Annotated in this window: 53 protein-coding genes, 1 pseudogene and 1 riboswitch (1 of these 55 running past the window's edge); of the genes and pseudogenes, 26 read left to right on the forward strand and 28 right to left on the reverse strand. The window is 69.3% G+C overall.

Annotated elements, in window-relative coordinates:
- From JHD63_RS00005 to JHD63_RS00020, 4 genes are all read left to right on the forward strand, one after another.
- The coding region (locus tag JHD63_RS00005) for a molybdopterin molybdotransferase MoeA (RefSeq protein ID WP_198968603.1) at positions 1-998 on the forward strand (998 nt) is incomplete at its 5' end.
- Complete coding sequence (gene moaD, locus JHD63_RS00010) at positions 995-1,249, forward strand: molybdopterin converting factor subunit 1 (RefSeq protein ID WP_198968604.1); 255 nt, start codon at positions 995-997, stop codon at positions 1,247-1,249. The genes JHD63_RS00005 and moaD, both read left to right, overlap by 4 nt.
- Positions 1,250-1,503: 254 nt before the next feature.
- Positions 1,504-2,658: a hypothetical protein gene (locus JHD63_RS00015; protein WP_198968605.1), complete on the forward strand. Its 1,155-nt coding sequence runs from the start codon at positions 1,504-1,506 to the stop codon at positions 2,656-2,658.
- Between the two features lie 528 nt (positions 2,659-3,186).
- Positions 3,187-3,633, forward strand: coding sequence for a hypothetical protein (locus JHD63_RS00020; RefSeq protein ID WP_198968606.1), 447 nt, complete (start codon positions 3,187-3,189; stop codon positions 3,631-3,633).
- 185 nt (positions 3,634-3,818) lie between these two features.
- Here JHD63_RS00020 and JHD63_RS00025 read toward each other — a convergent pair whose 3' ends face one another.
- The gene (locus JHD63_RS00025; protein WP_198968607.1) at positions 3,819-4,802 is read right to left on the reverse strand and encodes a 4-hydroxy-tetrahydrodipicolinate synthase family protein; all 984 of its coding nucleotides are present in this window, start codon (positions 4,800-4,802) and stop codon (positions 3,819-3,821) included.
- A gap of 156 nt (positions 4,803-4,958) precedes the next feature.
- Between JHD63_RS00025 and JHD63_RS00030 the strand changes: the two genes are divergently transcribed.
- Positions 4,959-5,486, forward strand: a complete 528-nt coding sequence (locus JHD63_RS00030; RefSeq protein WP_198968608.1) for a molybdenum cofactor biosynthesis protein MoaE — start codon at positions 4,959-4,961, stop codon at positions 5,484-5,486.
- 50 nt (positions 5,487-5,536) lie between these two features.
- On the opposite strand, the gene JHD63_RS00035 is transcribed toward JHD63_RS00030, so the two are convergent.
- Positions 5,537-6,511, reverse strand: a complete 975-nt coding sequence (locus JHD63_RS00035) for a Bug family tripartite tricarboxylate transporter substrate binding protein (protein WP_198968609.1) — start codon at positions 6,509-6,511, stop codon at positions 5,537-5,539.
- Positions 6,512-6,669: 158 nt separating this feature from the next.
- Here JHD63_RS00035 and clpB point away from each other — a divergent pair, with 158 nt between their 5' ends.
- From clpB to JHD63_RS00055, 4 genes are all read left to right on the forward strand, one after another.
- The gene (gene clpB, locus JHD63_RS00040; protein WP_198968610.1) at positions 6,670-9,273 is read left to right on the forward strand and encodes an ATP-dependent chaperone ClpB; all 2,604 of its coding nucleotides are present in this window, start codon (positions 6,670-6,672) and stop codon (positions 9,271-9,273) included.
- Positions 9,274-9,310: 37 nt separating this feature from the next.
- On the forward strand, positions 9,311-9,631 hold the full coding sequence (locus tag JHD63_RS00045) for a hypothetical protein (protein ID WP_198968611.1): 321 nt from the start codon (positions 9,311-9,313) through the stop codon (positions 9,629-9,631).
- A gap of 12 nt (positions 9,632-9,643) precedes the next feature.
- Positions 9,644-11,017, forward strand: coding sequence for an amidase (locus tag JHD63_RS00050; RefSeq protein WP_198968612.1), 1,374 nt, complete (start codon positions 9,644-9,646; stop codon positions 11,015-11,017).
- Positions 11,018-11,140: 123 nt separating this feature from the next.
- A complete protein-coding gene (locus tag JHD63_RS00055) occupies positions 11,141-12,325 on the forward strand; it encodes an acetyl-CoA C-acyltransferase family protein (protein WP_198968613.1) in 1,185 nt (394 codons plus the stop codon).
- A gap of 2 nt (positions 12,326-12,327) precedes the next feature.
- On the opposite strand, the gene JHD63_RS00060 is transcribed toward JHD63_RS00055, so the two are convergent.
- On the reverse strand, positions 12,328-13,215 hold the full coding sequence (locus JHD63_RS00060) for an AraC family transcriptional regulator (protein ID WP_198968614.1): 888 nt from the start codon (positions 13,213-13,215) through the stop codon (positions 12,328-12,330).
- A 372-nt stretch (positions 13,216-13,587) separates the two neighbouring features.
- Between JHD63_RS00060 and JHD63_RS00065 the strand changes: the two genes are divergently transcribed.
- Positions 13,588-14,829 carry an MFS transporter gene (locus tag JHD63_RS00065; protein WP_198968615.1) on the forward strand — a complete coding sequence of 414 codons (1,242 nt, stop codon included), beginning with the start codon at positions 13,588-13,590 and terminating at the stop codon, positions 14,827-14,829.
- A 73-nt stretch (positions 14,830-14,902) separates the two neighbouring features.
- Here the strand turns inward: JHD63_RS00065 and JHD63_RS00070 are convergent, their stop codons facing one another.
- The gene (locus JHD63_RS00070; RefSeq protein WP_198968616.1) at positions 14,903-16,030 is read right to left on the reverse strand and encodes a sigma-54-dependent Fis family transcriptional regulator; all 1,128 of its coding nucleotides are present in this window, start codon (positions 16,028-16,030) and stop codon (positions 14,903-14,905) included.
- A 176-nt stretch (positions 16,031-16,206) separates the two neighbouring features.
- Here JHD63_RS00070 and JHD63_RS00075 point away from each other — a divergent pair, with 176 nt between their 5' ends.
- From JHD63_RS00075 to JHD63_RS00105, 7 genes and pseudogenes are all read left to right on the forward strand, one after another.
- The gene (locus tag JHD63_RS00075) at positions 16,207-16,680 is read left to right on the forward strand and encodes a (2Fe-2S)-binding protein (protein ID WP_198968617.1); all 474 of its coding nucleotides are present in this window, start codon (positions 16,207-16,209) and stop codon (positions 16,678-16,680) included.
- A 10-nt stretch (positions 16,681-16,690) separates the two neighbouring features.
- A complete protein-coding gene (locus JHD63_RS00080; RefSeq protein ID WP_198968618.1) occupies positions 16,691-19,084 on the forward strand; it encodes a xanthine dehydrogenase family protein molybdopterin-binding subunit in 2,394 nt (797 codons plus the stop codon).
- Between the two features lie 23 nt (positions 19,085-19,107).
- Positions 19,108-19,905 carry an FAD binding domain-containing protein gene (locus JHD63_RS00085; RefSeq protein WP_198968619.1) on the forward strand — a complete coding sequence of 266 codons (798 nt, stop codon included), beginning with the start codon at positions 19,108-19,110 and terminating at the stop codon, positions 19,903-19,905.
- Positions 19,895-20,824 carry an AAA family ATPase gene (locus JHD63_RS00090; RefSeq protein WP_370590350.1) on the forward strand — a complete coding sequence of 310 codons (930 nt, stop codon included), beginning with the start codon at positions 19,895-19,897 and terminating at the stop codon, positions 20,822-20,824. The genes JHD63_RS00085 and JHD63_RS00090 overlap by 11 nt, the downstream gene beginning before the upstream one ends.
- A 7-nt stretch (positions 20,825-20,831) precedes the next feature.
- On the forward strand, positions 20,832-22,019 hold the full coding sequence (locus JHD63_RS00095) for a vWA domain-containing protein (RefSeq protein ID WP_198968621.1): 1,188 nt from the start codon (positions 20,832-20,834) through the stop codon (positions 22,017-22,019).
- 21 nt (positions 22,020-22,040) lie between these two features.
- A pseudogene (locus JHD63_RS00100) lies at positions 22,041-22,481 on the forward strand (CoxG family protein); the annotation flags it as partial.
- Positions 22,482-22,524: 43 nt separating this feature from the next.
- Positions 22,525-23,520, forward strand: a complete 996-nt coding sequence (locus JHD63_RS00105) for an XdhC family protein (protein WP_198968712.1) — start codon at positions 22,525-22,527, stop codon at positions 23,518-23,520.
- A 111-nt stretch (positions 23,521-23,631) separates the two neighbouring features.
- Here JHD63_RS00105 and JHD63_RS00110 read toward each other — a convergent pair whose 3' ends face one another.
- Positions 23,632-24,486 (reverse strand): hypothetical protein, encoded by an 855-nt coding sequence (locus JHD63_RS00110; RefSeq protein WP_198968623.1) that lies wholly within the window; start codon positions 24,484-24,486, stop codon positions 23,632-23,634.
- Positions 24,487-24,969: 483 nt separating this feature from the next.
- On the reverse strand, positions 24,970-25,497 hold the full coding sequence (locus JHD63_RS00115; protein ID WP_198968624.1) for a 6,7-dimethyl-8-ribityllumazine synthase: 528 nt from the start codon (positions 25,495-25,497) through the stop codon (positions 24,970-24,972).
- A 124-nt stretch (positions 25,498-25,621) separates the two neighbouring features.
- Positions 25,622-25,780, reverse strand: a riboswitch (FMN riboswitch).
- A 62-nt stretch (positions 25,781-25,842) separates the two neighbouring features.
- Between JHD63_RS00115 and JHD63_RS00120 the strand changes: the two genes are divergently transcribed.
- Both JHD63_RS00120 and JHD63_RS00125 read left to right on the forward strand, forming a co-directional pair.
- Entirely contained in the window at positions 25,843-26,307 is a 465-nt protein-coding gene (locus tag JHD63_RS00120; protein ID WP_198968625.1) for an EVE domain-containing protein, read from the forward strand.
- 25 nt (positions 26,308-26,332) lie between these two features.
- Complete coding sequence (locus JHD63_RS00125; protein ID WP_198968626.1) at positions 26,333-28,042, forward strand: thiamine pyrophosphate-binding protein; 1,710 nt, start codon at positions 26,333-26,335, stop codon at positions 28,040-28,042.
- 79 nt (positions 28,043-28,121) lie between these two features.
- On the opposite strand, the gene JHD63_RS00130 is transcribed toward JHD63_RS00125, so the two are convergent.
- The 6 genes from JHD63_RS00130 to JHD63_RS00150 are packed head-to-tail and all read right to left on the reverse strand — an operon-like array spanning position 28,122 to position 31,149.
- The gene (locus JHD63_RS00130) at positions 28,122-28,442 is read right to left on the reverse strand and encodes a non-heme iron oxygenase ferredoxin subunit (protein WP_198968627.1); all 321 of its coding nucleotides are present in this window, start codon (positions 28,440-28,442) and stop codon (positions 28,122-28,124) included.
- 18 nt (positions 28,443-28,460) lie between these two features.
- Entirely contained in the window at positions 28,461-28,745 is a 285-nt protein-coding gene (locus JHD63_RS23830) for a Bug family tripartite tricarboxylate transporter substrate binding protein (RefSeq protein ID WP_370590356.1), read from the reverse strand.
- Positions 28,648-29,031, reverse strand: coding sequence for a Bug family tripartite tricarboxylate transporter substrate binding protein (locus JHD63_RS00135; protein WP_233167440.1), 384 nt, complete (start codon positions 29,029-29,031; stop codon positions 28,648-28,650). Before JHD63_RS00135 ends, JHD63_RS23830 begins: the two co-directional genes overlap by 98 nt.
- On the reverse strand, positions 29,031-29,396 hold the full coding sequence (locus tag JHD63_RS00140; RefSeq protein ID WP_198968628.1) for a chorismate mutase: 366 nt from the start codon (positions 29,394-29,396) through the stop codon (positions 29,031-29,033). Before JHD63_RS00140 ends, JHD63_RS00135 begins: the two co-directional genes overlap by 1 nt.
- Positions 29,397-29,410: 14 nt before the next feature.
- Complete coding sequence (locus tag JHD63_RS00145) at positions 29,411-29,893, reverse strand: aromatic-ring-hydroxylating dioxygenase subunit beta (RefSeq protein ID WP_198968629.1); 483 nt, start codon at positions 29,891-29,893, stop codon at positions 29,411-29,413.
- Positions 29,890-31,149, reverse strand: a complete 1,260-nt coding sequence (locus JHD63_RS00150; RefSeq protein ID WP_198968630.1) for an aromatic ring-hydroxylating dioxygenase subunit alpha — start codon at positions 31,147-31,149, stop codon at positions 29,890-29,892. Before JHD63_RS00150 ends, JHD63_RS00145 begins: the two co-directional genes overlap by 4 nt.
- A 110-nt stretch (positions 31,150-31,259) precedes the next feature.
- On the opposite strand from JHD63_RS00150, the gene JHD63_RS00155 reads away from it, so the two are divergent.
- A complete protein-coding gene (locus JHD63_RS00155) occupies positions 31,260-32,168 on the forward strand; it encodes a LysR family transcriptional regulator (protein WP_198968631.1) in 909 nt (302 codons plus the stop codon).
- Between the two features lie 203 nt (positions 32,169-32,371).
- On the opposite strand, the gene JHD63_RS00160 is transcribed toward JHD63_RS00155, so the two are convergent.
- The 4 genes from JHD63_RS00160 to JHD63_RS00175 form a co-directional block, all read right to left on the reverse strand.
- Entirely contained in the window at positions 32,372-32,668 is a 297-nt protein-coding gene (locus tag JHD63_RS00160) for a chaperone modulator CbpM (RefSeq protein WP_198968632.1), read from the reverse strand.
- Positions 32,665-33,642 carry a DnaJ C-terminal domain-containing protein gene (locus JHD63_RS00165; protein WP_198968633.1) on the reverse strand — a complete coding sequence of 326 codons (978 nt, stop codon included), beginning with the start codon at positions 33,640-33,642 and terminating at the stop codon, positions 32,665-32,667. The genes JHD63_RS00160 and JHD63_RS00165 overlap by 4 nt, the downstream gene beginning before the upstream one ends.
- Before the next feature lie 192 nt (positions 33,643-33,834).
- Positions 33,835-35,046, reverse strand: a complete 1,212-nt coding sequence (locus JHD63_RS00170; protein WP_198968634.1) for a threonine ammonia-lyase — start codon at positions 35,044-35,046, stop codon at positions 33,835-33,837.
- Positions 35,047-35,122: 76 nt separating this feature from the next.
- Positions 35,123-36,046 (reverse strand): LysR family transcriptional regulator, encoded by a 924-nt coding sequence (locus JHD63_RS00175; protein ID WP_198968635.1) that lies wholly within the window; start codon positions 36,044-36,046, stop codon positions 35,123-35,125.
- 104 nt (positions 36,047-36,150) lie between these two features.
- On the opposite strand from JHD63_RS00175, the gene JHD63_RS00180 reads away from it, so the two are divergent.
- Positions 36,151-37,140, forward strand: a complete 990-nt coding sequence (locus tag JHD63_RS00180; protein ID WP_198968636.1) for an aldo/keto reductase — start codon at positions 36,151-36,153, stop codon at positions 37,138-37,140.
- 82 nt (positions 37,141-37,222) lie between these two features.
- A complete protein-coding gene (locus JHD63_RS00185; RefSeq protein ID WP_304952631.1) occupies positions 37,223-38,074 on the forward strand; it encodes an aldo/keto reductase in 852 nt (283 codons plus the stop codon).
- A gap of 90 nt (positions 38,075-38,164) precedes the next feature.
- Here the strand turns inward: JHD63_RS00185 and bfr are convergent, their stop codons facing one another.
- The 12 genes from bfr to JHD63_RS00245 form a co-directional block, all read right to left on the reverse strand.
- Entirely contained in the window at positions 38,165-38,641 is a 477-nt protein-coding gene (bfr, locus tag JHD63_RS00190; RefSeq protein ID WP_198968638.1) for a bacterioferritin, read from the reverse strand.
- A gap of 308 nt (positions 38,642-38,949) precedes the next feature.
- Entirely contained in the window at positions 38,950-39,960 is a 1,011-nt protein-coding gene (locus JHD63_RS00195) for a TRAP transporter substrate-binding protein (RefSeq protein WP_198968639.1), read from the reverse strand.
- Positions 39,939-40,928 (reverse strand): amidohydrolase family protein, encoded by a 990-nt coding sequence (locus tag JHD63_RS00200; RefSeq protein WP_198968640.1) that lies wholly within the window; start codon positions 40,926-40,928, stop codon positions 39,939-39,941. Before JHD63_RS00200 ends, JHD63_RS00195 begins: the two co-directional genes overlap by 22 nt.
- Positions 40,925-41,938: a TRAP transporter substrate-binding protein gene (locus JHD63_RS00205; RefSeq protein WP_198968641.1), complete on the reverse strand. Its 1,014-nt coding sequence runs from the start codon at positions 41,936-41,938 to the stop codon at positions 40,925-40,927. Before JHD63_RS00205 ends, JHD63_RS00200 begins: the two co-directional genes overlap by 4 nt.
- A gap of 42 nt (positions 41,939-41,980) precedes the next feature.
- Entirely contained in the window at positions 41,981-42,895 is a 915-nt protein-coding gene (locus JHD63_RS00210; protein WP_233167442.1) for an amidohydrolase family protein, read from the reverse strand.
- Positions 42,896-43,072: 177 nt separating this feature from the next.
- Positions 43,073-44,350 (reverse strand): TRAP transporter large permease subunit, encoded by a 1,278-nt coding sequence (locus JHD63_RS00215; RefSeq protein WP_198968643.1) that lies wholly within the window; start codon positions 44,348-44,350, stop codon positions 43,073-43,075.
- Positions 44,347-44,895, reverse strand: coding sequence for a TRAP transporter small permease (locus JHD63_RS00220; protein WP_198968644.1), 549 nt, complete (start codon positions 44,893-44,895; stop codon positions 44,347-44,349). The genes JHD63_RS00215 and JHD63_RS00220 overlap by 4 nt, the downstream gene beginning before the upstream one ends.
- 222 nt (positions 44,896-45,117) lie before the next feature.
- A complete protein-coding gene (locus JHD63_RS00225) occupies positions 45,118-46,596 on the reverse strand; it encodes a glycine betaine ABC transporter substrate-binding protein (protein WP_233167444.1) in 1,479 nt (492 codons plus the stop codon).
- Positions 46,597-46,630: 34 nt separating this feature from the next.
- Positions 46,631-47,185, reverse strand: a complete 555-nt coding sequence (locus JHD63_RS00230; protein WP_198968645.1) for a DedA family protein — start codon at positions 47,183-47,185, stop codon at positions 46,631-46,633.
- On the reverse strand, positions 47,182-48,552 hold the full coding sequence (locus JHD63_RS00235; RefSeq protein ID WP_198968646.1) for a phospholipase D-like domain-containing protein: 1,371 nt from the start codon (positions 48,550-48,552) through the stop codon (positions 47,182-47,184). The genes JHD63_RS00230 and JHD63_RS00235 overlap by 4 nt, the downstream gene beginning before the upstream one ends.
- 182 nt (positions 48,553-48,734) lie before the next feature.
- Positions 48,735-50,258 (reverse strand): GGDEF domain-containing protein, encoded by a 1,524-nt coding sequence (locus JHD63_RS00240; protein WP_198968647.1) that lies wholly within the window; start codon positions 50,256-50,258, stop codon positions 48,735-48,737.
- Between the two features lie 304 nt (positions 50,259-50,562).
- Positions 50,563-51,681, reverse strand: coding sequence for a 5-methyltetrahydropteroyltriglutamate--homocysteine S-methyltransferase (locus JHD63_RS00245; protein ID WP_198968648.1), 1,119 nt, complete (start codon positions 51,679-51,681; stop codon positions 50,563-50,565).
- Positions 51,682-51,986: 305 nt separating this feature from the next.
- On the opposite strand from JHD63_RS00245, the gene JHD63_RS00250 reads away from it, so the two are divergent.
- The 4 genes from JHD63_RS00250 to JHD63_RS00265 form a co-directional block, all read left to right on the forward strand.
- A complete protein-coding gene (locus JHD63_RS00250; RefSeq protein ID WP_198968649.1) occupies positions 51,987-53,081 on the forward strand; it encodes an aromatic ring-hydroxylating dioxygenase subunit alpha in 1,095 nt (364 codons plus the stop codon).
- Positions 53,071-53,829, forward strand: a complete 759-nt coding sequence (locus tag JHD63_RS00255; protein ID WP_370590352.1) for a GntR family transcriptional regulator — start codon at positions 53,071-53,073, stop codon at positions 53,827-53,829. The genes JHD63_RS00250 and JHD63_RS00255 overlap by 11 nt, the downstream gene beginning before the upstream one ends.
- Positions 53,830-53,860: 31 nt before the next feature.
- A complete protein-coding gene (locus JHD63_RS00260) occupies positions 53,861-54,340 on the forward strand; it encodes an iron-sulfur cluster-binding domain-containing protein (protein ID WP_198968651.1) in 480 nt (159 codons plus the stop codon).
- Positions 54,341-54,434: 94 nt separating this feature from the next.
- On the forward strand, positions 54,435-55,382 hold the 5' portion of the coding sequence (locus JHD63_RS00265; protein WP_198968652.1) for an ABC transporter substrate-binding protein. It continues 231 nt past the right edge of the window; only the first 948 of its 1,179 coding nucleotides appear in the window; it begins with the start codon at positions 54,435-54,437; its stop codon lies beyond the right edge, outside the window.

A 55,382-nucleotide genomic window follows, 5' to 3' on the forward strand; every position in this document is an offset into this window, starting at 1 on the left:
CCCCCCCCCCCCCCCCCCCCCCCCCCCCCCCCCCCCCCCCCCCCCCCCCCCCCTTTTTAGATGTGTATAAGAGACAGATCCCGCCCGGCGCCGACGCCGTCGTGATGCAGGAGCAGTGCACCGCGCTGCCCGAAACCGAATCCGTGCGCATCACCATCGCGCCGCAGCCCGGCCTGGCGATCCGCCGCGCGGGCGAAGACGTCGCGCGCGGCGCCGTCGTGCTCGCGCGCGGCACCCGCCTGGGGCCGGCCGCCCTCGGCCTGGCCGCAAGCATCGGCCGCGCGCAACTGCGCGTGGCGCGGCGCCCGCGCGTGGCGCTGTTTTCCACCGGCGACGAACTGCTCATGCCCGGCGACCTGCCGCCCGCGCAGATGCCGCCCGGCGCCATCTACAACTCCAACCGCTTCCTGCTGCGCGCGCTGCTGCTGCGCGCCGGCTGCGAGGTCAGCGACCTGGGCATCGTGCCCGATCGCCTCGACGCCACGGTGCAGACCCTGCGCGGCGCGGCCGCAGAGCACGACCTGATCCTGACCAGCGGCGGCGTCTCGGTCGGCGAAGAAGACCATGTCAAGCCGGCCGTGCAGTCGCTCGGCACGCTCACGCTGTGGCAGATGGCGATCAAGCCGGGCAAGCCCTTTGCCTACGGCCGGATCGGGCCGGCCCACTTCATCGGTCTGCCGGGCAACCCGGTATCGAGCTTCGTCACCTTCCTGATGCTGGTGCGGCCCTTCCTGCTCCAACTGCAGGGCGCCGCGCGGCTCACGCCCGAGCCGCTGCGGCTACCAGCGCACTTCAACTGGGGCAAGGCCGAGCGACGGCGCGAATTCCTGCGCGTCGCGCGCAACGCCCAGGGCGGCCTCGACCTGTTCGGCCACCAGGGCTCGGGCGTGCTCACCTCCATGGTCTGGGGCGACGGCCTGGTCGACAACCCCGCCGGCACCGCCATTGCGCACGGCGACCTGGTGCGCTTCCTGCCGTTCGCGGAGCTGATGGCATGAAGACGCTCACCGTGCGCTACTTCGCCTCGGTGCGCGAAGCCGTCGGCACCGCCCAGGAAACGCTGCGCACCGACGCCGCCACCGCCGGCGCCCTGCGCGACCAACTCATCGCCCGCGGCGGCGCCTGGGCCGAAAGCCTGTCGCGCAGCCGCGCCGTGCGCGTGGCCGTGGCGCAGGAACTGTGCGACGAGGCCGCCGTGCTGCAAGACGGCGCGGAAGTGGCGTTCTTTCCGCCGGTGACGGGCGGCTGAAGTGCGCGGACGGTACCCTGGGAACAACTCTTTGCAGGGGCCGAAAAAAACGTGGCTGTGCTTGATTTTTGTCAAAGAAGGCTTCCTGAGTGGGAGGTTTTCTGCATCCGCGGTCCTGTATGGGAAAGTAATTTCTTCAAAAGATAAAGCAACATACAGTGCAGTTCCGAACCAGCGAAAGGTCGCGCCATATGAATATCGATAGGTTCGCAGGGTTTTTCTCTTTGCTTCGTCCTCGAAAAAACGCGGGGCTCATGAAAATTGCAGCCATTGCAATGGCGCCCTTCTTTTCTTCAGGCGCGGCGGCGATCGAGCCGGTCTATCTTGACGTGGTGAAATCAATCGTCGATTCCGCACCACCGAACAGCAAGTATTTTCACATCTCGGTCGGCTTGAATGTGAAGAACTCCATAGCGGATCTGGTTGCAGGGAATTACAAGGACAGGATGCCAGACTTTTCCGATACGGAAAATGCGGTGCTGGCTTCCATCAAGGGGGAGTATGTCGAGTCAGCCGTCTGGCGAAAAAATCTGGGTGGCATGAGCCTCTATGTCACCAGGGCCGGGCTCGATGCGATCCTGGCGAACCAGAACGTTCGCTCCATCATGCCGGCGAATGAAAGAGGAACTATCTTTGATCCTTATGGCGATCTGAAAAAAATCGAGCAGGAGATCTCAGTCAAAGGCGTGGCCAGGGTCAATATCATCCCGGCGAGCACGGCCTGGACATGGGAGTTGGGGCGCGACGGGATGTCGGTGTTCAAGATTCGAGAGGGCGCAGTGCCGCAGGCGATTGCCGCCAAGGAGAACATTGTCAAAGTGCTGGCGCCTTGGGGTATCAAAGATTATTCCATCACTGGAAACGAGTCGGTAGGCAGCGGTGGAAAGATCGTCTCTCTTGATGCCACGATCAATATGGAAGGTTTTTATGCCCTGAATAACAGGGCAGACATAGTTTCCCTTCGGCCTATTGATGTAGTGGGCAATAGAGTTATTTTGTCTAACGCTGTGCAGAAGTTTGACGAAGAGGCACTGAACGAGGCCAAGGTGGGAGGCCATGCTACAGTTCTGATTGATCTGAAGCGGCAGCCTGGCTACCTCCCTGGGGGTGGTATTCTGGGGCCTGATGTTCAACGGTCGCAAGAAGAGTCCTTGAGGAAGGCTTTTGACGAAATATTGGCGGGGCTAAGCGAGGATGGAAAAAAGTCAATATCGTATTTCACGCGATGGGCTTCGGTTGCGGCGCGGCTCTCTTATGCGGATCTGCTGTTGTTGTATAAAAATGCTGACCCACGCATAGATAGAGTTGATTTGAGCCGGCCCCTGGCAACTGTGTCGCTGAATGTCAGCACTGGCAATGAATTCGGCTCGTCCCCACCGCCCAGGTGGATCAGGTCGTTGACTTCTTAACGCTCACCTATTCCACAACTGCGTTCGTTCCGATGGGTGGTGGGGTATATGCGGTTATTCCAAGAATCAAGTTTTTCTGAATGCTGCGAATTTAGTCGTTGATTTCGTGGCGCAGCCCCGCGATTGACGGCGCGGAGTGGCGTTCTTTCCGCCGGTGGCGGGCGGCTGAATGCAAAGCCTGCCCGGAGGGCCTCAATGAAGAATGGAAGATATCGACGTGCGCTCATCCTGGTCGCTTGAGCATCGGTGAGCGTCGCCCTCTATTTCCTTTACTCCGCGAGCCAATGGGGCGCAATCAGAGCCTTCGCTCCGGTGTAGGATTCTGCGGATGGAAAGACCCTAAAAAGAATCCTGCGGGAGTATGTGGCCAGGCGGGAGTCCTCAGTCCTCGACCGGCTGGGGGAAGTGAGGGATCATTTTCATGCCTATTCCAGGTCCGGAAACGGCAGGAGCCCCAGGGAGGTTCTGCTGGAGGCGCGGCACGGGAGGATAATAAGTGGCAACGAGTATTTTGGAGAAATCGCTCACATGCTGGGCGTCGATGTGGAAAATCCTGTGGAACTGGTCCAGGAAATCGTCGGCTCAGGCAACAGGTATGGCCTTGATGTGATGTGCTGGACGCTGCGCAGCGCGCCATGGATAAAGGATTCGTCCTTGGATGAGAAGCGGCGGATTTTTGATTTGATCGCCGCGGCCGCGCCGAAGTTTGCAGGCGACATGTTGCGCCTTAGTATTTCGGATGTTGGATTTTATTCGGCCTGGATAATCGCGCAGGAACAGTTCTACACGGGCGATGATTTTCTTGGCTATCTTGACGACTTCATCGTGATCAAGACAACGGAGCCACGGGAGCTGTTTGTCATTCTCGATGCGGGATACGACGGAAAATTGTCGAACGCCGGTAAATACCGCTTGGTGCAATTCATCGGCAAGGTCACGAAGGACTACGTTACCAGCTACCTGAACAATGGGTAGGCGCAAGCCATCCTGTCCAGGAGTCCGAGGCCACAGGTCCGTCAGTAGACTTTCCCCGTGGCCTTTGGCGTATTTTGTTTCCCCTATCAGCCACGGGGGCGACGTCATGATCCAGCAGGACTCCTGGCGACCTATTTCATTGCTTCACCGCAGAAGTGGCAGGGGGCTCAAGGGAGTTGCCGGGCTTATCCCAGGCCGGCCAGCCGCGTGCAGAGCGCGGCCGAGGCCGGCACCATCGGCGCGCGCAACTCGTTGCGCAGCCAGCCCGCCTGCGCCAGCAGTGCCTTGATCGGCGCGGGATTGGGCTCCGCCGCCAGCGCCTCGATCCTGGGCAGCAGCGCGTGCCACAGCTGTCGCGCGTCGTCCAGCCGTTGCTGCGCCAGCCGTTGCAGCACTTGCACGAAGCGTTCGGTCTGCCAGTGCGCGCTGGCCGCGATCGCGCCTGCGGCGCCCAGCGCCACGCTGCCGAAGATCTGCGCATCCTCGCCGGCGAGCACCTGCAGCCGGCCGTCGGCGATCAGGGCTGCGGTCTTCGACGGGTCGCCGCCGCAGTCCTTCACGGCCCGGATGTTGGGGTGCGCGGCCAGCGCCAGCAGGGTTTCGCGCGCCAGCGTGACGCCGGTGCGGTAGGGGATGTCGTAGACGATCAGCGGCGCCGGGCTGGCGTCGGCCAGGCTGCGGAACCAGTGCCGCAGGCCGTCCTGGGCCGGCCGCACATAGCTGGGCGCGGACAGCAGCAGGCCGGCCAGCGGGCGCGTGGCCAGGGTGGCGATCCAGTCCCGCATCTGGCCCAGGTGGCAGCCGCTGGCGCCCATCACCACGGGCATTCCGGCGGCGGCGTCGAGCACCGTGTCCAGCACGGCGAGCTGCTCCTGGCGGTCGAGCGCGGCGGCCTCGGCGGTCGAGCCGCAGGCGACGAAGCCGGCGATGCCGCTGGGCTTCAAGCGCCGCACCAGCGCGCGCAGCGCGGCATGGTCCACCGCGCCATCGGCGAAGGGGGTGACAAGGGGAATCCACAGGCCGGCAAAGCCAGGGGCGGAAGGGGCGGTTGAGGTAGGCACGCTGTCATCCTTTGCAGGAAAACGACCGAGGGACAACCGCCATCGGAGTGCGCGTACGAAAAGCCCGGAGAGAGGGAGAAGGGGAGAAAGGGCGGTTCCATCGCTCATCCGAGGACGGAACCGCAGCTCCGGTCAGATGAGCTGGAGTTTTTTGGCTTTGGCCGCAGCACGCAGGCCGGCCGCCGCGTGCGGGGCGGCGGTGCGAAGGGCTTGCGGGTGGCGCGACATGGGGCGATTCTAGGCCCCAGTGCCACAATCCGCCGCATGACGTCCTCGCGCAACAGCCCCCGTGTCTCGATCCAGAGCGCCGACTTCGACCTGTCCGCCGAAGTCGCGGCCCTGCGCGTGGGCGATGGCGGCGTGGGCGCGGTGTGCAGCTTTGTCGGCACGGTGCGCGGCCACAGCGAGGGGGCGGCCGTGGCCTCGATGGAGCTGGAGCACTACCCCGGCATGACCGAGAAGGCGATCGAGGCGATGATCGACGCGGCCCATGCGCGCTTCAACATCCGCTGCGCGCGCGTCATCCACCGCGTGGGCCTGCTGCAGCCGGGCGAGCAGATCGTGCTGGTGGCGGTGGCCTCGGCGCACCGGGGCGAGGCGTTCCAGGCCTGCGAATTCCTGATGGACTTCCTCAAGACCCGGGCGCCGTTCTGGAAGAAGGAGCAGACGCCGGCCGGCGCCCGCTGGGTCGATGCCCGCGCGAGCGACGATGCGGCGCTGGCGCGCTGGCGCGCCGAGCATGGGCCGGCACCGGGCACTGAGGCCTCGAATATGGGTCGAGAAGGCCTGTAGCCCAGGTACCATCTGGGCTTGTTGCTATAATTTATATAGCATTCTGTGCGTCACTGCGGCTGGAATCCCGAGGTCTTGATGATGCGTGTCCAGGCCTGGGTGTAGGCCTTCTCGCGTGCGGCGAAGCTGCGCTGGGGCATGTACTGCACCGCCAGGCCCAGGCCGACGAAGCGCTCGAGCACTTCCGGCTGCGCCAGCACCTTGGCCAGTGCGTCGGAGAAGCGGTCGATCACTGGCTGCGGCGTGCCGGCCGGCGCGAACACGCCGTAGTAGGGCATGTCTTCGAGCCCGCTCAGGCCCAGTTCGCTGAAGGTGGGCACGTTGGGTAGCAGCGTCTGGCGCTTGTCGCCGACCACGGCCACGATGCGCAGCTTGCCGGCCTTCTGGTTCTCGATGAAGTCGGGCACCGAGCCGATGCCCGCGGCGATCTGGCTGCCCAGCATGTCGGCCAGCATGGGCGCGCTGCCGCGGTAGGGCACGGGTTGCAGGTCCAGATGGTACTTGTCGGCCACCAGCTTGACGGTGAATTCGGGCGTGCTGGCCGGCGCCGGAATGCCCACGCTGCTCTTGCCGCCTTGGGCCTTGACCCAGGCCACGTACTCGGTGAAGGTCTGCGCCGGCGTGCTGCCCGACACCGCCAGCGCGTTGGCGAAGGTGGCAAAGCCGGCCACCGGCACGAAGTCGCGCGCCGGGTCGAAGCCCGGGTTCTTCACGACCTGAGGCAGCACCGAGATGGTGTGGTCGTGGGTGACGAAGAAGGTGTGGCCATCGGGCGCGGCGGCCTTCAGTGCCTGCGCGGCGATCTGCCCGCCGGCGCCGGCGCGGTTTTCCACGATGACGGTGGTGCCCAGCAGGGGCTGCAGCCGCTCGGCCAGCGTGCGGGCGATGGCGTCGGTGCCGCCGCCCGGGGGGAAACCGACCAGCAGCCGGACCGGCGTCTGGGTCTGCGCCAGGGCCAGGCCCGAGGCGAGGCCGCAGGCCAGCAGGGCGCCAAGGGCCAGGGCGCGTCGTTGCAGAGAGATCATGGAAAAGCTCCGGGTGAAAAGGAAGGGCAGGCCGGCCGCGCGGGCGCGGGCCTGAAACATACAGCCACGAGCGTACAGTCATCAAGTCCAGCAGGCCGCCGCGCTTGAATCATGCCCCGCGATCCCCAATTGCCCTGGCAACCGGAGGTTCATTCCCAATGCGACAAGACAAACTCACCACCAAATTCCAAGAGGCGCTGGCCGACGCGCAGAGCCTAGCGCTGGCGCACGACAACGCCTACATCGAGCCGGCCCACCTGCTGGCGGCCATGCTGCGGCAGGAGGAGGGCCCGCGCGCGCTGCTGCAGCGCGCCGGCGTCAACCTGGCCGGGCTGCAGGCCGCGGCCGATGCGGCGATCCGCAAGCTGCCGCAGGTGCAGGGCCAGGACGTCAGCGTCGGCCGCGACCTGGCCAGCCTGCTGCAGGCGACCGAGAAAGAAGCGCTCAAGCGCGGCGACCAGTTCATCGCCGGCGAGCTGTTCCTGCTGGCCGTGGCCGACGCCAAGGGCGAGGTCGGCGACATGGCGCGCGCCAACGGCCTGAGCCGCAAGAGCCTGGAGGCGGCCATCGAGGCGGTGCGCGGCGGCCAGAACGTGGACAGCGCCGACGCCGAGGGCCAGCGCGAGGCGCTGAAGAAGTACACGCTGGACCTGACCGAGCGCGCCCGCCTGGGCAAGCTCGACCCGGTGATCGGCCGCGACGACGAGATCCGCCGCGCCATCCAGGTGCTGCAGCGCCGCAGCAAGAACAACCCGGTGCTGATCGGCGAGCCGGGCGTGGGCAAGACGGCGATCGTCGAGGGCCTGGCCCAGCGCATCGTCGCCGGCGAGGTGCCCGATTCGCTCAAGGGCAAGCGCGTGCTGTCGCTGGACATGGCCTCGCTGCTGGCCGGCGCCAAGTACCGCGGCGAGTTCGAGGAGCGCTTGAAGGGCGTGCTGAAGGAGCTGGCCAAGGACGAGGGCCAGACCATCGTCTTCATCGACGAGCTGCACACCATGGTCGGCGCCGGCAAGGCCGAGGGCGCGATGGACGCCGGCAACATGCTCAAGCCCGCGCTGGCCCGGGGCGAGCTGCACTGCGTGGGCGCCACCACGCTGGACGAATACCGCAAGTACATCGAGAAGGACGCCGCGCTGGAGCGCCGCTTCCAGAAGATCCTGGTGGGCGAGCCGAGCGTGGAGGCCACCATCGCCATCCTGCGCGGCCTGCAGGAGAAGTACGAGGTGCACCATGGCGTGGACATCACCGACCCGGCCATCGTCGCCGCGGCCGAGCTGAGCGACCGCTACATCACCGACCGCTTCCTGCCCGACAAGGCGATAGACCTGATCGACGAGGCCGCGTCCAAGATCAAGATCGAGATGGACTCCAAGCCCGAGGTGATGGACAGGCTCGACCGCCGCCTGATCCAGCTGCAGATCGAGCGCGAGGCGGTGCGCCGCGAGAAGGACGAGGCCTCGCAGAAGCGCTTCGCGCTGATCGAGGACGAGATCGCCAAGCTGCAGAAGGAGATCGCCGACTACGACGAGATCTGGCAGGCCGAGAAGGCCCAGGCCCAGGGCAGCGCCCAGGTGCGCGAGGAAATCGACAAGCTCAAGTTCCAGATCGAGGAATACACCCGCAAGGGCGACTTCAACAAGGTTGCCGAGCTGCAGTACGGCCAGTTGCCGGCGCTGGAAAAGCGCCTGAAGGAAGCGCAGGCGGCCGAGACCAGCAAGGGCAAGTCCAGCGCGCCCACGCTGCTGCGCACCCAGGTCGGCGCCGAGGAGATCGCCGAGGTGGTGGCGCGCGCCACCGGCATCCCGGTGGCCAAGCTGATGCAGGGCGAGCGCGACAAGCTGCTCATGATGGAAGACCGCCTGCACGAGCGCGTGGTCGGCCAGGACGAGGCGATTTCCGCCGTCGCCAACGCCATCCGCCGCTCGCGCTCGGGCCTGTCGGACCCGAACCGGCCCACCGGCTCCTTCCTGTTCCTGGGTCCCACGGGCGTGGGCAAGACCGAGCTGTGCAAGGCGCTGGCGGGCTTCCTGTTCGACAGCGAAGACCACCTGATCCGCATCGACATGAGCGAGTTCATGGAGAAGCACTCGGTCGCCCGCCTGATCGGCGCGCCGCCGGGCTACGTCGGCTACGAGGAGGGCGGCTACCTGACGGAGGCCGTGCGCCGCAAGCCCTACAGCGTGGTGCTGCTCGACGAGGTCGAGAAGGCGCACCCCGACGTGTTCAACGTGCTGCTGCAGGTGCTCGACGACGGCCGCCTGACCGACGGCCAGGGCCGCACCGTGAACTTCAAGAACACGGTGATCGTGATGACCAGCAACATCGGCTCGCACCACATCCAGGCCATGGTGGGCAAGCCCTACGACGAGATCAAGGACGTGGTCTGGGACGAGCTGAAGAACCACTTCCGGCCCGAGTTCCTCAACCGCATCGACGAGACCGTGGTGTTCCACGCGCTGGATGCGAAGAACATCGAGTCCATCGCCGCGATCCAGCTCAAGACGCTGCAGCAGCGCCTGGCCAAGCTCGACCTCACGCTGCGGGTGTCGCCCGCGGCGCTGGCCGAGGTCGCCAAGGTCGGCTTCGATCCCGTGTTCGGCGCGCGGCCTTTGAAGCGCGCCATCCAGCAAAGGATCGAGAATCCGCTGTCGAAGCTGCTGCTCGAAGGCCGCTTCGCACCGAAGGAAGTGATCACGGTGGACGTCGACCCGGTGCGCGAGCCCGGGGTGTTCCATTTCGGTTCGGCCGAGCCCGCGCATTGAGGCGGGCGCGGCCCGCCGCCAACAGGAAAGAGTTTCAGTGACAGGTCTGGACAACTTCATCGCGGGCGTGGTCCGCGTCGTGCTGCGGCTGGCCCTGGTGGCCGCCGCGGCAGTGCTCGCCATCTGCGTGCTGTTCGTTCTGGCCGTGCTGCTGTGCCTGTGGGGCCTGCGCCAGCTCTGGGCGCGGCTCACCGGGCGCCCGGTCGGCCCCTGGCACATGGGATTCGATCCGGGGGCGCGCTTCCAGCAGGCCCGGCGCGCCTACAGCGCGGCGGGCCAGTGGTCGCCCCGGCGCCCCGAGGGGGCCGCGCGCAAGGCCGAGGACGTGACCGACGTGGTCCCGCGCGAGCTGCCCTGAAGCGGCACTGAAATGCTCCCGACCATTGCCACCCTGCGCGCGCGCATCGCGCGCGGCGAACTCACGCACGAGGCGCTGGTGCGGCAGGCCCTGGAAGGCGCCGCCGCACCTGCCGCACGGCACGTCTTCACCACCCTGTACGCCGACGCCGCGCTGGCCGCCGCGCGCCATGCCGATGCCGCCCAGGCCGCCGGCGTGGCGCTGCCGCCGCTGGCCGGGCTGCCGGTATCGGTGAAGGACCTGTTCGACGTGGCCGGCGCCACCACGCTGGCCGGCTCCATCGCCTGCCGCGGCGAGCCCGCCGCCACGGCCGACGCCGCCGCCGTGGCGCGCCTGCGGGCGCAGGGCGCGGCCCTCATCGGGCGCACCAACATGAGCGAGTTCGCGTTCTCGGGCGTGGGCCTGAACCCGCACTACGGCACGCCGCGCAATCCGGCCGATGCGCAGGTGGCGCGCGTGCCGGGCGGCTCGTCGTCCGGGGCGGCGGTGTCGGTGGCGCTGGGGCTGGCGGTGGCCGGGCTCGGGTCCGACACCGGCGGCTCGATCCGCGTGCCGGCGGCGCTGTGCGGGCTGGTCGGCTTCAAGAGCACGCAGTCGCGCGTGCCGCTCAGCGGGGCGTTCGAGCTGTCGCGCACGCTCGACACGGTCTGCGCCATGGCGCGCAGCGTGCAGGACTGCCTGCTGGCCGACGCCGCCATGGCCGACACGCCGCTGGCCGTGCGCCGCCGCCCGCTCGACGGCCTGCGGCTGGCCGTGCCGCAGGTGCTGGTGCTCGACGGCCTGGAGCCCGCCGTGGCCCGCGCCTTCGAGCGCGCGCTGCAGCGCCTGTCGGCGGCCGGCGCGCGGGTGCTCGAACTGCCGCTGGCCGAACTGGTGGAGATCGCGCGCATCAACGCGCTGGGCGGTTTTGCCGCGGTCGAGGCGCATGCCGTGCACCGCCGGCGCCTGGCCGAGCGGCGCGCGCAGTTCGATCCGCGCGTGGCCCTGCGCATCGACACCGGCGCCGGCGCCAGCGCGGCCGACTACATCGCCATGCACGACGCGCGGCGCGACTGGATCGCGCGCGTCGAGCAGCGGCTCGAAGGCTTCGACGCGCTGGTCTGCCCCACGGTGCCCATGGTGGCGCCCGAGACTGCCGCGCTGCTGGAGTCGGACGAAGCCTTCTTCCGCGCCAACGGCCTGCTGCTGCGCAACACCTTCGCCATCAACTTCCTGGACGGCTGCGCCTTCAGCCTGCCGTGCCAGGGCGCGGGCGAACTGCCGGTGGGGCTGATGCTGGCCTCGGTGCGCGGCGACGATGCGCGGCTGGCGGCGGTCGCGCTGGCGGTCGAGGCAGAGCTGGAGCCGATCGTTGCTATGGGTCAGATAGCGCGAAGCCCTGGTTGAACGTGCGTTTCAGGTGGTTTTCATCGTGAAACAAAGATCCTTCCAGGGCTGATTGCTATATTTTGTGCAGCAATTTGGCTCCGTAGAATTTCTCCTGCACTCTCACACAAGCAGGAGAACGACTTGACCCCACGCGAGATCTTCATCGTCGGCAGCGCCCGCACGGCCATCGGCACCTTCGGCGGCGCGCTGAAGGACGTGCCCAACACGCAGCTCGCCACCACGGCGGTCAAGGCCGCCATCGAACGCAGCGGCGTGGCGCCCGACGCCATCGGCCACGTGGTCATGGGCAACGTGATCCCGACCGACGTCAAGGACGCCTACCTCAGCCGCGTCGCGGCCATCGACGCCGGCTGTCCGGTGGAGACGCCGGCCTTCAACGTCAACCGCCTGTGCGGCTCGGGCCTGCAGGCCATCGTGTCGGCGGCGCAGGCGATCGCGCTGGGCGACTGCGACATCGCCATCGGCGGCGGCTCGGAATCCATGAGCCGCGGCCCGTACTTCGACACCGCCGCGCGCCACGGCGCGCGCATGGGCGACGCGGTGCTGCTCGATTACATGCTCGGCATCCTGCACGACCCGTGGGAGAAGATCCACATGGGCATCACCGCCGAGAACGTGGCCGCGCGCTACGGCATCACGCGCGAGCAGATGGACGCGCTGGCCGCCACCAGTCAGCAGCGCGCGGCGGCGGCCATCGCGGCCGGCCGCTTCAAGGAGCAGATCGTGGCGGTCGAGGTGAAGACGCGCAAGGGCGTGGTGCCGTTCGACACCGACGAGCACGTGCGCGCCGACACCACCCTCGACACGCTGGCCAAGATGAGGCCCGCTTTCAAGAAGGACGGCCTGGTCACCGCCGGCAATGCCTCGGGCATCAACGACGGCGCCGCCGCCGTGGTGCTGGCCGAGGGCGGCCGCGTGCGGGCGCTGGGCCTGAAGCCGCTGGCGCGCCTGGTGGGCTACGCGCACGCTGGCGTGGAGCCGGCCTACATGGGCATCGGCCCGGTGCCGGCCACGCGCAAGGTGCTGGAGCGCACCGGGCTCAAGGTCGGCGACTTCGACGTGATCGAGTCGAACGAGGCCTTCGCGGCGCAGGCCTGCGCGGTCATGCAGGAGCTGGGCTTCGACCCGGCCAGGGTCAACCCCAACGGCTCGGGCATTTCGCTCGGCCACCCGGTCGGCGCCACCGGCGCCATCATCACCACCAAGGCCATCGCCGAGCTGCAGCGCACCGGCGGGCGCTATGCGCTGGTGACCATGTGCATCGGCGGCGGGCAGGGGATCGCGGCGGTGTTCGAGCGGGTGTAGGGCTACGCCTTGTTCTGGAAGTGCCGCGGCGAGCGGCCCAGCGCGGCGCGGAACATGGCGGTAAAGGCGCTGTCGCTCGCGTAGCCGCTGACCGCCGCCACGTGGCCGACCGGCGCGCCGCGCGCCAGCAGCGGCAATGCATGGGCCAGCAGCGCCTGCTGGCGCCACTGCTGCCAGCTGGTGCCGAGTTCGTCGCGGAACAGCCGGGCCATGGTGCGCTCGCTGGCGCCGGCCTCGCGCGCCCAGTCGGCCAGGGTGGCGCGCCGCGCGGGCGCCTGCAGCACCGCCTCGCACAGCGCGCGCAGGCGCTTGTCGCCGTGCTCGGCATGCGGCAGCGGCACGCCCATGCGCACCTGCGGCGCGCGCTGCAGTTCGTCGCACAGCAGCGGCCAGACCAGCGCCTCGCGCCGGCGCAGGGCCTCGCGCGCGGCGGCATCGAGCCAGGGCGCGCCGTCGGGAGTGGTGTCCAGGGCCAGCGCCAGCGCGCGCAGCAGCTCGCTCACCTCCAGCACCAGGCACTGCCGCCAGCAGGGGGCCCAGGCGGCGTCGTCGAGCTGCAGGTAGACGGTGCGCAGCTCGGCGTCTTCCATCACGGTGACCGAGTGCTCCACGCCCGCCGGCACCCAGACCGCGCGCGTGGGCGGCACGATGTAGGTGCCGCTCTGCGTGCCCATGCGCACCAGCCCGGTGGTGGAAAACGTCAGTTGCGGCCAGGGGTGGTGGTGCGGCTGCACCACGGTCTCGGCCACCAGCATGCGCTGCTTGGCGCGTACCGGGCGCTCGTCCGTGGGCAGGAACAGGTGCGGCGTGAGCGAGCCCAACTGCGGGCCGGCGGGCTCGCGCGCGGGCTGGGCGCGGCGTGGACGGGCGCGAGGGGCGTGGGTTGGCATGTTTCCGATGGAAGTTGTCGCTTTGTCGCAATTCTGCCGCAGCCCGACGGCCTGGGGCGTGTCATCATTTATTTCGTCCCCGCGAAAGCCTGTAGCGCGGTGCAGTGCAAGGCGCCCTGAGCGCTGCGTAGCTCTGCTACGTGAGCGAAGGGCAACGCCGCAATGCGCCGCGCTACAGGCTTTCCCTGCGGGCTGGCCCCGGCATGCGGCGTCTGCTTTGTCGCACGGCTTGCCAATAGCGGTGCTATTGGCGGCGCCGCGCTTCGCGCATCCATCCGCATGCCGGGGCCAGCGCGGGGGTGAAATAAATGATGACACGCCCTAGCATTGGAGCTTTCCGAATGCCCCCTCTGCGCATCGCCGCATTTCCGTATGGCCCACTCCTCTAACGGCCCCGTGCCTTCCGTCCCCGCATTGCGCCAGGACGCCACTTTGATCGGTCTGGTCGGCCTGGCGCACGGCATCAGCCATTTCAGCCAGTTGCTGCTGGCGCCGCTGTTTCCCTGGCTCAAGGAGGCGTTCGGCGTGGGCTATGCCGAGCTGGGCTTCGTGCTGACCGTGTTCTTCGTCGTCTCCTGCGCGGTGCAGGCGCTGTCGGGCTTCATCGTGGACCGCTACAGCCCGCGCCCGGTGCTGTTCGCCGGGCTGGGCCTGCTGGCGCTGGCGGCGTTCTGCTATGCGCTGGCGCAGAGCTACGCGATGCTGCTGGTCTGCGCGGTGGTGGGCGGCATCGGCAACGGCGTGTTCCACCCGGTGGACTACACCCTGTTCAACCGCAAGGTGGCGGCGACGCGGCTGGGCCATGCCTACAGCGTGCACGGCATCACCGGCAGCCTGGGCTGGGCGCTGGCGCCGGCCTTCGTGGTGCCGCTGGCCGTGGCGTTCTCGTGGCGCGTGGCCATGGGCGCGGCCGGCGCGCTGGCGCTGGCGGTGCTGCTGGTGCTGTGGCTCAAGCGCGGCCATCTGGTGTTGCAGAAGGCGGCGGTGCAGAAGGCCGCCGGCCCCGCCGGCCCAGCCGAGCACAGCATGGCCTTCCTGCGCATTCCGGCGGTGTGGATGTGCTTTGCCTTCTTCTTTTTCTACGCCGCCTCGCTCAGCGTGGTGCAGGCCTTCGCGCCCGAGGCCGCGCGCCAGCTGCATGCGGTGCCGGTGGCGCTGGTGGCGACCTGCCTGAGCATCTACATGGTCTGCAGCGCGGGCGGCATGGTGCTGGGCGGCTTCCTGGCGGCCGACCCGACGCGCTGCGAGCGCATCGTGGGCGTGGGCTTCGGCGTGGCGGCCTGCGTGGCGCTGGCGCTGGGCTTTCTGGACATGCCCGCGCTGGCGGTGCCGGTGCTGTTCGGGGTGATGGGCTTTGCCGCCGGCATCGCCGGGCCCTCGCGCGACCTGCTGGTCAAGCGCTCCACGCCCGAGAACGCGACCGGCCGCGTCTACGGCGTGGTGTATGCGGGGCTGGACATCGGCCAGGCGCTGTCGCCGCTGCTGTTCGGCGCGCTGATGGACCACGGGCAGTACAGCGGCGTGCTGCTGGGGCTGGCGCTGGTGCAGGGGGTGCTGATCGCCAGCGCCTTCAACGTGCGGCGGGTGCGCAGGAGCCCGCTGGTGCCGGCTTGAGCGGGTTTGGGGGCTTTTTCTCTGGTTTTTGAAGAAAAAGTGCCTGTAGCCCAGGTAAATTCTGGGCTTATAGCTATCGATTTGATAGCGTTTTCTGGTTCTTCCTGCCGAGCCGCCCGAGTTTGCGGTACACCGTCGCGCGGCTGATGCCCAGGGCGCGCGCGGCCTGCTGCACGTTGCCGTGGGCGTCCTCCACCGCCTGGTGGATCAGCGCGGTTTCGATGTCGCGCAGCGGCGCGGTGGCGACGCTCGGTGCATGGCCGTCAGGCACCGATGGCAACGCATGCACGCGCAGGCCGGACCACAGCGGCATGGCCAGCGGCGCGGCGCCGGCCGTACTGCGCGCGCGGTCGAACAGGATTTCCCAGGGCAGGGCGAACAGCTCACTGCAATGCGCGCGTGTGGCGGGTCGGGCCAGTCCGGAGACGATCTGGCGCGCGGTGGTGTTGCCGCCGACCACCCAGCCCTCGGCGTCCAGGCAGAGCAGGCCGTCGGCGTCGTCGCCCGCGAGCCGGCCGGGCCAGTTCAGCCGCACCCGCAGCGCATGCGGCTGCGCCAGCACCAGGGCGTTTTCGATGCTGTGCGCGGACTGCGCGGCCAGGTGCATCAGCTCGGGCCGCTCGGGCGTGTCGATGCCGGTGAGGTCCAGCATGCCGACGCAGCGGCCATCGGGCCCGGACACCGGCGCGCCGGCGCAGCTGTAGGCGGCGTTGTCGTCGAAGAAGTGCTCGCCGCGGTGCAGCCACACCGGCTGTAGTTCCGCCAGGGCCGCGCCGATGGCCGAGGTGCCGATGGCCGCTTCGGACAGGTCGGTGCCGATGCGCGTGAGCACTCGCGCCCGGCGGTCCCCGGGCCCGGGCGCGCCGTGCACGTCGAGCACGATGCCCTGGGCGTCGGTCAGCACCGCGAAGTAGCGCGTGCCGGCAATGGCCGGGCCGAGCCGCTCGAGCGTGGGCCGGGCGGCTGCCACCAGCGCCTGCCCGGCGTCGCGCACGCGCCGCGCCTGCGCGTCGGGCACGAGGTTGAAGTCCACGCGCCGGCGCGGGTCGTGGCCCTGCTGCAGGCAGCGCCGCCAGGAGCGCTCGATCCAGGCCGGTGTCCGTGTGTCGGGCAGGGGCCGGCCCTCGAACAGCACGGCCTGGCGTGCCGCATGGATGGCGTGCAGGCGCGGCTGCGCGCCGGGGGCGGATGGGGTTTGCATCGTGGGTTCTCCGGGGCCGCGCGGGGCGGGCCGACTGTTGCATTCTGAGAATTTCCGTGGGCCGGTGCAATGAACCACGGGTTTTGCCTAGGGTTGCCGCCACGAGGGGCTTCAACAATGGCCTGCCGACCGCCCGCCTCCCGAAGCGGGCGCGCACCACAAGGAGACACGCCCCCATGTCCATCGAACTCACCGTCAATGGCCGGCCGCGGCGCATCGATGCGCCGGCCCATACCTTGCTGGTGCAGGCGCTGCGCGAGCAGTTGCAACTCACCGGCACCCACGTCGGCTGCGACACCGCGCAGTGCGGCGCCTGCACCGTGCTGGTGGACGGCCGCGCCATCAAGTCGTGCAACGTGCTGCTGGCCCAGGTCGCGGGGGCGCAGGTCACCACCATCGAAGGCCTGGCGCAGCCCGACGGCACGCTGCACCCGATGCAGGCGGCGTTCAAGGAGTGCCACGGCCTGCAGTGCGGCTTCTGCACCCCGGGCATGGTGCTGAGCGCGGTGGACCTGTGCCGCCGCCATCCGCAGGCCGACGCGCGCGAGATCCGCGAGCAGCTCGAAGGCAATATCTGCCGCTGCACCGGCTACCAGAACATCGTGCGCGCGGTGCAGCAGGCCCAGGCCGCCACCGCCGCCGCAGCCTGAGGAGATTGTCATGGGTGCATCCGATTTTTCCAGGCTGCCGCACATCGGCGAGGCCGTCCGCCGCAAGGAGGACCTGCGTTTTCTCACCGGCGCGGGGCAGTACACCGACGACGTGGTGCTGGCGCACCAGAGCCACGCCTTCTTCGTGCGCTCGCCGCACGCGCATGCGCGCATCCGCGGCATCGACAGCGCCGCCGCATCGGCCATGCCGGGCGTGCTGCGCGTCTTCACCGGCCAGGACATCGAGGGCAAGATGAACGGCCTGCCCTGCGGCTGGCTGATCCACAGCACCGACGGCAAGCCCATGAACGAGCCGCCGCACCCGGTGCTGGCCATCGGCAAGGTGCGCTACGTGGGCGACCACGTGGCCATGGTGGTGGCCGAGACGCTGGAGCAGGCGCGCAACGCGGCCGAGGCCGTGGTGGTCGACTACGAGGTGCTGCCCGCGGTGGTCGACGTGCGCGACGCCGCCAGGGGCGGCCGCGAGGCACTGCACGACGCCGCGCCGGACAACAACTGCTTCCGCTGGGCGCTGGGCGACAAGGCGCAGGTCGATGCCGCCTTTGCGCGCGCCGCCCACGTCACCAGGCTCGACCTGGTCAACAACCGGCTGGTGCCCAACGCGATAGAGCCGCGCGCGGCCATCGGCGCCTACAACCGGGCCGCCGACGAGTACACGCTGTACGTCGCCAACCAGAACCCGCACGTCGAGCGCCTGCTGATGACCGCCTTCGTGCTCGGCCTGCCCGAGCACAAGGTGCGCGTGATCGCGCCGGACGTGGGCGGCGGCTTCGGCTCCAAGATCTACCTCTATGCCGAGGACGTGTGCCTGACCTGGGCCGCCAAGCAGCTCAACCGCAGCATCAAGTGGACGGCCGACCGCAGCGAAGCCTTCCTGTCGGACGCCCATGGCCGCGACCACGTCAGCCATGCCGAAATGGCGATGGACCAGGACGGCAGGTTCCTCGCGCTGCGGGTGCACACCGACGCCAACCTGGGCGCCTACCTGTCCACCTTCGCCTCGGCCGTGCCCACCATCCTCTACGGCACGCTGCTGGCCGGGCAGTACACCACGCCGCAGATCTACGTCGAGGTGGACGCCTGGTTCACCAACACCGCGCCGGTGGATGCCTACCGCGGCGCCGGCCGGCCCGAGGCCACCTACCTGCTGGAGCGCCTGGTCTCGCGCTGCGCCTGGGAGATGGGCCTGGCCCAGGACGAGATCCGGCGCCGCAACTTCATCACCACCTTCCCCTACCAGACGCCGGTGGCGCTGCAGTACGACGTGGGCGACTTCCACGCCTGCCTGAACCGCGCCAACGAACTGGCCGAGGTGGCGGGCTTTGCCGAGCGGCGCGCCGCGTCGCTGGCCAAGGGCCTTCTGCGCGGCCTGGGCTATTCGAGCTACATCGAGGCCTGCGGGCTGGCGCCGTCGAACGTGGCCGGCGCGCTCGGCGCGCGCGCGGGGCTGTTCGAATGCGGCGAGGTGCGGGTGCACCCGACCGGCAGCGTGACCGTCTTCACCGGCTCGCACAGCCACGGCCAGGGCCACGAGACCACCTTCGCGCAGGTGGTGGCGGCGCGCCTGGGCATACCGGTGGAGAACGTGGACGTGGTGCACGGCGACACCGGGCGCGTGCCCTTCGGCATGGGCACCTACGGCTCGCGCTCGATCTCGGTCGGCGGCGCGGCCATCATGAAGGCGCTGGACAAGATCGAGACCAAGGCCAAGAAGATCGCCGCGCACCTGATGGAGGCGAGCGACGCCGACATCGACTTCGCCAACGGCGAATTCACCGTCAAGGGCACGGACAAGAAGATCCCGTTCGGCCAGGTGGCGCTGACCGCCTACGTGCCGCACAACTACCCGCTGGACAAGCTGGAGCCGGGCCTGAACGAGACCGCCTTCTACGACCCGACCAACTTCACCTATCCCGGCGGCACCCACATCTGCGAGGTCGAGATCGACCCCGACACCGGCACGGTGCGGGTCGACCGCTTCACCGCGGTGGACGACTTCGGCACCATCATCAACCCGATGATCGTCGAGGGCCAGGTGCAAGGTGGCCTGGTGCAGGGCATAGGCCAGGCGCTGATGGAGAACTGCGTGTACGACCGCGAAAGCGGCCAGTTGCTCACCGGCAGCTTCATGGACTACGCCATGCCGCGCGCTGGCGACTTCCCCGACTTCCGGCTCGACACCGTCTGCACCCCCTGCACCCACAACCCGCTCGGCACCAAGGGCTGCGGCGAGGCCGGCGCCATCGGCTCGCCGCCGGCGGTCATCAACGCCGTGCTCGACGCGCTGCATGGCGCCGGCGTGACCGACTTCGACATGCCCGCCAGCGCGCACCGTGTGTGGCAGGCGCTGCAGGCGGCCAAGGCGCCGCAGGCCCGCGCCTGAGCATCGGCGCAGAAAGGATTGCCATGTACCCCTTCACCCTGGAACGACCCAACTCCCTGGCCGAGGCGCGGCAGCGCGCCGCATCCGGCGCCCAGCCGCTCGCCGGCGGCCAGACCCTGCTGGCCTCGATGAAGCTGCGCTTGTCCGCGCCCGAGCAGTTGCTGGACCTGGGCGGCATTGCCGAACTCGCAGGCATCCGGCGCGAAGGCGACGCCTTCGTCATCGGCGCCATGACGCGCCATGCCGACGTGGCGGCCGACGCTGCTCTGCAACGCGACTTCCCGGCCCTGGCCGGCCTGGCCGGCAGCATTGGCGACCGGCAGGTGCGCGCCATGGGCACGCTGGGCGGCTCGGTCGCCAACAACGACCCGGCCGCCTGCTATCCCAGCGCGGTGCTGGGCAGCGGCGCCACCGTTGTCACCACGCAGCGCGAGATCGCGGCGGACGACTTCTTCACCGACCTGTTCTCCACCGCGCTGGAGCCGGGCGAACTGATCACCGCCATCCGCTTCCCGGTGCCGCAGCGCGCCGCCTACGAAAAGCTGCGCCAGCCGGCCTCGCACTTCCCGCTGGCGGGCGTGTTCGTGGCCCAGTACCCGGGCGGCGTGCGCGTGGCGATCACCGGCGCCGGCAACGGCGTGTTCCGCCACGCGGGGCTGGAGGCGGCGCTGTCCAGCCGCTTCGCCCCGGAATCGGTGGAGGGCGTCGCGGTCGATTACAGCGGCTTCGGTTCCGACCTGCATGCCTCGGCCGAATACCGCGCGCACCTGGTCGGCGTGCTGGCGCGGCGCGCCGTGGCACGGGCGCTGGATGCCGGCTGAGCCGGCCGGCGCGGGCGCCATGCCCTTTGCCGACATCGGTGCGCTCGTGGCCGCGCTGCAGGCCGAGGGCTACTTTGCCGAGCGGGGCCTGGCCACGGCGGTTTACCTGGCGCTGCGGCTGCAGCGCCCGCTGCTTTTGGAGGGCGACCCGGGCGTCGGCAAGACCGCCCTGGCCCAGGCGCTGGCCCGCGCGCTGCGGCGCCGGCTGCTGCGCCTGCAGTGCTACGACGGCCTGGAGCAGCGCGAGGCGCTGTACGAGTGGAACTACGCCGCGCAACTGCTGCACATGCGCGCGGCCGAGCACGCCGGCACGGCCGGCGCCGAGGCGCTGGAGCGCGAGGTCTACCAGCCGCGCTACCTGGTGCGGCGCCCGCTGCTGCAGGCGCTGGAGGCGCCCGCGCCCGGTGCCGTGCTGCTGATCGACGAGGTCGACCGCGCCGACGAGCCCTTCGAGGCCTTCCTGCTCGAATACCTGGGCGAATACCAGGTCAGCATCCCCGAGCTGGGCACCGTCCGCGCCCAGGCCGCGCCGGTTACCCTGCTCACCAGCAACCGCACCCGCGAACTGCACGACGCGGTGCGCCGCCGCTGCCTCTACCACTGGCTGGACTACCCGGACCGTGAGCGCGAACTGGCCATACTGCACGTCCGCGTGCCCGAGGCCGGCACGGCGCTGGCCGCCCAGGTGGCGGACTTCGTCGCGCGGCTGCGCAGCGCGCCCTTTGCCGGCGGCTTCCAGCGCGTGCCGGGCATTGCCGAGAGTGTGGAATGGGCGCGCGCGCTGGTGGCGCTGGACGCCCTGGCGCTCGACCCGGAGGTGGTCGGCCACACCGCCGGCGTGCTGTTCAAGCACCGCGAGGACGTGGCTGCGCTGACGCAGGACCTGGCCGCCCGGTTGTTGCAGCCCGAACCGAGCTGAGGCCACCATGCAACTCGGCGACGCGCGCAGCGGCAAGCTGGCGGACAACATCGCAGGCTTTGGCCGCACCCTGCGCCGCGCCGGCGTCCCCACCGACAGCGCCCGCGTGGCGCTGGCCTGCGAGGCGGCGCTGGTGGTGGGCGTGGCCGACCGCAGCGACCTGCGCGCGGCGCTGGAGGCGGTGCTGGTGCAGCGCGCACAAGACATAGCGGTGTTCCGCGAGCTGTTCGACGCCTACTTCCGCGACCCGGAGATCGCGCACAAGCTGCTCGCCCAGATGCTGCCGCGCGCCGAGGGCCGCGCCGATCCGCCCAAGCGGCGCCCGCGCGTGCGAGAGGCCCTGGCCGCGCCCACCGGCACCCCGCGCGCGGCCCCGGACGAGCGCATCGACCTGGACGCCGCCATGAGCGCCAGCCGCCTGCGGCAGCTGCGCCATGCCGACTTCGCCGGCCTGGGCGCGGCCGAATACCGGCTGGTGCAGCGGCTGGCGCGCGACATTCCCTTGCCGCTGCCGCAGGTGGCCGGCCGCCGTACCCAAGCCGGCCCGCGCGGCGCCCGGCCCGACTGGCCGGCCGCTCTGCGCCAGGCCGTGCGCAGCGGCGGCGAACTGATGCAACTGCCGCGGCGCGCGCGCCGTCCCCAGCCGCCGCCGCTATTGCTGCTGGTCGATGTGTCGGGCTCGATGGAGCGCTATGCGCGGCTGTTGCTGGCTTTTCTGCATGCGGCCACGCGTGGGCTGCGCGCCGGCGGTGCGGGCCGCTGCGACGTGTTCGCCTTTGGCACCGGGCTGACCGACCTCACGCCCGCATTTCGCCTGGCCGATACCGACGCCATGCTGGCCGCGGCGGGCGAGCGCATCGACGACTACGCCGGCGGCACGCGCCTGGGCGAGGCCCTGTCCGCGCTGGGCCGGCAGCATGCGCGGCGCCTGGTGGGCCGCCGCACGCTGGTGCTGCTGGTCACCGACGGACTGGACACCGGCGAGCCGGCAGAGCTGGACGCCGCGCTGGCCCGGCTGCGCAGGCACACCGGCCCGTTGCTGTGGCTGAATCCGCTGCTGCGCTTTGACGGCTATGCGCCGCTCGCGCGCGGCGCCGCCGTGCTGCACCGCCATGCCGACGGCATGCTGGCGGTGCACAACCTCGCGCGCCTGGACGCGCTGGCCGCCGGCATCGCCGCTGTGCTGAGAACCTGAAGACATCCGAAGGAGACCCCCATGGACATGCACGGCAGCCGCCGCCTCGCCGCCACCCGGCAACAGGCCTGGGAGGCGCTCAACGACCCCGACATCCTCCAGGCCTGCATCCCCGGCTGCGACAAGGTCGAGGCCACGGGCCCGGGCGAGTACGCGATGGGCATGGCGCTCAAGATCGGCCCGGTGTCGGCGCGGTTCGCCGGCCGCATCACCCTCACCGACGTGGCGGCGCCCGAGCGCTACACGCTCAACTTCGAAGGGCAGGGCGGCGTCGCCGGCTTCGGCAAGGGCAGCGCCCAGGTATCCCTCACGCCCGAGGACGAGGGCTGCACCCTGGCCTACGTGGTCAACGCCCAGGTCGGCGGCAAGGTGGCGCAACTGGGTCAGCGGCTGGTGGACGGCGCCTCGCGCTCCCTGGCCGAGAAGTTCTTCGAGCGTTTCGATGCGGCTTTGCAGGAGCGGCTGCAGGCGTGAGCCGCAGGCTGCAGAATGTCCCGTGGCTACTATGGAAAACCTCGACCTGAGCGTTCTGCGGACCCTGCGCGACTGGCGCGTGACGGGCCGGCGCGCGCTGCTGGCCACCGTGGTGCGCACCTGGGGCTCCTCGCCGCGCCCGGTCGGCTCCACGCTGGCGCTGCGCGACGATGGCGCGGTGATGGGATCGGTGTCGGGTGGTTGCATAGAGGACGATCTGATCGAGCGCTATGCGAGGCAGGGCGGCATGGCCGGCGGCAAGCCCGTCTTCGTGCGTTACGGCATCACCGCCGACGAGGCCCACCGCTTCGGCCTGCCCTGCGGCGGCACGCTGGAACTGCTGCTGGAATTCGACCCCGACGCCGCCGCGCTGTCGCAATTGGTGGCGCGGCTGGAGGCCGGCCGGCTGGTGCGCCGGCGCGTGGCCCTGGCCGACGGCCTGGTCACCCTGGAAGACGCCATCGAGCCTTCCGAACTGGCGCTGGCGCCAGACAGCCTTGCCAACACCTTCGGGCCCGAGTACCGCATGCTCATCATCGGCGCCGGCCAGATGGCCGAATACCTGGCCACCATGGCGCTTTTCAGCGGATTTGCCGTGACCGTGTGCGACCCGCGCGAGGAGTACCGCGGCAGTTGGTCGGTCGCCGGCGCGGCGATCACCTCCGACATGCCCGACGACACCGTGCGCGCCTTCCGCCCCGACCGCCGCAGTTGCGTGGTGGCGCTCACGCACGACCCCAAGCTCGACGACCTGGCCCTGCTCGAAGCCCTGCACACAGAGGCCTTCTACGTCGGCGGCATAGGCTCGCGCCGCAACAACGCGGCGCGCCGCCAGCGCATGATCGAGCACTTCGACGAAACCGAGGCCTCGCTCGCCCGGCTGCGCGGCCCGATCGGCATCTACATCGGCAGCAAGACCCCGCCCGAGATCGCAGTGAGCGTCATGGCCGAGATCCTGGCCGTGAAAAACGGCGTGGCGCTGCCGCGCGATGTGGACGTGGCGGTGGCGAAGGCGGGGCAGGCCTAGGGTTTTGCGGTCACCTTGGATCCTGGCGGCCAGCGCTTCGCACAGTGGATGTTCAATGATCCCCCGCAGCCTGCCTGAGGGGGCGGGAGAGAACCGGCCCGCCTGCCTTGATCAGCCAAGGCGACGACGGCGTGCCATAAAACTGCCTACAACACCCAAAACGGCGGCAAGGCTCAGCAGACCAAGGGTGCCCGTCGTTGGTACAGCGGTTGGTGCGGGGCTATTCAACACACGCAGATAAGCCAGGCCGTGCCAGAAGCTTGTTCCACCTGCCACGTTTGCCGGGAATCCTTTGCCGGTCAAGACTAACTGACTGCCCGTATAAGTACAGGGCACAGCCGCATATTGGTTATAACGATTGACTGGCAAACCGGGACCACCAAGATACTGCAGCACGGCCAGACCCGATCCGTTGTCAGGTGTGAAAGAGAATATTGGGTTACCAAGTGTACCATCCGTGGCTCCTGCAGGAAATACGTATGCGGGGTTGCTGATATCGCATTGAGTACCTACAGGCAAGCCTATCGCTTCTCTCTGAGTGCCATTAGAATCAAGCCACGCATCGATTCCGCTAATGGCAAATGCGAGATTCACTGTTGCGGGGGCCCCATTTCTCGTGAACTTCCATCTTTGCACGCCTGCGTAAACATGATAACTCGTGGTGGCGGGTACGGCGCCTGGAGTGGCTGGATCCGCAGGGTCGGCAGTAACCGCCCAATCCAGATTCAGTTCGGGAATCGAACCCGAGGTGCCAGGAAAAGTTCCCTGGTCGTTACCAGCGGCCCCCGTGCCGGTGACGATGGAGTAAGGGGGTTGAGCCGCGTGCGCAGACCCAAGGCCGAGGCCAAACAAAGCAGACACAGCGGCTGCAGCCACCACGGCGCGGGAACTCCTCATTGCAAACTCCTTCAAGGTAATGAACACCGCTCGTAAAAATTGGAACGATCTTTCGGCGAATTCGAGCATGGCCTATGGTTTGGATGCTTTGCTTTTTTGTCGTCTTATTTGCTTATGGAGGCGGCCGAGAGATTTTCAAAAGATATTCTCAAAAAAACAACGAATGGCGGAGCGGGAGGCCTGGAGCGCCCAGGCTGCCGGCGTTCAGGCGTACCGCGAAGGGCCCACGGGCATGGCCCCGTCCGCCAGGACATGCGTCTTCTTGAAGCCCTTGACCAGTTTGCTGGGACCACGTCGTTGGCCCGCCCCGGCGTGAGAGCCCGCCGCAAGGGTCTGCCTGGGCCATTGCTGACCATGAGGATCTTCGTGCCCAGGCCTCCGTGGGGACGCCCCGGAGCCGTACTTGTTCACTTGCGGCCGGAGCAGTGTGTGCGTCCCGGCACGACCTGGTGCGCCCGCTGGGTGCCGGGGGCGAATCCGTTCCGCTGCTGAAGGCTGCGCGCCTCATGGCGACGCTTCCGAAGCGCGGGCTTCAGATTGCGCGCTTCGATGTCAAGCTGATCCGCAACGGGCAAGGACGGACCTGATCCCGCCCAGGCTCCCGAGCGTCCGCAGGCAGGCCTGGGCGACCTCCCGGCCCTTGACCGTGAAGTGCGCAAGAAAGAAGTCGCGGTGCTCGGCGTGCTCGTGGAAGTGGTGTGGCGTGAGCACGGCGGAGAACACCGGCACGCCGCTGTCGAGTTGCACCCGCATCAGGCCGTCGATCACGGCCGCGGCGACGAAGTCGTGGCGGTAGATGCCGCCGTCGACCACCAGAGCGCAGGCCACGATGGCGTCGAAGCGGCCGCTGCGGGCCAGGGCCTGCGCATGCAGGGGGATCTCGAAGGCGCCGGGCACGTCGAACACCTGGATGGCGGAGGCCGGTATGCCACGGCTGGCGGTTTCCGCCATGAAGGCCTGGCGGGCGCGGCCGACGATGTCGGCGTGCCATCCGGCCTGCACGTAGGCGATGCGCGGCGGCTGGTCTGCGGCGGGGGAGGGGGCGAGGTTGCTGGCGACGGGAGTGTCGGACTGACTCATGGATGTTCCCGGAAGATCGGATATGTCGGGTGGACCAGAAAGTCAGGGCGCACGCGAGCCGCCACGGCCGGCGCAGCGGCAGCCCCGGTTGCACGGGGAGCGCTTGCTGGCGGCCATGGGCGGCGCGCGTTCTCTTTCATCCGGACTGTGACCGTCGGCCCCGGGATCGCACCGGGTCTGCTGACCCGGCCACCCTGGCGGGCGGCCGGCGCTCGCGGGCTTGTGCGGGACTTGGCCCGCCATCACCGCCGGTAGGGAATTCCACCCTGCCCTGAGAACGCTTGTGCCCCGGCTGGATGCCGGGGCGGGTCCATTGTAGGTCTTGCCCTGCCGGACAATGCGCCCATGGCAACGCAATACTGGCTGATGAAGTCCGAGCCGGCCGAGTGCTCGATCGACGACGCGCTGGCCGCGCCCGGGCGCACCGTGCCGTGGACCGGCGTGCGCAACTACCAGGCGCGCAACTTCATGCGCGACGGCATGCAGGTCGGCGACGGCGTGCTGTTCTACCACTCGAGCTGCGCCGAGCCGGGCATTGCCGGGCTGGCGCGCGTGGCCTCGGCCTGCAGGACCGATCCGACCCAGTTCGACCCCGCGTCGCCGTATTTCGACGCGGCCTCCCGGCCCGATGCGCCGCGCTGGCTGCTGGTGGATGTGCAGGCGCTGCGCAAGACGCGCCTGCTGCCGCTGCCCGAGTTGCGCGCGCAGCCGGCGCTGGCCGACATGCCCTTGCTGCGCAAGGGCAACCGCCTGTCGATCACCCCGGTGACCGAGGCGCAGTGGCAGGCGATCCAGGCGCTGCTCGCGTGACACCACCCCCATTGAAAGAGAACCCATGACCCGCCAACTCGCAGGCCACCTGATCGTCGAATGCCTCGCCGCGCAAGGCACCACCCACGTCTTCGGCGTGCCCGGCGAAAGCTATCTGGCCGTGCTCGACGGCTTCCACGCCTACCAGGACTGCATCCGCTTCGTCACCTGCCGGCAGGAGGGCGGCGCGGCCTTCATGGCCGAGGCCCACGGCAAGCTCACCAACCGCCCCGGCGTGTGCTTCGTCACGCGCGGGCCGGGGGCGACCAATGCCTCGATCGGCGTGCATTCGGCGTTCCAGGATTCGACGCCGATGGTGCTGTTCATCGGCGACGTGGGCAGTGACTTCCGCGACCGCGAGGCCTTCCAGGAGGTGGACTTCCAGAGCTTCTTCGGCCCCAGCACCAAGGGCATGGCCAAGCGGGTCGAGCGCATCGACGACGCCGCGCGCATCCCCGAGTACATAGCGCGCGCCTTCGCCACCGCCATGGCGGGCCGGCCCGGGCCGGTGGTGCTGGTGCTGCCCGAAGACATGCTGCGCCAGACGGTCGACGCACGGCCGCTGCCGCGCGTGGAGCCGGTGCCGGTGGGGGCCGATGCCGGCGCCGTCGCCCGCCTGCGCGGGCTGCTGCTGCAGGCGCAGCGGCCCTTCGTCATCGCCGGCGGCCCGGGCTGGACGCCGGCCGCCGCGCAGGACCTGCAGCGCTTTGCCGAGGCCTGGCAACTGCCGGTGGGCAACGCCTTCCGCTTCCAGGACACGTTCGACAACCACCACCCGCTGTACGCGGGCGACGTGGGCATTGGCATCAACCCGGCGCTGGCGCAGCGCGTGCGCGATGCCGACCTGATCCTGGCGCTGGGCCCGCGCCTGGGCGAGATGACCACCAGCGGCTACACCCTGCTGGCCGCGCCGCGCCCGGCGCAGACGCTGGTGCATGCGCACGCCGGCGCCGATGAGCTGAACCGCGTCTACCAAGCCGACCTGGCGATCAACGCCAGCCCGGTGCCGCTGGCCGCCGCGCTCGCCGCGCTGGAGGCGCCCCCGGCTGTCCCTTGGGCCGAATGGACGCGCGCTGCCGCCGCCGACTACCTGGCCAACCTGCAGCCGCAGGCGCTGCCGGGCGACATCGACATGCCGGCCATCGTCGCCACGCTGCAGAAGCACCTGCCGGCCGATGCGGTGCTGAGCAATGGCGCCGGCAACTTCGCCAGTTGGCTGCACCGCTTCTTCCGCTACCACGGCATCGCCAAGGGCCACAAGACGCAACTGGCGCCCACCTCGGGCGCCATGGGCTACGGCGTGCCGGCCGGCATCGGCGCCAGCATTGCCACCGGCCGCACCGTCTTCACCATTGCCGGCGACGGCGACTTCCTCATGAACGGGCAGGAGCTGGCCACCGCCGTGCAGCACGGCGGCAGGAGCATCGTGCTGCTGCTGGACAACGGCATGTTCGGCACCATCCGCATGCACCAGGAGCGCGAGTACCCAACCCACGTCGGCGGCAACAGCGGGACGCGCCTGCACAACCCCGACTTCTGCCTGCTGGCCCAGGCCTACGGCTACGCGGCCGAGAAGGTGCTGCGCACCGAGGCGTTCGAGCCCGCGCTGCTGCGCGCGCTGGCGCGCGACGGCGGCACGCTGATCCTGGTGCCGCTGGACCCGGAGGTGATCACCACGCGCGGCACGCTGAGCGCGATCACGCAGAAGGCGCTGGACGCGGCCGCGAACCGGTAGTTGCTATTATTTTTGTAGCTAATGGCCCAGATGATTCATGGGCTGCAGGCATTTTTCATGCAAATTGTGCCGCGCCGCATCATTCCAGCGCCACATACACCCGCCCCGACTCGATCTTCACCGGATAGGTTCGCAGGCCCTGCGTGAGCGGCGCGCACAGCGCCTTGCCGCTGCGGATGTCGAAGCGGCCCTGGTGCAGCGGGCATTCGATCTCGTGGCCTTCCAGGAAGCCGTCGCACAGGCGGCCGGGGCCGTGGGTGCAGGCGTTGGCGGTGGCCCAGACCTCGTCGCCCAGGCGGTAGAAGGCGACCTCGTGGCCGCCCTCGAAGTCCAGCGCCATCACCTCGCCGGGAAACAGTTCGTCCAGCGCGGCGGCGTCGGTCCAGGTCATGGTGCCCATCTGCGTATCCTTGTTCGCTCAGTTGTCGGGTTTCAGGCCGGCGCGCTCGATCACCGGCTTCCAGCGGCGCAGTTCCTCCGCCATGAACTTCTGCAGCGCCTCGGGCGTGCTGCCCACCGGGTCGAAGTACGCGGTCTGCAGGCGCTTCTGCGTCTCGGGCTCCCTCAGCACCGCGGCGATCTCGCGGCTCATGCGCTGCACCACCTCATCCGGCGTGCCCTTGGGCGCCATGTAGGCAAACCGGGGCTCGGCCTGGATGTCGGGCAGGCCTGATTCGCGCAGCGTTAGGCAGGATGGTGTTATGGACCAGTGGCGCGTTCACCGACAGAAGAAAGGTGTAGCCGTCGGGCGGCGCCTTGGCGGCCTGGTCGGTGCCGGTGTTGCCGCCCGCGCCGGGCCGGTTGTCGACGATCAGCGGCTGGCCGAGGCGCGCGGCCAGCCTGTCGTTGACGATGCGCGCGAGGATGTCGGGCGAGGCGCCGGCGGCAAACGGCACCACGATGCGGATCGGGCGCTGCGGCCAGTCCTGCGCCTGGGCGGCCGCCGCCATGGCCAGCGCCGTGAGGGCGATGGCAAGCCGGGCGGACATCATGCCGCCTCCACCGCGACCATGCCCAGGTGGTCCTGCTGCTCGCACGCGATGAAGCCGGCGATCAGCGCGCGGTAGGCGGCCTCCACCACCTCCGGATAGGCGCCCATCTGCTCGGCCAGCGCCCTGACCTTGTCGATCACCTCCTGCTGGCGCTGCGGTGCCGAGATCTGGAAGGCGTCGCGCTTGAAGCGCGCGGCGTCCTTCACGTAGCGGCCGCGCTCGGCCAGCAGCGCGACGATCTGGCGGTCGAGCCGGTCGATGTTCCCGCGCACCTCGGCGAGGCTGGCGCACAGCGGCACATAGCCCGGGTCGGTGAAGCGGCGCAGCGGCGCGCCGTGGGGCTCGGGTTCCTTTTCCTGCATGCGTGTCTCCAGTGTCAGATCGGGTAGATGATGGAATTGGGGATCATCTCGCTGTCGAACACGCACAGGCGCGAGGCGAACTTCAATCCCTCGGGCGTGGGCACCACGGTGTCGATGTAGCGGCCGACGTTGAACACGGTGGAGGGCTGGTCGAGCTTGGTGCGGAACACCGCGTAGTTCGCCTCGCTGTGGATGGCGCCATCCGCATCGACCGCGTGCACCAGCGGCAGGCCGAGCACGTGGCGCTGGTAGTACGGGTCGTGGAACAGCGTCTCCTGAATGCCGTAGACCCGGTCTTCGAGCATGCCCCGGCTCTCGAACGAGAGCGTGGCCAGCGGCAGGCCGCGCTCGTGGTTCTCGCGCGGCTGCAGGCGGTAGCTGCACTGCTCGGTGAAGAAGCCGGGCCACAGGTCCCACTGGCCGGAATCGACGGCGTGCGCGTAGGCGGCGTAGAGGCGCGAGAGTTCGAGGTAGGTGTCGGCGTCGAGCTTCATCATGCCTCCATCACCGCGCGCCAGTAGCGGTACATGCCGCGAATCAGTGTCTCGGTCACCATGTGGTCGGCGTCGCCGACCTCGCGCCCGCCCAGCTCGGCCAGCGCGCGGTGGCCGGGCCGGCTCTCGAAGCTCTGCTGCGAGAACTCGATCACCTCGCCGTCGTCGGCCGAGACGAAGCCCGCGGGCCCGAACAGATTGGCCTGGCGCAGGCGGCGCTGGGTCATGTCCTCGGTGTCGTCCTCGAAGCCGAAGTGCGTCCAGACAAAGTCGAAGGCGCCATGGCCCACCGGCTGGATGTGGCGGGTCGAGACGCTGTTGACTTGCTGCTGCAAAACCACGCTCGGGAACAGCGTCATCATCACGGCCGTCGGGCCGCCCCACCAAGGCTCAGGCACGATGTCCAGAAAGCGCGGGTCTTTCAGCTGCAGGCTCTCCTTGAAGCTCGACACCTGCGTCACCTGCGCGGCCCGGCCGGCGCTGCCGCGCGTGGAAATCATGGCCGCGTGGCGGCCGTGCGCGTCCATCTTCAGCTCGGACTTGTTGTCGGCGCGCCAGAGCCCGAAGGTGACGAACCAGGTGTGCAGCAGGCCCGGGTGATACGGGTCCTTGATGTTCTCCTGCATCAGCTTCCAGTTGCCCGGAATGCGCTGGCGGTTGTAGCCCAGGATCTTCAGCCGCCGGCCGTTGAAAAGCCGGTCGAAGTAGCCCAGGATCACCGGGCCCATGAAGTCCTCCAGCGGCTCCACGTCGTGGTCGAAAGACGCAAACACCACGCCACCGCGCACAGCCACCTTGAGCTTGTTCAGGCCATGCTCGGCGATATTGAAGTCTGCCGGCATGCCGCCGTTGACCTTGCCGTCTTGCTTCACGCCACGACGAAAAGGCACGCCTTGCAGGTCGCCCTCCAGCGTGTAGCTCCACTGGTGGTAGGGGCAGACGAACTGCGCAGCGTTGCCATGCCGCGCGCGGCAGAAGCGCATGCCGCGGTGGGCGCAGACGTTCTCCACCACGTGCACCGCGCCATCGGCGGCGCGCGTCATGATCACCGAGCGCTCGCCGATCACGCTGCGCTTGAAGTCGCCCGGCTGCGGGATCTCGGCCTCCAGGCCCACGTAGCACCAGTGCGCGCGGTAGAAGAAGCGCTCCAGCTCGCGCTGGTGCTGCTCCTGGCCGGTGTAGGCCATGAAGGGGATGCGGCTGGTGCGCCCGTCTTCCCAGCGCAGGGCCGGGGGGAACACGGTGCTCGGCTCGGTCATGGGGCGCCCTTGTCTCTCGTGGTAGGCCGTCCGATGATGCGGAGCCGCGCCGCATTGGCCAATAGGATTCCGTGAATTGTCGCTATCACCTTCGTGAATAAAGGCACGGCATGGAACTCAAGGACATCGACCTCAACCTGCTGCTGGTGTTCGAGCGCATGCTGGTGGAAAAGCGCGTGTCGGCGGTGGCCGAATCGCTCGGCCTGTCGCAGCCGGCCATCAGCAATGCGCTGGCGCGGCTGCGCCGGTTGTTGGGCGACGAGCTGTTCCTGCGCACCGCGCGCGGCATGGAGCCCACCGCCTTCGCGCTGCAACTGGCCGAGCCGGTGGCCTGCGCCATGGGCACGCTGCACAGCGCGCTGAACCAGCAGTCGGTCTTCGAGCCCGCCACCAGCACGCGCGGCTTCACCGTGGCCATGACCGACATCGGCGAGATCTACTTCACGCCGCTGCTGATGGAGGCCCTGTCACGCGCCGCGCCGGGCGTGACCATCAGCACCGTGCGCAACACGGCGGTCAACCTGCGCGACGAGATGGAAGCGGCGCGGGTGGACCTGGCCATCGGCCTCCTGCCGCAGCTCAAGGCCGGCATGTTCCAGCGCCGCCTGTTCCGCCAGCGCTACGTCTGCCTGTTCGGCCAGGGGCATCCGCTGGCCGCGCGCAAGAAGATCACGCAGAAGGACTTCAGCGCCGCCGAGCACCTGCTGGTCAAGGCCGCCGGCACCGGCCACGGCCAGGCCGACGAGCTGATGGCCGCCCAGGGCATCGTGCGGCGCGTGCGGCTCACCGTGCCGCATTACGTGGCCATCGGCCACATCCTGCGCTCGACGCACATGGTGGCCACCGTGCCCGAGCGGCTGGCGCAGAGCCTGGCCGAGCCCTTCGGCCTGGTGTGGCGGCCGCACCCGGTGCCGCTGCCGCAGATCGGCATCAACGTGTTCTGGCATGCGCGCTTCCACCGCGACCCGGGCAACCAGTGGCTGCGGGGGCTGCTGGTGGAGCGGTTTTCGGAGGGATGACCACCCCAGGCTTCGCGCTCCGCGTCTTCGCCAACCCCCTTCGAGAGGGTACCGCCGGCGGCCTGGCAAAGCCAGTTCCGAGGCGGTTCACTTCGGCAGTTCCATGTTGCCGCAGACGGCATCAACTCATGGTGCGACCGAGCCCGCATTACGGCGTGGAAAAACTTGACTCAATCCAATTCACATTCAGTTGGGTCAAGGAATCAGCGTCCGCCCGGCAACTGCGCCTGCAGGTGGCGCAACTGCTGCTCCAGCGCCTCGATGCGGTCGATGTAGCGCAGGCAGACCGATACCGCGTACAGGTCCAGGTCGAGGTCGCTGCGCAGCCGGCCGGCGGTGCGCACGGTGAGGGTGCTGTGGCTGCTGAAGGTCCAGTGCGTGGCTTCGGGCTCGCGCGGAACCAGGGCGCCGTAGCCTACCAGGTCGCGCACTTCGGCTTCGCTCAGGCCCGATGCCTGGGCCAGTTCTTCCAGCGATACGCTGGTGGTGTCGGCATTCATTGCGTGGTCTCCTGGGCAAAGTGGGCGCGGGGGTTGAAGCTGGAGGCCTTGGCCAGCTCGGCCATGAGTTGCTTCTCGCGTTCGCTGGGGTGGGGCGGAACGTCGATCTGCACGATGGCCAGGATGTCGCCGGCCACGCCGCCGGCGCGCGGCAGGCCGCGCTTGGCCAGGCGCAGCTTGCGGCCGGCGCGGGTGCCGGGCGGCACCGTCAGCAGCAGTGCGCCGCCGGGCGCGGGGATTTCCACCTCGGTGCCGAGCACCGCTTCCCAGGGGGTGAGCGGCAGGTCGAGGTACAGGTCGTGGCCGCTGGCGCGGAACAGCGGGTGCGGCTTGATCGTGACGTGCAGGTAGATGTCGCCGTCGCGCCCGCCGTTGCGGCCCTTGCCGCCGCGGCCGCGCAGGCGCAGCTTCTGGCCTTGCACCGCGCCGGGTGGCACGCGCACTTCGAGCGTGCGGGTGACTGGGCGCAGGCGGCCCTGGGCGTCGGGCTCGGGCACCGACAGGTCCATGTGCAGGGTGGTGCCGTGGAAGGCGTCCTCCAGGCTGACCGCCACCTCGGTGTCGAAGTCTTCACCGGGCACGGGCCGGTCCGGCCGCGCGCCAAAGCCGCCGCCGCGCGCCGCGCCCATCTGCGCGAACAGGTCGGACAGGTCGAGGTCGTCGAACGCGTGGGGGTCGAAGCCGGCGCCCTCGGCCCCGGGCGCGGCGCGCGCGCCGCCATAGTTCCAGCCCGGCGGCGGGCGGAATTCCTGGCCGGCCGGCTGCTGCCCCAGTGCGTCGTAGGCGGCGCGCTTCTCGGGGTCCTTCAGGGTGGCGTAGGCCTCGCCCACTTCCTTGAACTTCTCGCCGCTGGCGGCCTCGCCCGAGACGTCCGGGTGGTACTGGCGCGCGAGCTTGCGGTAGGCCTTCTTGATGTCGTCGGCGCTGGCGTCGCGCGCCACGCCCAGGGTCTGGTAGTAGTCCTTGTACTGCATTGCGTGCTTTCCGCGGCCTGGAGCGGCCGCGCTTCACGATAGCGTATCCGGCGCGGCCGGGGCCCTACAAGCGTGCCTGCGCGGGTCGAAATCAGAAAAATTCGAGTGAAAATTGGATGAATCCCATGTTCTACCTGGGTTTGTTGCTATGATTTAAGGAGCATTGAGGGCGAGCCGCCAGGCGCAGGCCCCTCACGCCATGTGCTCGGCCGGGCAGCCGTGCGCGCGCAGGGCCGCGACGATCTGCTCCACGTGCGCGGCGTCGCGCGTCTGCACCACGACTTCGACCTGCACCCGCTCCAGCGACAGTGCGGTGAACGCGCGCTGGTGCTGCAACTGGTCGATGTTGGCGCCGAGTTCGCCCAGCAGGCGGGCGACGTCGGCCAGCGCTCCGGGCACGTCGCGCACGTCCAGCCGCAGCCGCGCCAGCCGGCCCGAGCGCACCATGCCGCGTTCGATGATGCCGGCCAGCACCAGCGGCTGGATGTTGCCGCCCGACAGCACCAGGCCCACGTGCCGGCCGGCGAACAGCGCGCGGTGGCGCAGCAGCGCGGCGATGCCGACCGCGCCGGCGCCTTCGACCACCGTCTTTTCGATCTCCAGCAGCATCAGGATGGCCTGCTCGATGTCGTCCTCGGAGGCCAGCAGCACGTCGGCGACGTGGGCCTGGATGACCGGCAGCGTCACCGCGCCCGGCGCTTTCACCGCGATGCCGTCGGCGATGGTGGCGTTGCCGCAGGCGCGTGCCTCGCCGCGCAGTGCGCCCCAGGCCGCGGGGAAGCGCTCGGTCTGCACGCCGTAGACCTTGCAGCCGGGCTTGAGCGCGGCGGCGGCCGCGGCGATGCCGGCGATCAGCCCGCCGCCGCCGATCGGCACCACCAGCGTGTCGATCTGCGGCTGCGCGGCGAGCATCTCCAGTGCCACGGTGCCCTGGCCGGCCGCGACGGCGGCGTCGTCGAAGGGGTGGATCACGGTCAGCCCGCGCTCGGCGGCCAGCGCCAGGCCGTGGGCGCGGGCGTCGTCGAAGGTCTCGCCGTGCAGCAGCACCGTGGCGCCGAAGCGGCGCGTGTTCTCGACCTTGACCGAGGGCGCGAAGCGCGGCATCACGATGGTCACCGGGATGCCCAGGCGCTGCGCGTGGTAGGCCACGCTCTGCGCATGGTTGCCGGCCGACACCGCCAGCACGCCGGCCGCGCGCTCGGGCTCGCTCAGTTGCGCCAGCTTGTTGAGTGCGCCGCGCTCCTTGAAGGAGGCGGTGAACTGCAGGTTCTCGAACTTCAGGTATACGTCGCAGCCGAGCAGGGCCGAGAGGGTGCGCGAATGCAGGCAGGGCGTGTCCTGCACCTCGCCGCGCAGGCGGTCGGCGGCGGACTGGACGTCGGCAAAGGAAAAGGCCAGGGGCATGGGTGGGTCCTTGTGAACTGCGCCGATTGTCTGCTGGCGCGGGGCCGCGTACTTCCGCGCGGTCGACGGGCAGTGTTCAGCGGGGCGGCCTGCTGCGCGGCTTGCGCGGCGCGGTGTAGCGAAGTGCGTCCACCAGGAGCGCGAAGGCCGATGAGACCTGGCGCCGGCTGGGGTAGTACAGATGGTAGCCAGGGAAGGTGGGGCACCAGTCCTCGAGCACCTGCACGAGCTGGCCCTGGGCGATCGGCTCCGCGGCCTGGTCCTCCAGCACGCACGCGAGCCCGAATCCCTCGCGGGCCGCCGTCAGCACCATCGACATGTCGTTGAACACCAGCGGGCCATCGACCCGGACGTTGAGCCTGCGCCCGTTCTTGGCGAATTCCCAGGGATAGAGCCCGCCGGCGGTGGGCAGGCGCACGTTGATGCAAGGATGCTGCGCAAGCGCGTGGGGTGTGCGCGGCGCCGGGTGCGACAGGAAGTAGCCAGGCGCGCCCACCACGATCATGCGCAGATCGGGGCCGATGCGCACGGCCACCATGTCCTTGTCGACTTCTTCGCCCAGGCGGATGCCGGCATCGAAGCGATCGGCCACGATGTCGGTCAGTGCGGCATCGACCGAGAGTTCGATCTTCAGCTCCGGATAGTCGGGCAGCAGCCGGGCAATGGCCGGCCACAGCACCGTGCTGGCGGCATGCGGACTGGCGGTGAGCCTGACGGTGCCCGCGGGCCGCGCGCGCAACCGGCCCAGGGCCGTGAGCTGGGCCTCGATGCCGGCCAGCGCCGGCCCCAGCGTATCGAGCAACTGCTGGCCGGCTTCGGTCGGCGCAACCCTGCGGGTGGTCCGGCTGAGCAGGGGCAGGCCCAGCCTGGCCTCCAGCCGGCGCACCGTCTGGCTCAACGAGGACTGCGAGGTGTTCAGCCTGGCAGCGGCGCGGGTGAAGCTGCGCTCCTCGGCCACCGCCAGGAACACCGCCAGGTCGCTCAGGTCCTCTCGCCTCATTCATCATCCTGGAATATGGATTCATGCATTATTTAGCATCTTATCGCTGGTAATGAAGCGGGCTACAGTGCCGCCATCCCCTCCATTCAACCGAGAGCATGAACATGGACAAACGCATTCTGGGCAACGGCCTGGAGGTCTCCGCCATGGGGCTGGGCTGCATGGGCCTGAGTTTCGGCCTGGGCCCCGCCACCGGGCGCGAAGAAGCGATCCAGGTGATCCGCCGCGCCGTGTGGCGCGGCGTGACCTTCTTCGACACCGCCGAGGGCTACGGGCCGTATACCAACGAGGAACTGGTCGGCGCGGCGCTGCAGCCGCTGCGCGACCAGGTGGTCATCGGCACCAAGTTCGGCTTCGACATCAACGACCAGGGCGAGACGGTGGGGCTCAACAGCCGCCCGGCGCACATCCGCGCCGTGGTGCACGCATCGCTCAGGCGCCTGCGCACCGACCACATCGACCTGCTCTACCAGCACCGCGTCGATCCGGCCGTGCCGATCGAGGACGTGGCCGGGACCGTCCGCGACCTGATCGCCGAGGGCAAGGTCCGGCACTTCGGCCTGTCCGAGGCCAGTGTGCGGACCATCCGCCGCGCGCACGCGGTGCAGCCGGTGACGGCCATCCAGGACCACTATTCCCTGTGGATGCGCGAACCCGAGCAGACCAAGTTCGCCCTGTGCGAGGAACTGGGCATCGGCCTGGTGGCCTGGGGCCCGCTGGGCCAGGGCTTTCTGACCGGCAAAATCACGCGCGGCATGCGCTTTGACGATCCTGCGGACCTGCGCCGCGACTTTCCGCGCTTCACCCCCCAGGCGCTGGCGGCCAACTTCAAGCTCGTGGATTTCCTGAGCGGCATGGCCGTGCGCAAGGGGGCGAGCCCGGCCCGCATTGCGCTGGCCTGGCTGCTGGCACAGAAGCCCTGGATCGTGCCGATCCCGGGTGCCACGCGGCTGGAGCACCTGGACGACAACCTGCCGGCCGCCGAACTCGCGCTCAGTGCCTCCGATCTGCGCGAAATCGACCAGGCGTTCGCCGCCATCGACATCCAGGGCGCGCCCCTGTCCGCCGGGCTGGACGCGGCGATCGACCGCTGATCCGGCCCCGTCACCCCAACTTTCAGGAGTCTTCATCATGGCAGGCGCCAGTACTTTTCTCGCTTTGAACAATGGCGTTCGGATGCCCGCATTGGGCCTGGGCGTGTACCAGAGCAGCCCGGAGCAGACCGTGAACGCGGTGGCCACCGCTCTGGCCTGCGGCTATCGGCTGATCGACACCGCGGCCGCCTACGGCAACGAGGCCCAGGTGGGCGAGGCCGTGCGCCGGAGCGGCATCGACCGCGCGGAGATTTTCGTCACGAGCAAGGCCTGGATCAGTGACTACGGCTACGACGCCACCCTGCATGCCTTCGACCGCAGCCTGCGCAAGCTGGGCCTGGATTCGCTCGATCTGTACCTGCTGCATTGGCCGATGCCCACCGACTTCGACGCCACCGTGGGTGCCTGGAAGGCCGCCGAGAAGCTGCTGGCGGACGGCCGGGTGCGCGCCATCGGCGTGAGCAACTTCAGCCCGAAGCACCTGGACGATCTCATCGCGCGCTCGGAAGTGGTGCCCGCGGTCAACCAGGTCGAACTGCACCCGTTCTTTGTTCAGGAGGCGGTTCGTGCGGCGGACCAGCGGCTCGGTATCGTGACCCAGGCCTGGTCGCCCATCGGCGGCGTCAATCGCTACCGGGATGCGGCGGGCGGCGAAGAGCAGGACCCGCTGGCCCATCCGGTGGTCGCCGCGCTGGCTGCCCGGTACGGCAAGACGCCCGCGCAGATCGTGCTGCGCTGGCATCTGGAGCTGGGCCTCTCGGCCATCCCGAAGTCGGTCAGGCCGGCGCGCATTGCCGAGAACATCGGCATCTTCGATTTCTCGCTGACGCGCGACGAAGTGCGCGCGATCTCCGCACTGGATACCGGCGCGCGCGGCGGCCCCGATCCCGAGCAGGTGAATACGCGCTTGTTCAGCTTCAGAATCGAGGACTGACGCGGCCTCGCCGGGGGAGCGCCGGCATCCAAGAAAAAGGGGCCCGAAGGCCCCGCTCTGCATCATCGTGGGACGAGTCCCGCCGCGTGCCTATTCGATCTCCCCCATCTGCGACTGCAGGTAGTTCTGGATGCCGACCTTGCCGGACAGCTCGATCTGGGTTTCGAGGAAGTCGATGTGCTCCTCGGTGTCGTCCAGGATCTTCTGCAGCAGATCGCGCGAGACGTAGTCGCGCACGCTCTCGCAGTGGGCCATGCCGGCCTTGATGGTGGCCTGGGCGCCATACTCCAGGCCCAGGTCGGCGCGCAGGATCTCGGGCACGTCCTCGCCGATGGTGAGCTTGCCCAGGTCCTGCAGGTTGGGCAGGCCGTCGAGCATGAAGATGCGGTCCATGAGCCAGTCGGCGTGCTTCATCTCGCCGATGGATTCCGAATACTCTTTCTTGGCCAGCTTGTCCAGGCCCCAGTGCTTGAGCATCCGGTAGTGCAGGAAGTACTGGTTGATGGCCGTCAGTTCGTTCTTGAGCTGGGCCTGCAGATGCTGGATGACCTGTGCATCGCCTTTCATGTTCTTCCTCTTGTGTAGTGTCTGGATTGGCGGGATTGTGAGGGCTGTCCCTGGGCACCACAAGGCAATCCCATGCGCGGGCAGTGTGGCTGCGGGTGAGGTTGATAGGCGTTATCGCCTGGAAAGACTGTTTCAATAAGTCAGGCCCACGCATTGCACGCCTCGGGGCAGCCCCGCGCAGGCGGCACCACGGCCCTTCGTCCATCACGGGCTTGCGGCGGGGCATCGCCGCAGCACTGCTTCACGTTGGCCAGGCGCCGGTGTGGCCAGAGGGTGAATGGCAGGCTTACCTGTTCGACGCAGCAATGTCAGCGCATCTTCGCCAGCTCCGCGCCCAGTCTCTGCATCCAGTCGCCGCCGATGATGCCGGCGTACTTGTCCACGACCGGCTGCAGCTTCTCGGCCAGGCGCTGCTTCTCGGCGGGAGTGACCTCGTTGACCTGCATGCCGTCCTTCTTGAGCTTGTCCAGCAGCGAGCCGTTGAGCTGGCGGCTGACGCCGCGCTCGTACAGGGCGGCCTCGCGGGCCGCGTCGGCCACCAGCTTGCGCTCCTCGCCGTTGAGCTTGTCCCAGGTCTTGCGGGAGGCCAGCAAGGCCACCGCGTTGTAGGCGTGTCCGGTCAGGCTCAGGTACTTCTGCACCTCCTGGAAGCGGTTGGAGTTGATGGCCGCCAGGCTGTTCTCGTGGCCGTCGATGGCCTTGGTCTCCATCGCGGTGTAGACCTCGTTGATGGTCATCGGCACCGCGTTGGCGCCCAGCGCGTTGAACATGTCCACGTAGAAAGCCGAGGGCTGGACGCGGATCTTCAGGCCCTTGAAGTCTTCCCACTTCGCCACCGGGTGGCGGCTGTTGGTGGTATGGCGAAAGCCCTGCTCCATGTAGGCCAGCCCGACCAGACCCTTGGGCGGGAGCAGGCCGAACAACTGCTGGCCGATCGCGCCGTCGAGCACCGCGTCGGCCTCGGAGGTGGTGCGGAACAGGTAGGGCATGTCGAACAGCGAATACTCCTTGACCATGCCGACCAGCGTGGTGGTGGTCGCGACCGAGAAGTCCTGCACGCCGCCCTGCAGCGCCGCCTGCATCTGCATCTCGTTGCCGAGCGCGGCGGAGCCGTAGACCCGCACCTTGATCCGGCCGCCGCTTTTGGCCTGCAGCAGCTCGGCGAACTTGCGGGCGCCCTGGGTGATGGGGTGGTCGTCGGGCAGGGTGGTGCCGACCTTGAAGTTGTACTCGCGCACCTCGGCGGCGGCCGGGCCTGCGGCCAGCAGGGTGCCGGCCAGCGCGGCGGCCAGGGGAATCAGGGCGAAACGTCGTTGCATGGTGTGTCTCCGGTGTCGTTGGGAAGATCGTCAGGAAGCGCGATGCGGTAGAACGCCAGCGCATTGCGCCGGAAGAAGGCGTCGCGCTGGCTGGGCGTGAAGGGCGCGAGGATGTCCTGCATGGCGGCCACCAGCGTGTCGTAGCCGATGCGCAGCCCGGCCACGGGAAAGTTGCTGGCGAACATGCAGCGCTCCATGCCGAAGATGCGGATCGTGTCCAGCACCACCTCGCGGTTGGACGCCACGGTCCAGGGCGCGTCGCGCAGGCCCAGCTCCGACACCTTGACGTGGACGTTGGACTCGCGCGCCAGCGCCTCCATGGCGCGGCGCCAGGCCGCCAGGCCCGCGGCGCTGCGGTCCCAGGGAAAGCCCGTGTGGTTGAGCACCACCGGCGTGCGCGGGAACAGGCGTGCCACGCCGGCAGCCTCCTCCAGGTGCCACCAGGGCACGCGCAGGTCCCAGGACAGGCCATGGCGCTCCAGCAGCGCGTAGCCGCGCAGCCAGGCCTCGTCGTGCATCGAGCCTTCGCCGCGCGGGCGCGGCGCGTCGGGCGTGGCGGCGGTGGCCGGCTTGCTGCGGATGCCGCGCACCAGCGGGAACGCGGCCTGGGCCGCCAGTATCTCGGCGCAGTCGGGCCGGTGGAACCAGGCGTGGGCCACCACCGCGTTGGGAAATCCGTGGCGGGCCTGCACCTCGTGCAGCCAGGCGGTCTCGCCCAGTTGCTCGTCGCGGGCGCGTTCGGCTTCCACGTGCACCGTGGCCAGCACCCGCTGGCGCGCGGTGTCGGCCCGGTAGCCGGCGGGCAGGTAGTCGCGCCGCAGCGGAGCGTAGTCCCCAAGGAAGAAGCCGGGCTCGACCGCCTCCTGCAGCCAGGGGTAGCGGTACCGCCCCAAATCCCACAGGTGGTGGTGCGCGTCCACCAGCGGCGGGGGCGGCGGCAGTCCGGCCGCGCCGGCCGCCGGGCTCATTTGGCGCCGGCGCGCACCTTGTCGAGCGCGGCGAACCAGTCATGCACGAAGTCCTCGCCGATGGCGGCGGAGAACTTGGCGCGCACGGGCCTGGCCTTCTCGGCGAAGCGGGCCAGTTCGGCGGCGCTGGGTTCGTTCACCGTCATCTGCTTGCGCAGCTCCTCCAGCAGTGCGGTGTTCTGGCTGCGCGCGAGCTGGCGCTCGAAGCCGCCGGCCTGGGCTGCGGCGGTGGCGATGATGCGGCGCTCGTCGTCGCTCAGCTTGTCCCAGGTCCTCTTGCTGGCCATGAGCACGTAGGAGGTGTAGATGTGGCTGGTCAGCGAGAGGTAGTTCTGCACCTCGAAGAACTTCTGGGTCGAAACGATCGAGGGCGGGTTCTCCTGCGCGTCGATGGCCCTGGTCTCCAGCGCGGTGTAGACCTCGTTGATGGCCATGGGCGTGGCGTTGGCGCCCAGGCCGTTGAAGAAGTCCAGGAACACCGGGCTCTGCACGGTACGGATCTTCAGGCCGGCCATGTCCTCCCACCGGGTGATCGGGCGGCGGCTGTTAGTGACCTGGCGAAAGCCGATCTCCCAGAAGCCCAGGCCGACCAGGCCCTTGGGCTCCAGCTTCTTCAGCAGGGCCTGGCCCATGGGGCCGTCGAGCAGGGCGTCGGCCTCCTGTGCGGTGCGGAAGCTGTAGGGAAAGTCGAGCACCCCGAATTCCTTGACCAGGCCGACCAGGGTAGGCGCGCCCACCAGGGCAAAATCCACCGTGCCGCCCTGCAGCATGCCCTGCATCTGCACGTCGTTGCCGAGCATGGCCGAGTGGTAGGTCTTGATCTTGATCTTGCCGCCGCTGGCTTTGTCCACCAGCTCGGCGAAGCGCTTGTTGGCGGTGGGCCCGGGCGAAGCCTCCGGGTCGCCGGTGCTCAGGCGCATTGAATGCTCGCGCACCTGGGCGGTGGCCAGCGGCGCGGCCAGGACGGTGGCCAGGGCGGCCAGGATGGCGATGAGGGGGCGTCGTTGCATGGCGTGTGTCTCTTGTCTTTGTCGATGCATAAAAAGCGTGGCTCAGAGCCGGTAGATGCGCACCGCGTTGTCATGGAACAGCGCGCGCTGCTGCCACGGTGGCAGGTGGGCGACGGCGGCGGCAAAGCCGCGGTAGAGGGTGTCGAAGCCGACCACCACCTTGTCCACCGGGAAGTTGCTGGCGAACATGCAGCGCTCCACGCCGAAGATGGCGATGGCGTCGCGGATGACGGGGGCGTTGTCCTGCACGCGCCAGGGCTGGCCCTTCAGGCCCAGGCCCGAGATCTTGCAGCTCGCGTTCGGCTCGCGCGCCAGCCGCTCCATGGCGGCACGCCAGCCGGCCAGGCCCTGCGGGCTGCGGTCGGCCGGCAGGCCCGTGTGGTTAAGCACCAGCGGCGTGGCCGGGAAGTCGCGCGCCAGCTCGGCCGCCGCGTCCAGGTGCCACCAGGGGGTCTGCAGGTCGAACATCAGGCCATGGCGGCCGAGCGCGGCGTAGCCTTCGCGCCAGCGCGGGTCGTCCATGCCGCCGGCCTGGCCGCGCCGTGCGTCGGCAGGGGTGGCCGCGGCGGCCGGCTTGTGGCGCACGCTGCGCACCAGCGGGAAGGCGGCCTGCCGCGCCAGCAGTTCGGCCGCGTCCGCGTGGTGCAGCCAGGCCTGCGCCACCACGGCATGCGGGTAGCCATGCTCCTGCGCCAGTTCGTGGACGTAGCGGGTCTCGCCCAGCGGGTCGGCGGGGTCCCACTCGGTCTCGACATAGACCGTCTTGACCACGTTCCAGCCGGCCGTCTCGCGCAGGTAGTCCGGCGGCAGGAAGCGCGTGCGGATCGCCGAGTAGTCGCCATAGCGGAACGGCACCATCGGCTCGTCGCGCAGCCACGGATGGTAGTTGCGCACCGGGTCCCAGAAATGCTGGTGCGCGTCGACGATCGGCAGGTCGAATGCGGGGAGGATGTTCATTCCGCTATCTGTGGAGCTGTGCATCGCCGGCCGCGCACAAAGCCCAAAGCCTCCGAAGGCCACGGAGCCGGCCATGCGCAAACATCCGCGGAGCCGGCTCCGCCGGTCCGCTGGATGTGCCCCCGACAAGGGGGTGGGCGAAGCGACACGCAGTGCGCGAAGCCTGGGGGTGTGCCATCACATCCACCACTTCATGGGCACCAGTACCAGCTGCGGGAACAGCGTGAGCGCGGCCAGCAGCAGCAGGTGCGCCAGCAGGAAGGGCCAGACGCCCTTCATCACGTCGTCCATGGTGATCTTGCTCACGCCGCAGATCACGTTGAGCACCGTGCCCACCGGCGGCGTGATCAGGCCGATGGCGTTGTTCATGATGAACAGCACGCCGAAGTAGACCGGGTCGATGCCGGCCTGCTTGACCACCGGCATCAGCACCGGCGTCAGGATCAGGATGGTGGGGACCAGGTCGAGCGCAGTGCCCACCACCACCACGATGACCATGATCACGATCATCAGCAGGATCTTGTTGCCGATCAGCGGCTCCAGCAGCGAGATGACGGCCTGCGGCAGGTCCGCCACGGTGATCAGCCAGGCCGACACGCCGGCGGCGGCCACCAGGAACATGACCACCGCCGTGGTCTTGCCCGCGGCCAGGAACAGGCCGTAGAGCTGCGACAGTTTGAGCTCGCGGTAGACGAAGGTGGCGACGACGAAGGAATAGACCGCCGCCACCACGCCCGCCTCGGTCGGCGTGAACACGCCCAGCTTGATGCCGCCCACGATGATCAGCGGGATCATCAGCGCCCAGAAGCCGCGCACGAAGCAGCGGCCCACCTCGCGCATCGACTGGCGAGGCGATACGGTGAGGGTCTCCTTGCGCGTCACCAGCCACCAGGTGAAGACCAGCACCACGCCCATCATCAGGCCCGGCACGATGCCCGCGAGGAACAGCTTGCTGATCGACACCCCGCCGGCCACGCCGAAGATGATGAAGGGGATCGATGGCGGCAACACCGGCGCGATGATGCCGCCCGAGGCGATCAGCCCGGCCGAGCGGTTAACGTCGTAGCCGGCCTTGCGCATCATCGGGATCAGCAGCGCGCCCACGGCGGCGGTATCGGCCACGGCCGAGCCCGACATGCTGGCCATGATGATGGCCGCGAACACCGCCACGTAGCCCAGGCCGCCACGCTTGTGGCCGATGATGGCCATGGCCAGGTCCACGATGCGCCGCGACAGCCCGCCGGCGTTCATGAACTCGCCCGCCAGCATGAAGAAGGGCACGGCCAGCAGCGGAAAGCTGTCGGCGCCGTTGACCAGGTTCTGCGCGACGATCTGCGCGTCGAAGTTGTCGAGCTGGAACATCAGCGCGACGCCGCAGACCACCAGCGCGAAGGCGATCGGCATGCCCAGCGCCATGGCGCCCAGCAGCGCGAAGAGGAAGACGGCGATGGTCATCGACGCGCCTCCGCCGGGGCCGCCGCGGACTCGGGCAGGCGGTCCTCGCTCTCGACCACCTGCACCAGGTCCCGCTCGCTGGCGCGCCCGCTCAGGACGCGCAGCAGATGCAGGCCGATCACGATGAACAGTCCGACGCTGGCCACCACGCCGGCCAGGTGCATCACGCCGACCGGGATGCCCGACACCGGCGCCGCATTGCCCATGTTGATGCTCGTCTGCTGAAGGCTGCCGGCGAACAGCAGTCCGCAGCAGCCCAGCATCAGGAGGTCGGCGGCCACGGCACAGAACTTCTTGCCGGCGGCCGGCAGGCGTGACACCAGCGTGTCCACGCCCAGGTGGCTGTGTTCGTGCATCGCGACCACCGCCCCGATGAAGGTGAGCCAGACGAACAGATAGCGCGAGGCTTCTTCGGAAATGCTGATGCCGGAGTTGAAGCCGTAGCGCAGCACTACGTTGCCGAACACCAGCACGACCATGAGCCCGAGGCTCGCGACGATGCAGACGCGCAGCACCCGCAGGATGCCGCGACCAATTGAGTCCATGTGTGTTGTCTCCTGTTGCAGGCCTCCTCGCTTGGATGGCCGGTGCAGGATTACAAGGCGGCAATCAATAGCCGTCCAATCGTTTCTTGGAAGCGAATGATCGCCTGTGGTTATCGGCCGTATGACCTTCCGCGGATCGCCGCGGCCGTGTCAGGCGCGGCTCATTCCGCTTGCGTCATTGCGACTTCTCGGCACGAGCAGGGTCCGGGGCCGCATCTCCTGCTAGCGCCGCAGCGACCGCTCCAGCCACTCGAACAGACCTTCGCTCAGCAGTGCCAGCAGCGCGGCCGGCAGTGCACCGGCCAGCAGCAGGCCGCGGTCGTTCAGCGCCAGGCCGGTGACGATGCGCTCGCCGTAGCCGCCCGCGCCGATGAAGGCCGCAATGGTGGCGGTGCCGATGGAGATCGAGGTTGCCGTGCGCACCCCGGCCAGCAGCACCGGCAGCGCCAGCGGCAGTTCGACCTGCCGCATGCGCTGGGCGGGCGTCAAGCCCAGGGCCAGCGCGGCGGCGCGCAGGCCCTCGGGCACGCTGGCCAGGCCGGTGGCGGTGTTGCGCATCACCGGCAGCAGCGCGTAGAGCGCCAGTGCGGTGAGGGCAGGCACCGTGCCGATCACCCCCATCCAGGAGATCAGCATGGCCAGCAGCGCCAGCGATGGCACGGTCTGCAGCAGGCCGGCCGTGCCCAGCAGCAGCCCACGCAGGCGCGGGCGCTCGGCGGCGAAGACCGCCAGCGGCACCCCGGCGAGCACCGCCAGCGCCACGGCCGCCACGACCAGGGTCAGGTGCTGGCGCGTGAGCCGCCAGAGGTCCGGCCCCAGCAGTTTGCCGAGAAAGCCGCGGCCGGCCGTGCCCGCGTCCTGGGCGGCGGGCGCAAGGGCCTCGCGCGCCAGCACGTCGAAGGGCACGCCGTCGACCTCGGCGCGCGCGTTCAGCTGCGCCATGCGCGTCTCGTCGATGCGCCCCTCCAGTCGCTGCAGGGCGGCCCAGGCGGCGGGGAAGCGCTGCGCAACGTCCAGCCGGTACAGCACCACCGCGTCATAGCGCGGGAAATAGCCGTCTTCGTCCCGCAGCACCTGCAGGCCGCGCCGCGCTATCTGCGCGTCGGTGGTGTAGATGTCGATCACGTCCACCTGCCGCCGCCCCAGGGCGTCGTAGGCCAGGCCGTGGTCGAGCGCCTGCGGCGTCTGCGGCAGCCGGTAGTGGGCGGCCAGGCCCTTCCAGCCATCGGCGCGGCCCAGGAATTCGTGGGACAGCCCCAGCCGCAGCGCGGGGTGGCGCGCCAGATCGGCCAGCGTGCGCAACTGCAGGCGCCGGGCATCGTCGGCGCGCACGGCCAGAGCGTAGCCGTCGTTGAAGCCCAGCGGGATCGCCACGCCCAGGCCCAGCGGCGCCAGCGCCTGCTGCAGCGCGGACAGGCTGGTGGCCTGCGGCCGGCGCAGGATCTCCTGCGCAATGGTGCCGGTGTACTCCGGGTAGAGGTCGATGCTGCCGCCTTGCAGCGCGGCGTAGACGATGGCGGTATTGCCCAGCCCCTGCGACACGCGCGTGGCCGTGCCGGTGGCCTCTGCCTGCCGGGCCAGCAGCGCGGCCAGGATGTAGCTCTCGGTGAAGCGCTTGGAGCCGATGCGCAGCGTGTCGGCGGCCTGCGCGCACGCCGCCGCCAGCATGAGCAGGACCAGCAGCCCGGCTTGCCACGCCATGCCACGGGGAGTGTGGAGGCGGGCAGCGGGCACGTCACGCCATCCGGATATGGCGTATGGCCACCACCAGCCCGATCACCAGCGCCACGCCGATCAGCACCAGCTCGTAAGGGTGCAGGCTGCCCACCAGCGACTTGAGCGCCTCGCTCACCCAGACGCCCACGCTGGCCACGGTGGTGGCCCAGATGACCGCCGCGGCCGCGCTCAAGGGCACGTAGACGGCCGCGCGCATGCGGCTCATGCCCAGCGTCACCGGGAGCACGATGCGCAGGCCCCAGGCGAAGCGCATCAGCAGCACCGTGGCCACCGGGTGCCGGCCGACGAAGCGAAAGGCCTTGTCGAAGCGCTTCTGCAACCGCGGGTGGCGCTGCAGCAGTTCCTGTCCCTTGCGCCGGCCGAGGAAGAAGTAGAACTGGTCCGTCAGGAAGGCCGCCCCGGCGCCGCAGGCGATCAGCGGCAGCAGGCGCAGGTAGCCCGCGTGCACCGCGTAGGCGCCCAGCAGCAGCATGGTTTCGCCCTCGATCAGGCCGGCAAGGAAGACGGCGTAGTAGCCGTAGTTCTGGAGCAGTTCGGCAGGGTGCAGGCTCATAGCTGGAACGCGATGGTCAACAGCAGGCCTTCGCTGATGTCGCGCATCAGGCCCGGCGGCTGGGGGTCGAAGTCGGCGCCGGTGGCCGCCAGCGCGGTGATCCAGCGGGCCAGCCATTCGATCTCGGCCTGGCTGTAGAACACCACCGCCGCCTCGTGGTTGAGCAGCAGGCTGCGCAGGTCCAGGTTGATCGAGCCGCACAGGGCCAGCGTGTCGTCCACCACCACCGCCTTGGCGTGCGCCATGGCCGGCAGCAGGCTGAAGCGCACGCCGGTCTGCGCCAGGTCGCGCATGGAGCGGGTGCGCACGAAGTCGGCCAGCCGGTGGTTGGACTGCGTGGGCAGCGCCACCGTGATCCGCACCCCGCGCCGCGCGGCCAGCCGCATGGCGTCGCGCAGGCCGTTGTCCGGCACGAAGTAGGGCGTGACGATCAGGATGCGCTGCCGCGCCCGGAAGCAGGCGTCGATCAGCAGGGCCTGCGCCGTGTCTTCCAACTGGTCCGGGCCGCTCGGCAGGAACTGGGCCAGCGCGCCATGCGGCGCTTCGGGCGGGCGGGCCGCCGGGCGCGGCGCCTGGCGCCGGGCGGCGGCCCAGTCCTGCTCGAACTGGTGCGCCGCGGCCGCCGCCACGCCGCCATGCAGGTCGAAGGACAGGTCGGTCCATGCCGCCTCGCCCGGCCGGCCGGTGAAGTATTCCGCCGCCAGGTTGCGGCCGCCGCACCAGAGCCAGGCGTTGTCGGCGATCAGCAGCTTGCGGTGGTTGCGCAGGTTGCGCGGGCCCACGCTGCGCAGGCTGAAGAAGGGGCGGAACACCGCCACCTCGGCCCCGGCGGCGCGCAGCGCGTCGAAGTAGCGGCGCGGCGCCACCAGCGCGCCGAAGCCGTCGAGCAGCAGGCGCACGCGCAGGCCCTCGCGCGCGCGCGCGGCCAGCCGCTCCACGGTATCGCGGCCGATCTCGTCGTCGCCGATCAGGAAGGTGCACACGTCCAGCCGGCTGCGCGCCTGCGCGATCGTGTCCCGCAGGGCCGCCAGGGCCGCGCTGCCGTCCTGGTGCAGGCGCACGCTGCAGGCCGAAGGCGGCGCCAGCCCGAAGCTGCCGATCAGCTCGGCCGCCCAGTGGCCCGAGGGTATGGCCACGCGCGCGCGCGGCAGCCCGGCCGGCCGCAGCTTGCGCGAGCCGAACATCAGGTACATGGGCAGTACGACGTAGGGCATGAGCGCCAGGCCCATGACCCAGGCGATGGCGCTGGAGGGCGCGCGCTGCTCGCGCCGGGCCCGGGTGGTGACCACGTAGGCCAGCACCGCAAGGGAGCCGAACAGCAGGTGCTCGGGAATGGTCGGCAGCCAGTCGAGAAGCGGGCGCAGCATGGCTTGCAGTATCGCGCAAGCGGCTGGCGTGCCGGTAGGACGGGACCCACTGTGGCGCGCCGCGAGGCCCGTGGCGGGGGATGGGGCCTGGATTCTGGATGAAAAACGGCTGTAGCCCAGGTATTTTATTGGCTTTTAGCTATGTATTTTATAGCGAAGGAGCTGGGCGCCGAGCCGGACGCCTACCCCAGCATCACCCGGTTCTTGCCCGCGCGCTTGGCCAGGTACATGGCCTGGTCGGCGCGGCGCAGCGCGTCGGCCAGGTCTTCTTCGCCGGCCAGGGCCGAGACGCCGGCGCTGAAGGTGATCAGCACTTTTTCGTTGTTGGCCAGGAAGAAATGCTTGGTCAGTTCGCGCTGCAGGCGCTGCAGCACTTCGACGGCGACGGTGGGCGCGGTGTCGGGCATGAGCACCACGAATTCCTCGCCGCCGTAACGCGCCAGCGAGTCCTGCGCGCGCAGGGCGGCGCGCGCCACGTTGGCCAGGTGCAGCAGTGCCGCGTCGCCGCTGTCGTGGCCGTGGTGGTCGTTGATCTTCTTGAAGTTGTCGATGTCCAGCATGCCCAGGCACAGCGGCGTGCTGGCGCGGCGCGCGCGCGCGAGCTCGCGCTCCATGGCCTCGTCCAGGCCCTTGCGGTTGAGCGCGCCGGTCAGCGGGTCGTGGCGCGCCTGGGCGCTCGCCTGCACCAGTTCCTGCTGCAGCCGCGCGATCTCGGCCTGGGTGGCGGTGGTGCGTTCCTGCAGCGCCTGCAGTTCGTCGCGGTGCACGCGGCTGTCCAGCGCCATGGCGCGGGTGGCGGCGATGACTTCCTGCAGCACGGGCGCGATCTCCTCCAGCGAGGTGGCGGCGCCCAGCCGCTGGGCGCAGCCCTCGACCATGTCGTGGTAGATGCCGCTGTTCTCGGACATCTGCGACAGGCGCTCGATGAAGCTGGCGAGCATCTGCTTCATCTGCTCCTGGGCGTCGAGCTGGCGCGCCTTGGCTTCGGACTGCTTGAAGATCACGTCCTTGAGGCGTACCTGCAGCTCGTCGAGCCGGCGCAGCGACAGTGGCGGCGTGGCCGCTTCGCGCAGTGCTTCTGCCTGGCCGCGCAGCCAGCGGTCGTCGCTGCTGAGCTCGCCGATGTTCTGGAACACCAGTTGCAGCGACGCCAGCAAGGTGCGCTGCACGGCGGCCTGCTCCTCGGCCGCGAAGGAGAGGCGAAACGCTAGGTTGCCCAGCATGGCGGGCAGGGCCGCGGTGTCGGGCGTGGGATGGCGCAGCGCCTGCAACACCTGGGCGGCGCTCTCGTGCAGGCGGGCGTCATCGGCGGGCAGGGCCGGCAGGATGTACTCCACCAGCCGCGCCGTCTGCTCCAGCCATTCCGCAGGCAGGGCGGGCGCCGCGGGCTCGGGCGGCTCCGCGTCCGCCGCCGCCGCGCCCAGGCCCAGTTGGGCGTAGCCATGCAGCGCGCGCTGCAACTCGGACCAGCTGCGCTGCTCGACCGCGGCGCTGAACTGCGTCAGCAGGCGTTTCTGCACCGGGGTCTGCCCAGGCAGCGCCTGGGCGATGCGGCGCAGCGCGGCATCAGGAAAAGGCCCGGAGGAGAGCGTGCCGCCGATCTCGTCGTACAGCGCCTGGTAGTTCTCGGGCGTCGGAGTCAGCTTGCGGACCGCCAGTTGCTTGAGCGTTTCGCGGGCGATTTCGGAAGGCGAGCGTTCGTGCATGAAGGTGGCCGCGGGCGCGGCGGGGAGGGGCAGTGCTTCGAGTGTAGGCCGGGTCGGTCCTCCAGAGCGCTACGCGCCGCCCGCAGCGCATGAAATGTAAAAGCTCAGGAGGCCGCGGAGCAGGCCATGCGCAGACATCCGCGGAGCCGGCTGCGCCGGTTCGCAGGAGAGGTCTTGCAGACCGCGCCGGGCCAGCGGCGCGGCTCTTCGCCAGTCACGAAAGGTCCACCGGACCTTTCGTGCACGGGCTCAGCCCCCTCGCAGGGGGAAGGCGAAGACGCGAAGCGCGCAGCCTGGGGGTGCTTCAGTCCTCGCCCCAGACCTCGCGCGCGGTTTCGATCACCAGGCGCAGCTTGGCGCGCTGGGCCTCCACCGCGATGTCGTTGCCGTGAACGGTGCTGCTGAAGCCGCACTGCGGCGACAGCGCCAATTGCTCCAGCGGCGCGTAGCGGGCGGCGCCGTCGATGCGGCGCTTGAGCTCGTCCTTGTCCTCCAGCGCGCCGAACTTGGTGGTGACCAGGCCCAGCACCACCATCTTGCCCTTGGGCAGGTAGCGCAGGGGCTTGAAGTCGCCGCTGCGGTGGTCGTCGTATTCGAGGAAGTAGGCGTCCAGGTCCATCTCCTGCAGCAGGGCCTCGGCCACGGGCTCGTAGTTGCCGGCGGCGGCGTGGGTGCTCTTGAAGTTGCCGCGGCACAGGTGCATGGCCAGGGTCATGCCGCCGGGCTTCTGCGCGACCACCTTGTTGATGAAGGCGGCGTAGCGGTGCGGCAGTTCGTTGGGGTCGTCGCCGCGCTGGCGGGCTGCTTCGCGCATCTTCTCGTCGCACAGATAGGCCAGGTTGGTGTCGTCCATCTGCACGTAGGTGCAGCCGGCGGCCGCCAGGCTGCGCAGCTCGTCGCCATAGGCCTGGGCCACGTCGTCGTAGAAGGCCGGGTCCAGCTCGGGGTAGTGCTGCTGGCTGATGCCCGCGCGGCCGCCGCGAAAGTGCAGCATGGTGGGCGAGGGGATGGTGACCTTGGGCGTGCTGCCGGCCGACACCTGGCTCTTGAGGTACCGGAAGTCGGCCAGTTGGATGTCCTTGACGTGGCGAACCTTGTCCACCACGCGCATCACCGGCGGTGCCAGTTCCTGCGTGCCGTCGGCCTTCTGGATGGTCACGGGGATGTCGGTCTTGACGCCGCCGATCTGCTCCAGGAAGTCGATGTGGAAGTAGGTGCGGCGGAACTCGCCGTCGGTGATGCTCTTCAAGCCCACGTCTTCCTGGAACTTCACGATCTCGGTGATCGCCTTGTCTTCGACCGCGCGCAACTGCTCGGCGTTGATCGTGCCCTGGGCCTTCTGCTCGCGCGCCTCCAGCAGGTAGCGGGGGCGCAGGAAGCTGCCAACGTGGTCGTAGCGGGCGGGCAGGACGGGGTGGGTCATGGAATCTCCAGGTAGTTGCGCACCCCCAGTCTTCGCGCACGTCATGTCGCTACGCCAACCCCCTTGCAGGGGGCACCGCCTGCGGCCTGGCAAAGCCAGTTCCGCGGCGGTTTGCGCTTGGCCTGCTTCGCGGCTTTTGGAGCTGAGCGGTTGCAGGGACTCTGCGCAATGGGAAAACTGGGACTAAACGTCCATGATCGTAGAACATCAATTCGCGACACGTGTGAATACAGAGTTATAGAGTTTTTCCTTGTATTGGCTAAATTTTCTGGATTCTTTGGCATCTCTGTATACATTGGGTATTCATGAACACGCCCACGCCGTCCTTTCCGCTGAATGCCTGGTACGCCGCCGCCTATGACGTCGACGTCGGGCGCGCCCTGCTGCCACGCACCGTCTGCAAGCAGAAAATGGTGCTCCACCGCACCGCCGCCGGCCAGATCGCCGCGCTCGAAGACGCCTGCTGGCAACGGCTGGTGCCCTTGTCGATGGGGCGGCTGGAGGGCGACGAGGTGGTCTGCGGCTACCACGGGCTGGTCTACAACGCCCAGGGCCGCTGCACCCAGATGCCGAGCCAGGAGACGCTCAACCCCTCGGCCTGCGTGCGCGCATTCCCGGTGGTGGAGCGGCACCGCTTGGCCTGGGTCTGGCCCGGCGATCCGGCCAGGGCCGACCCGGCGCTGATCCCCGACATGCACTGGAACGACGATCCGGCCTGGGCCGGCGACGGCAAGATGATCCGCGTGCACTGCGACTACCGGCTGGTGGTCGACAACCTGATGGACCTGACGCACGAGACCTTCGTGCACGGCTGCTCCATCGGCAAGCGCGCGGTGGCCGAGGCGCCCTTCGTCGCCACCCACGGCGAGCGCAGCGCCACCGTCACGCGCTGGATGGACAACATCGATGCGCCGCCGTTCTGGGCCGGCCAGATCCGCCATGCGCGTGGCTACACCGGCAAGGTGGACCGCTGGCAGATCATCCGCTTCGATGCGCAGTGCACCGTCAACATCGACGTCGGCGTGGCCGAGGCGGGCGGCGGCGCGGTGCCGCGCGGCGACGATCCGGGCGACCGCAGCCGCGGCGTCAACGGCTACGTGCTCAACACGATCACGCCCGAAACCGACAGGACCTGCCTGTATTTCTGGGCCTTCGCGCGCAACTACTGCCTGGGCGAGCAGCGCCTGACGCACGAACTGCGCGAAGGCGTGGCCGGCATCTTCCGCGAGGACGAACTGGTGCTCGAAGCCCAGCAGAGGGCCATGGACGAGCACCCGGACCGCGAGTTCCACAACCTCAACATCGACGCCGGCGCGCTGTGGGCGCGCAGGCTGATCGATGCCATGGTGGCCAGGGAGCGTCCCGCAACCCCGGTCATCCCCATCCGCCGTGCGGCCTGACCCCGCCCCGAAACCAGACGACGCCGCCGGCTCCAGCCAGGCCGTCAAGGCGCAGTTGCGGCTGCGCGAGATGGTGCTGGCCGGCGAGCTGCCCGGCGGTGCGCGCATTGCCGAGCTGGCGCTGGTGGAGAAGCTGGGCGTGTCGCGCACGCCGATCCGCGCCGCGCTGATGCGGCTGGAGCAGGAAGGACTGCTGCAGGCGCTGCCCAATGGCGGCTACGCGGTCAAGACCTTTTCCGAGCGCGACGTGGCCGAGGCGATCGAGCTGCGGGGCACGGTCGAGGGCCTGGCCGCGCGCCTGGCGGCCGAGCGCGGCGTGGCCGCGGTGGTGCTGGCCGAGGCGCGCCAGTGCCTGCGCCAGATCGATGCGCTGCTGCAGCCGCCGGTGCTGGGCGACGACGCCTTCACGCGCTACGTGGCGCTGAATGCGCAGTTCCATGCGCTGCTCGGCGAAATGGCCGACAGCCCGTTCCTCACGCGCGAACTCGATCGCATCACGCACCTGCCGTTCGCCTCGCCTTCGGGCTTCGTCGTGGTGCAGGCGCATTCGCCCGCCGCGCGCGACATGCTGGTGGTGGCGCAGGACCAGCACCAGCAGGTGCTCGACGCCATCGAGCGGCGCGAAGGCGGCAGGGCCGAAGCCATCATGCGCGAGCACTCGCGCATCGCCCAGCGCAACCTGCGCGAGGCGGTGACCCGCCCGCAGGTGCACCAGATGCCCGGCGTGCAGCTGATCCGCCGCCGCTGACCGTTTCCCCGGATTCCCACGAGACATTCCCATGCGTACCCATGCCCACTGGAGCGAGGCCGTCGTCACGGCCGTGCGCGAGCTGACCCCGAGCGTGCGCGAGATCCTGCTGCGCCCCGCGCACGACGGCGCCGCCGGCTGCGGCGACTGGGCGCCCGGCAGCGACCTGCAGGTGCTGGTGCTGGTCGGCGGCCGGCCGCAGACCCGCTCCTATTCGCTGGTCGGCGCGCCCGACGACGGCGCCTGGCGCATCGCCGTCAAGCGGCTGGACGACGGCCGTGGCGGCTCGCTCGCCATGTTCGAAGGCGCCGGCGTGCAGACGCTGTCGGACTGCCGCCGTGGCGAATGCGGCCTGTGCGCCATGGACGTGCTGGCGCTGGAGGGCGAGATCGACCACCGCGACGTGTTCCCGAGCGAGCACGAGAAGGCCGAAAACCGCCGCATCTGCGCCTGCGTCTCGCGCGTGGTCGGGGCGGTGACGCTGGATTCGGCCTTTCGCCCCGATGACTGAGTCCCGCCCCGGTCCACAATGGACCGGGGCCGATACCCGGCCCTGAAGCGACGAGAATCAGAGGCCTTTGGCCCACACTTTGGAGACCCGACCCATGCACAAGAGAGCCTTCCTCCGCACCGCCGCGTCCGCCGCCGTGATCGCGCTGGCCACGCTGCCGGCGCTGGCGCAGACGACGCCCTTCAAGATCGGCCTGATCCTGCCCATGACCGGCCAGGCCGCCAGCACCGGCCGCCAGATCGAGGCCGCCGCGCGCCTGTACATGGCGCAGAACGGCGACACCGTGGCCGGCCGCAAGGTCGAGCTGATCATCAAGGACGACACCGGCCTGCCCGACGTCAGCAAGCGCATTGCCCAGGAACTGGTGGTCAACGACAAGGTCGGCGTGCTGGCCGGCTTCGGCCTCACGCCGCTGGCGCTGGCCGTGGCGCTGATCGCCACGCAGTCCAAGACGCCCGAGATCGTCATGGCCGCGGCCACCTCCAGCATCACCGAGGCCTCGCCCTTCGTGGTGCGCTCGAGCTTCACGCTGCCGCAGGTGACCGTCTCCATGGCCGACTGGGCGCCGAAGAACGGCATCAAGAAAGTCGTCACCCTGGTGTCGGACTACGGCCCGGGCCTGGACGCCGAGAAGTTCTTCAAGGAGCGCTTCACCGCCAATGGCGGCGAGGTGACCGAATCCCTGCGCGTACCGCTGCGCAACCCGGATTTCGCGCCCTTCCTGCAGAAGGTGCGCGACGCCAGGCCCGATGCGCTGTTCGTCTTCGTGCCCTCGGGCAACGGCGCGGCGGTCATGAAGCAGTTCCTGGAGCGCGGCCTGGACAAGGCCGGCATCCGGATGATCGCCACCGGCGACGTCACGGACGACGATCAGCTCAACGACATGGGCGACGGCGCGCTCGGCGTGGTCACCTCGCACCACTACTCCGCCGCGCACCCGTCGGAGGTGAACCGGAAATTCGTCGCCGCCTTCGAGCAGGCCAACAAGGGCATGCGCCCCAACTTCATGGCCGTGGGCGGCTATGACGGCATGCACCTGATC

The sequence above is a fragment of the Xylophilus sp. ASV27 genome (genome assembly GCF_016428875.1).
Lineage (GTDB): Bacteria > Pseudomonadota > Gammaproteobacteria > Burkholderiales > Burkholderiaceae_C > Xylophilus.

Bases quoted from the DNA above. Each gene is read 5' to 3' on its own strand.
- JHD63_RS00240 (WP_198968647.1), bottom strand. From the start codon at position 50,258: ATGCACGAACGCTCGCCTTCCGAAATCGCCCGCGAAACGCTCAAGCAA.
- JHD63_RS00220 (WP_198968644.1), bottom strand. From the start codon at position 44,895: ATGGACTCAATTGGTCGCGGCATCCTGCGGGTGCTGCGCGTCTGCATC.
- JHD63_RS00120 (WP_198968625.1), top strand. From the start codon at position 25,843: ATGGCAACGCAATACTGGCTGATGAAGTCCGAGCCGGCCGAGTGCTCG.
- JHD63_RS00095 (WP_198968621.1), top strand. From the start codon at position 20,832: ATGCAACTCGGCGACGCGCGCAGCGGCAAGCTGGCGGACAACATCGCA.
- JHD63_RS00015 (WP_198968605.1), top strand. From the start codon at position 1,504: ATGAAAATTGCAGCCATTGCAATGGCGCCCTTCTTTTCTTCAGGCGCG.
- JHD63_RS00020 (WP_198968606.1), top strand. From the start codon at position 3,187: ATGCTGGGCGTCGATGTGGAAAATCCTGTGGAACTGGTCCAGGAAATC.
- JHD63_RS00145 (WP_198968629.1), bottom strand. From the start codon at position 29,893: ATGATGAAGCTCGACGCCGACACCTACCTCGAACTCTCGCGCCTCTAC.
- clpB (WP_198968610.1), top strand. From the start codon at position 6,670: ATGCGACAAGACAAACTCACCACCAAATTCCAAGAGGCGCTGGCCGAC.
- JHD63_RS00035 (WP_198968609.1), bottom strand. From the start codon at position 6,511: ATGATCTCTCTGCAACGACGCGCCCTGGCCCTTGGCGCCCTGCTGGCC.
- JHD63_RS00210 (WP_233167442.1), bottom strand. From the start codon at position 42,895: ATGAACATCCTCCCCGCATTCGACCTGCCGATCGTCGACGCGCACCAG.
- JHD63_RS00225 (WP_233167444.1), bottom strand. From the start codon at position 46,596: ATGGCGTGGCAAGCCGGGCTGCTGGTCCTGCTCATGCTGGCGGCGGCG.
- JHD63_RS00150 (WP_198968630.1), bottom strand. From the start codon at position 31,149: ATGACCGAGCCGAGCACCGTGTTCCCCCCGGCCCTGCGCTGGGAAGAC.
- JHD63_RS00090 (WP_370590350.1), top strand. From the start codon at position 19,895: ATGCCGGCTGAGCCGGCCGGCGCGGGCGCCATGCCCTTTGCCGACATC.
- moaD (WP_198968604.1), top strand. From the start codon at position 995: ATGAAGACGCTCACCGTGCGCTACTTCGCCTCGGTGCGCGAAGCCGTC.
- JHD63_RS00030 (WP_198968608.1), top strand. From the start codon at position 4,959: ATGACGTCCTCGCGCAACAGCCCCCGTGTCTCGATCCAGAGCGCCGAC.
- JHD63_RS00110 (WP_198968623.1), bottom strand. From the start codon at position 24,486: ATGCTCGAATTCGCCGAAAGATCGTTCCAATTTTTACGAGCGGTGTTC.
- JHD63_RS00125 (WP_198968626.1), top strand. From the start codon at position 26,333: ATGACCCGCCAACTCGCAGGCCACCTGATCGTCGAATGCCTCGCCGCG.
- JHD63_RS00250 (WP_198968649.1), top strand. From the start codon at position 51,987: ATGAACACGCCCACGCCGTCCTTTCCGCTGAATGCCTGGTACGCCGCC.
- JHD63_RS00195 (WP_198968639.1), bottom strand. From the start codon at position 39,960: ATGCAACGACGTTTCGCCCTGATTCCCCTGGCCGCCGCGCTGGCCGGC.
- JHD63_RS00140 (WP_198968628.1), bottom strand. From the start codon at position 29,396: ATGCAGGAAAAGGAACCCGAGCCCCACGGCGCGCCGCTGCGCCGCTTC.
- JHD63_RS00170 (WP_198968634.1), bottom strand. From the start codon at position 35,046: ATGCCCCTGGCCTTTTCCTTTGCCGACGTCCAGTCCGCCGCCGACCGC.
- JHD63_RS00135 (WP_233167440.1), bottom strand. From the start codon at position 29,031: ATGTCCGCCCGGCTTGCCATCGCCCTCACGGCGCTGGCCATGGCGGCG.
- JHD63_RS00230 (WP_198968645.1), bottom strand. From the start codon at position 47,185: ATGAGCCTGCACCCTGCCGAACTGCTCCAGAACTACGGCTACTACGCC.
- JHD63_RS00205 (WP_198968641.1), bottom strand. From the start codon at position 41,938: ATGCAACGACGCCCCCTCATCGCCATCCTGGCCGCCCTGGCCACCGTC.
- JHD63_RS00105 (WP_198968712.1), top strand. From the start codon at position 22,525: ATGGAAAACCTCGACCTGAGCGTTCTGCGGACCCTGCGCGACTGGCGC.
- JHD63_RS00155 (WP_198968631.1), top strand. From the start codon at position 31,260: ATGGAACTCAAGGACATCGACCTCAACCTGCTGCTGGTGTTCGAGCGC.
- JHD63_RS00245 (WP_198968648.1), bottom strand. From the start codon at position 51,681: ATGACCCACCCCGTCCTGCCCGCCCGCTACGACCACGTTGGCAGCTTC.
- bfr (WP_198968638.1), bottom strand. From the start codon at position 38,641: ATGAAAGGCGATGCACAGGTCATCCAGCATCTGCAGGCCCAGCTCAAG.
- JHD63_RS00260 (WP_198968651.1), top strand. From the start codon at position 53,861: ATGCGTACCCATGCCCACTGGAGCGAGGCCGTCGTCACGGCCGTGCGC.
- JHD63_RS00050 (WP_198968612.1), top strand. From the start codon at position 9,644: ATGCTCCCGACCATTGCCACCCTGCGCGCGCGCATCGCGCGCGGCGAA.
- JHD63_RS00235 (WP_198968646.1), bottom strand. From the start codon at position 48,552: ATGCTGCGCCCGCTTCTCGACTGGCTGCCGACCATTCCCGAGCACCTG.
- JHD63_RS00185 (WP_304952631.1), top strand. From the start codon at position 37,223: ATGCCCGCATTGGGCCTGGGCGTGTACCAGAGCAGCCCGGAGCAGACC.
- JHD63_RS00075 (WP_198968617.1), top strand. From the start codon at position 16,207: ATGTCCATCGAACTCACCGTCAATGGCCGGCCGCGGCGCATCGATGCG.
- JHD63_RS00130 (WP_198968627.1), bottom strand. From the start codon at position 28,442: ATGGGCACCATGACCTGGACCGACGCCGCCGCGCTGGACGAACTGTTT.
- JHD63_RS00215 (WP_198968643.1), bottom strand. From the start codon at position 44,350: ATGACCATCGCCGTCTTCCTCTTCGCGCTGCTGGGCGCCATGGCGCTG.
- JHD63_RS00165 (WP_198968633.1), bottom strand. From the start codon at position 33,642: ATGCAGTACAAGGACTACTACCAGACCCTGGGCGTGGCGCGCGACGCC.
- JHD63_RS00200 (WP_198968640.1), bottom strand. From the start codon at position 40,928: ATGAGCCCGGCGGCCGGCGCGGCCGGACTGCCGCCGCCCCCGCCGCTG.
- JHD63_RS00085 (WP_198968619.1), top strand. From the start codon at position 19,108: ATGTACCCCTTCACCCTGGAACGACCCAACTCCCTGGCCGAGGCGCGG.
- JHD63_RS00065 (WP_198968615.1), top strand. From the start codon at position 13,588: ATGGCCCACTCCTCTAACGGCCCCGTGCCTTCCGTCCCCGCATTGCGC.
- JHD63_RS00180 (WP_198968636.1), top strand. From the start codon at position 36,151: ATGGACAAACGCATTCTGGGCAACGGCCTGGAGGTCTCCGCCATGGGG.
- JHD63_RS00025 (WP_198968607.1), bottom strand. From the start codon at position 4,802: ATGAGCGATGGAACCGCCCTTTCTCCCCTTCTCCCTCTCTCCGGGCTT.
- JHD63_RS00070 (WP_198968616.1), bottom strand. From the start codon at position 16,030: ATGCAAACCCCATCCGCCCCCGGCGCGCAGCCGCGCCTGCACGCCATC.
- JHD63_RS00060 (WP_198968614.1), bottom strand. From the start codon at position 13,215: ATGCCAACCCACGCCCCTCGCGCCCGTCCACGCCGCGCCCAGCCCGCG.
- JHD63_RS00160 (WP_198968632.1), bottom strand. From the start codon at position 32,668: ATGAATGCCGACACCACCAGCGTATCGCTGGAAGAACTGGCCCAGGCA.
- JHD63_RS00115 (WP_198968624.1), bottom strand. From the start codon at position 25,497: ATGAGTCAGTCCGACACTCCCGTCGCCAGCAACCTCGCCCCCTCCCCC.
- JHD63_RS00080 (WP_198968618.1), top strand. From the start codon at position 16,691: ATGGGTGCATCCGATTTTTCCAGGCTGCCGCACATCGGCGAGGCCGTC.
- JHD63_RS00175 (WP_198968635.1), bottom strand. From the start codon at position 36,046: ATGAGGCGAGAGGACCTGAGCGACCTGGCGGTGTTCCTGGCGGTGGCC.